Genomic DNA, 57,671 nt, shown 5'->3' on the forward strand with positions numbered 1-57,671 from the left:
ATGAAATTGATGCAAGCTGGTGCGCGTCGATTTGTTATTATGGGGCTGCCTCATATAGGTGATACTCCCCGTATGGTACAAACCACAGATCGAGAAGTTTTGAATAACGCTATCGATATGCACAATGAGCGACTTCGAAATCGCATGGAAGAATGGGCAAAAATTTATCCTGATGCAAACTTCCTCTATATCGACATGGGAGATTATTTGTCACGCGCTTTAAAAAATCCAGAAACTTATGGATTCACCAACACTACTGACGCGTGTATTGATGTGAAGCTTCCTATGTATGATGCATTCCGTAGTTCACCTTTTGCTAATAACTTCGTACTACGTTATGCGCAAGTACTACAATATAGAGATGCAAGCTTCGCTGCAGGAGATAAAAACTACCAAGTATGTGATACTCCTGAAAGCTATTTATTCTGGGATGAAATTCATCCAAGTACACGTGCTCATGGGTTGTTGGCCTTTGAGGTATGCAAGGCCATGAAAGACCATGGATATGATGTAACGTGTCAAAATCCTATAGAGTAAGGGAGTCGTTAAGTATTTATTCTAGTGTGGCCTGGGTGAAGGCGCAGCCATTAACCCGGGTTTTCTTTTTGTAGAATTCCCGGATGCAACTGTGTCTTCCCTGAGGCAAGAATTTTTATCTTTAATCTAAAGAGGATAAATTTTGCAGCATCATCCTCTGGAGAGGTTTTTACTACACCGAACATGTTAGTGATTTATAAATGTTTATGGCATAATTGCCCTTTTTTTATTGATAAGTCGTTCATGTGCGGTTGTTGAAACGAGGAGCAGGTTATGTGTGGGATTATTGGAGCTGTATCTGAAAGGGACATCAGTAAAATTTTACTGGAAGGGTTACGGCGTTTAGAGTATCGAGGCTATGATTCTGCTGGTATCGCAGTAATTGATAATAATGGGCATTTAAATCGCGTACGCATCCAAGGTAAAGTGCAAAATTTAGCGGATGCCATGCAAGAAACAGCAGTCACTGGTAATACAGGTATTGCTCATACGCGATGGGCCACCCACGGTAAGCCTTCAGAACAAAATGCACATCCCCATTTATCCCATGGTGAAATTGCCTTAGTCCATAATGGGATTATTGAAAATCATGAACACTTACGTCGTGAATTAGCAGCGAGAGGGTATCAGTTTACTTCTGAAACAGATACAGAGGTGGCGGCCCATTTAATTCATTACTATTATCTACAAAGTGAAAATTTGCTCCAAGCAGTACAAACCGCCGCCGCAGAAATGGAAGGTGCATTCGCCTTAGGTGTTATACATCAACAAAAGCCTAGGGAACTTGTTGCCATTCGTAAAGGTAGTCCTTTAGTGGTCGGCATAGGAATTGGTGAAAATTTTATTGCCTCGGATGGGTTAGCATTAAAATCCTTTGCACAATCGGTAACTTATTTGGAAGAAGGCGACAGTGCATTGATTACCTCAAAAAGCATTGCAATCTATGACGCCTCTAAATCATTAGTCGAGCGCCCGCGCCATCCTTTAACCAGTGATGCTGAGACTGTAAGTAAAGGCCCTTATCGACATTTTATGCTCAAGGAGATCTTTGAACAATCTAAGGTGCTAACAGATACTTTGGAAGGTCGTGTAAATAGTCTGGAAGTACTCAGATCCAGTTTTGGAGAGCGGGCCTCCCATATATTTCCTATGGTGAAGCAGATTCATATTGTTGCTTGCGGTACCAGTTACCATGCCGGAATGGTTGCCAAATACTGGTTAGAGTCATTGGCTGGGCTTCCCACCCAAGTGGAAATTGCCAGTGAGTATCGATATCGTGACGTGGTAGTTCCTAAAGACACTTTATTTATTACTGTTTCCCAGTCAGGCGAAACAGCAGATACTCTGGCGGCGTTACAAAAAGCAAAAGAAATGGGATATTTGGCTAGTTTGGCAATTTGTAATGTTGCAACAAGTACCTTGGTCCGAGAAGCTGATTGTGTGTTCCTAACACGTGCCGGAGTTGAGATTGGTGTGGCATCTACTAAGGCCTTTACAACGCAGTTGGCTGCTTTTCTAATGTTAGCAGCAGCGCTTTGTCATGATAATCGAGCGAACGAAGTATTGAAGCAATTGCAAGAGCTGCCTGCATGTTGTGAACGTGCAATAAAGATGAGTGAAGAAATTGAAGGCCTCGCCTCACTGTTTGTCCATAAAGCACATGCTTTATTTTTAGGACGGGGTGTGCAATACCCAGTAGCTTTGGAGGGTGCATTGAAATTAAAAGAAATTTCTTATATTCATGCTGAGGCATACCCCTCCGGAGAGTTAAAACATGGTCCTTTGGCTTTAGTTGATGAAAACATGCCAGTTGTTGCTGTAGCTCCTAATGATGAGTTATTGGATAAATTAAAATCCAATTTACATGAGGTGAGTGCCCGGGGTGGTCAGTTGTTTGTTTTTGTTGATGACTCCCAGAGTTGGCGAGCAAATGGGGCTCGCTTGATTAAGGTTCCTAGCTGTGGTTTATGGGTGGCTCCAATTATTTATACGATTCCTTTGCAATTGTTGGCTTATCATGTTGCTGTTGTTAAAGGGACTGATGTGGATCAGCCACGTAACCTTGCCAAATCTGTGACTGTTGAGTAATAATGTGGCGAATTTTTAACTCGTCACCCTTGATCTCCTTCTCTAGACATAGAGAGAGCTTAAGAAAGTTGATAGTAGGTAAATGGAGCACGTAACCCAAGAATCGAATTGCCGAACTTTGGGTACGTTCGCGAAGCGTAATCCAGGTTACTAACTCCTTAATGTCTAAGGTGAAGTAATCTATTGTTATATTTTTTATGTTTTACGGGGATGTAAATGACTCAAGAGATGTTGAGATTAGCTGCGATTATTGCGCAAGAACTCAAAGTTAAACCAGCGCAGGCAGAAGCAGCCATTCGTCTGCTCAATGAAGGGGCTACCGTTCCTTTCATTGCTCGTTATCGTAAGGAAGCTACCGAAGGACTAGATGATGTGCAATTACGCTATATAGATGAGCGCGTACTTTATCTGCGTGAATTAGATGAACGTCGTGCCGTAGTTTTACAGTCTATCCGCGAACAAGAGAAACTAACTCCGGAACTAGAACAAAGTATTTTGGCAGCAGATACTAAAACTCGTCTTGAAGATTTATATTTGCCATTCAGACCAAAGCGTCGTACAAAAGCACAGATAGCCATTGAAGCAGGTTTAGAGCCGCTTGCGCAGGCACTTTGGAAAAATCCTACTTTGGATCCCGAAACAGAAGCTACTCAATTTATCAATCCTGAGGCAGGAGTTGAGGATGCAAAAGCAGCATTAGAGGGTGCTCGTCATATATTAATGGAACATTTTGCTGAAGATGCTGATTTGATTAATGAATTACGTGAATATTTGTGGCAACACTGTATTGTCAAATCGGTAGGTAGCTCTAAGAAAAAAGAAACAATCAATAAGTTTTCAGATTATTTTGACTATTCCGAAGCGATTAAAAAAATTCCGTCACATCGTGCATTAGCATTATTCCGTGGACGTCGAGAAAGTGTTTTGCAAGTCGCTCTTACTTTACCTGAACACGATTTAGCATATGGTGAAAATAAATTAGCAACGCATTTCAACATTGTTGATCAACAGAGAAAAGCAGACCAGTGGTTACTTGAAACAGTGCGTCTGACTTGGAAGGTAAAATTATTTACCAAGTTAGAGTTGGAATTGCTGACTCGCTTACGAGAAATTGCAGATGAAGAAGCAATAAAAGTATTTTCCAGAAATTTACGTGACTTATTACTGGCCGCACCGGCAGGTCCACAAATTACAATTGGACTTGATCCTGGAATCCGAACAGGCGTTAAAGTGGTTGTGGTCGATTCAACGGGTAAGTTACTGGACTACACCGTTATTTTCCCATTCGCACCACAAAATGAATGGCATCCGGCAATTACTGATTTAGCTAAGTTGGCAGCAAAATACCAGGTTAATCTTATAAGTATTGGTAATGGCACAGGTTCTCGTGAAACAGAACGCTTAGTTTCTGATTTAATAAAAATGTATCCTGATTTAAAACTAACTAAAGTTATTGTCAGTGAGGCTGGCGCGTCTGTTTACTCAGCTTCAGAAATTGCTTCTGAAGAATTCCCTGATTTGGATGTTACATTAAGAGGAGCTGTTTCAATTGCGCGACGTCTCCAAGATCCGCTTGCAGAATTGGTGAAAATCGAAGCCAAATCGATTGGAGTAGGACAGTACCAACATGATGTGAACCAAACTCGCCTAGCTCGCAGTCTTGATGGTGTTGTAGAAGATTGCGTGAATGCCGTAGGCGTTGATGTAAATACTGCCTCGGCTGCTCTGTTATCTCATATTTCAGGTCTTAATGAAGCTCTTGCTAAAAACATTGTACTTTATCGTGATGAACACGGAGCATTTAAAAATCGAGCTGAATTAAAAAATGTACATCGTATGGGTGAAAAAGCATTTCAACAAGCGGCTGGCTTCTTACGTATTATGAATGGAGATAACCCGCTGGATGCTTCTTGTGTCCATCCAGAAGCTTATCCTTTAGTAGAAAAAATAATTGAAAATAAGAACATTGATATTAAGAAGCTGATCGGCAATAAAGAAATATTACACAGCGTTAATGCGGAACAATTTGTTGATGAACAATATGGCTTGCCTACTATAAGAGATGTGTTGCGTGAACTGGAAAAGCCAGGTCGTGATCCACGTCCAGAGTTTAAAACCGCGCAATTCAAGGAAGGTGTTGAAGACATCGAACATTTGCATGAAGGGATGATTCTGGAAGGTGTGGTGAGTAATGTGACTAATTTTGGGGCCTTTGTGGATATTGGAGTACACCAAGATGGGTTGGTGCATATTTCTGCGATGACCAATAAATTTATTTCTGATCCACGTACTATAGTGAAAGCCGGTGATATCGTCACGGTCAAGGTTATTGAGGTGGATAAAGAACGGAAAAGAATTGGTCTGAGTATGAAATTGGAAGACGAGCCTGCAAGTCCTTCGGTTAAAAAAATTGCCAAGGCTTCGGAAGTGAAAAGACCCCCCCAAGTTAAAAGAACGGAGCACAAGAAAAAACCAGAGGCTAAAAAAATTGAGCCTGCTAAAAAAACGGTATTTAATACAGCAATGGCGGATGCCTTAGCAAAATTAAAACGTAATTAAACACTTGATGCGTTGGTCGGGGTGAATGCGAAATGGAACTGATTTTCCGTTTAAAAAATGCGTAATCCTGGGGTTTGTCGACCAACGCTATATAGAGGCCGCATCTTGCATAACATAGGTGAATCATGACCAACATCCCCAAGGGAGAGCTTGCTATCCAGACTTTGGCAATGCCAGCAGATACTAATGCTAATGGCGATATCTTTGGTGGTTGGATTGTGTCCCAAATGGATTTAGCTGCCGGAATATTGGCAAAAAGATTAGCATTGGGACGTGTTGCGACTGTTTCCATTCATTCCATGAATTTTTTAAAACCAGTTCATGTCGGTGATCTTGTGAGTTGTTACGTCAGTCTAATAAAACAAGGTAATACTTCTATGACGTTGCGGGTTGAAGTATGGGCGCATCCTGCCACCCAAAATGAAGCCTATCAAGTCACCGAAGGAGTTTTTGTTTTTGTTGCCATAGATGAAAAAGGTAAAGCGAGACAGGTACCTAAAAAATATGACCAGTAATTCCCCAGAGCTGTATCATTTACTTACTGAAATGGCAACCCTAATTGCACAAAACGCGGAGCCAGATCCTCAATTATATATTTTATTCTTCCAACAACCCGAACTCGCTTTTAAATTGGTGGATATTATTAATAATTTGGAAGAAAAATTGGATGAAGGACTTTCAGTTTATTCAGCCTGCGTTTTTGCTTTGGATATTTGTGTCGCCCAATTACAAGGCGCAGCGGAGTCCAATAATAAGATCACTGCAAAAATCTTAATCCAGTTAATGGATCACTTAGCCGAAATGATCAATTCTCGCAAACATACATTGAGTTTTTGGTTGCCGGTCTTAAATTCTTTTTATGAATCACACGTCGAGTTGACCGAGGATTTAAAAAATGCCTACTACGAACTTGCTAGTGATGAGGAAGAAGTGATCCAAGAAGGTGAACCTATATCCCATCTAGAGGCAATTCGAGATTTAATTCACGAATTAGCAGATCTTAATGTTTTTGAAATCGCTGAAAATTTTTTCGCTCAAAGTTATGCAATGCCGGCTGATTTTTTTATCGATCTCATGGTGGATTTATATAATATTGAAGAAGGTGGGGATATTGCCTTACTTATTTTATTACATCCTAAAGCTGAGGTTCGCGAAGTTGCTTTGAACACGCTGAGTCAAATTATAGGCATGGTTACTTTTTCATCGATATCCCTTTCGCGTTTACAGACAATCAAATATTGGTATCCAGAGCGGTATCATGCCCTCTTCGACTCTTGGATTAAAATTCAACGCAAGCAAGGGGTGGTTTTCGCACCAGAACCTGAAGTAGCCAATGTGAATATCCGAGCAACTGAAATCGATGGTTCCGGTTCACAGGGCGTTTTTCTACATGTTCGTAAAAAAAGGAAAAATAGACTGTGTGGTTTGTTATTAAAGTATGAATTAGGTCTTAAAGATGCGTGGATAACACCTTCGCTGTCCTCGAAAGATGTGAAAGATTATTACAATCAGGCATTTGATGAAAATGTAACTTTGCGTGAGGTGGATTTAGTTTATTTCACAATGATGGTTGAGCATTTCTTAGCGATAACCATCGACAAAGGTGAAATTCCAAACGTGCAATTTTTAGAAATTCAAGAAGAACTGGGGATACGCTTACGTCCTAGAAAGTTGGATTTAGAGTATCTTTTCGAGCAATTAAGCATACAAATTACTCCTTTTACTCAAGAGGTGATTTCCGGTTCCTTACGACGTTCAAAATCCTGGCTAAAAACTAAATCGTTTACTGAATCTTGGTATTTAGAAAGTCATTTGGTTGATAAAATCGTTAATCATAACAGCACTTTTGTTGATGGGATTAGAGTGTGCCGGATGGAAGAAGCTATAGAAGCTGTCTTTGCTGAGGAGATGGAACTGCATCGCGATAAATGGCAATTTCACTTTTTATGGATAGCCTTATGGATGAAGTCCAAAGAAAAGCGAAATGAAAAAATATGGCGAGATAGTTTTTTGATTGCCTATACCATCCATGAAGGTAAGCCTCTGAAAGAAATCCCGGTGATGCAAGAAATTTGCCGTCAGACAGTGATTAATAGTGCAGAAACAATGCAAGAACGACGAACACATTTGAGTCAGGAATGAGATAAATCTATGTTTACCGGAATTATTGAAAGCAAAGGTATCGTAATTAGCAATACTGGGCATGATGGCGCAAACCGATTATGTATTTCGTCTGGTTTGAAGCAATTACAAACAGGTGAAAGCATCGCTGTAAATGGCGTTTGTTTAACATTATTGCCTATGGGAGACGCCGACTTAAGTTTTGATGTTTCTCCCGAAACATTGCAGCGAACTACCTTAGGACGGCTTAAAATAGGTAATGAAGTCAACTTAGAACGGGCAATGCTCGCCTCAACTCGTTTTGGGGGACATTACGTAAGCGGACATGTAGATGCGCTTGCTCATATTCATTCCATTAAGCACCTTAATGAATTTGTTGAAGTAGAGTTAAGTGGGTTTGATGCAAATGCAATGTTGTTTTTAGTACCTAAAGGTAGTATTACTGTTGAAGGGGTAAGTTTAACAATTAACTCGGTGTCGAACCAAGGCGTTAAATTGATGCTTGTCCCGCACACATTACTGAATACAACCCTTAGCTTTTTAGAAAAAGGCCAAGAGGTTAATATTGAATTTGACTACCTGGCACGTATTGTTGCTCATCAATTGCAGGTTGCAGGAGCGTTAAGCGATCAGATCCCGTTATGAATTAAGGAGTAGTTCATGACTAAACATTTAACATCCCGATGGCATCATCTTTTTTTCGCCACAATTGTTATCGGGGTTGTTTCAGGTTTGGGTGGGATGTTTCTAGCCTTATTATTACATTTTATCCAACACTTAGCCTATCAGCACACGGTCTTTCCTATTATTGAAAATGAGCGTTTTCTCGATGTGGTTACTGGTTCAACAGCGTCGAGAAGGGTGATTGCTCTGCTATTGTGTGGTCTCATTGCTGGATGGGGTTGGTGGGCTGTTTTTCGTTATGGTCGACCTTTAGTGAGTATTGCAAATGCAATTAAATCACCTAGACCCTATATGCCTATAAAGACGACTATCGTACATGTGTTACTGCAGATAATTACGGTTGCTTTGGGGTCACCTATGGGACGAGAAGTGGCTCCGCGAGAACTAGGGGCCACGTTTGCCTGTTGGTTGACCAATAAAATGAAGCTACATCCTAAAGAAAGTCAAGTACTGGTGGCCTGCGCTGCAGGCGCAGGACTGGCTGCTGTCTATAATGTTCCTTTTGGTGGCGCGCTCTTTACTTTAGAGGTACTCATCGGTACTTTTCATTGGTTCGCAGTGATACCTGCCATTACTACCTCTGCGATTGCAGTGGTTATAGCCTGGATAGGTTTGGGTAATCAGGCGATGTATCAAATACCAGTTTTAATACTGGATTCTTCAATAGTTGTTTGGGCTATTGTTGCGGGTCCTCTTTTTGGTTTTGCTGCTTATTGGTTTAAACAGATAACAAACAGAGCCCAAAGTCGAGCGCCACGAAATTGGAAAATCATTATATTCTGCCTATTTAATTTTTTTATTATCGGACTCTTGGCGATTTATTTTCCGGAAATATTAGGGAATGGTCGATCTGCTGCTCAATTAGGGTTTGATGGAGATATGTTGGGACTTAGTCTTGCGACAGTCATATTAATACTTAGATTATTAATTGTTTGTACTAGCATACAAGCGGGTGCTTCCGGTGGAATATTAACACCTTCTCTTGCAAATGGCGCGTTAATGGCCGTCATTTTGGGTATTCTTTGGAGCCACTTGTGGCCAGGTATTTCAATATCTGCATTTGCGGTTATCGGCAGCGCAGCATTTCTTGCTGCGGCTCAAAAAATGCCGATAACTGCAATTGTCCTAGTCATCGAATTTACAGGAATCAATTTTAGTTTTTTTATTCCTATGCTTTTATCAGTTGCAGGGGCAATTAGCATGTTTAATTATTGTGCTACCAGGCGTTTGGTTGTTGCGACAAACTGACGAGAGCAAAGAAGTAGTACTGTAAATTCTAAAATAGATTAACTAACTGTCTTTATCACAATTTGGATCTCGAGTTAAGTATGTTAGAGGTCGCATCATATAAATTAATCACCTTGGGAAAAACTTCATTCATACTGAAGGCGCTAATTTTATCAAACATATTGGCACGAAATGTATTATATTCTTCATTTGAAAACATTTTGTACGATTCAAAAAATATCTGATCATAATTCATGCTATCATTGGGATCCGGAATATCAAAAAGTTTGCTGAACTCGCTGGCTAATTCATATGATTTTAAGTTGGTAAGCAGTGGAATGGCCCCACAAGAAGCCCCTTCTAGAATTGAGCTTGATAATTGATCTGTTTCTGGTACTGAAATTGAAAAATCTGCTGCAGATAAATAATGTGACATTTCTTGTTGCGATAAAAAGCCTTTTATCAAATGGATAGAGTTATTGTTTGCACAATTTTGTTCCACTTTCTCGAGATAACCTGGTTCAGAATCTCCTTCAAGAAGTATGAGAAAACCACGATTCATCTTCTCCCTAAAACGAGAAAAAGCATCAATTAATTCAAGAGTATGATATTGGCTACGAATGCGCCGATTAACAATCCATATTGGTGAACTTACTAATCTTAATTCTTTCCTAATCTTATCGCGCTTTTCTTGTGAAAAACAAAATGAATCCGCAACCCCTAGACTGAATTCATGAATTTTTGACCGCTCGATACCGAAATAATTAACCAAATAATCAGTCATGCTTGGGGAGGCAGAAGAAATGCTTACAGCCTTTTTTAATATCTTGCCGAGAAGTATAGAATAAACTTTACTTCTACTCGATGCGCTAAAAATTTCGGTTCCATAGGTAGTAAGAATATAAGGTTTACCAGATAAAAAGGCGATCAAACCATAACCCGATGTATTGTGTGCATGAAAGAATGTATCTTGGTTTTTAGAAAGAGTTAATCTAAGCAATAATCCAGATATTAAATATTTAATTGGCATAGGAATGCGATGAAACAATGATGGTAAGATTTTTTTGACAGGTGAGTTTACAATCATTGTTTGATTCAAATGATGCACAGTGTGGATACAGGCTTGGTATTCACCAGAATTTAACAGCTCCTCCCAATGTCGAACATGAGGACTATGAGGGTTAGCCAAAAAGTTAATACATCTTCGCTTCATAGGAAATACCATAAAAATAACGTCTATTCTTGTACCAATACAAAATCTGCAAGATTAAGTAACCTAGTAAAACACCGATAACAGAACCGAGAACTGAGTTTTGATATTGCCAGTTCACAATAACTACAATGAGTGCCCACAGGACACTACCAGCGAGCAAAAATAGGAACTGACTGCGAGCTACCAGGAACTGATTTTGAATTGCTCCCACCGCAGCTACTACTCCTGCCACCTGCCAAAGAATCACTATTAAAATTGATTGATAGGAACTTTTTATGCCATAAAGATTAAATAAAAAGGGTAAAAATAAGCCGATGGCTATCGTCCAAAATAAACCAATAGCAAGGTAAAAGGCACTCAGTCGAGTTATCATTTGCTGTTGGGTATTATTGACCGCCTGACTTAATCGAGGAACGAAAACGCCTCCAAGTATTCCAGGAATAAATATCATGATATTAAATAGTTGATATCCTAAAAAAAATGCTGTTTTATCAACTTCATTAGAATTAAACTCAACCTGTTGGCCTAATATGAAAAAAATTACAAGGAAGGGTAAACCGAATGCCCCGCTATGGAATGATTTGTAAATTATACTGAATACATTACTATTAAGAATGATTTGTTTATTAAACTGAAAATGACCATCCTTCATTACTTTTAACCAAGAACAAAAACCTGTAAGTAACCACCCGCTAGAGAGCAAGATCAAAAAGAGATTGTAATCCTTTAAAAGAATAGGAATACTTACTAAAGCCACTACGACAAGGTTAACTAAAATCCATAAATAACCCGCGCTTTCATGAGAACCTGAACGGTTTAACACTGCTGCGGCCAATGATAAGAAAAAATAGCCAATGCAATAGATTAAAACACTTATAAAGAATACCAAGGAATATTGATCAGGGTTAAATAAAATACCCATATAACCTAATACACCAACAATTAGGAATGAGAAAACAAGAGTCATGGCGCCACTGTACTGCAATACGATTGCATTTTCTTTTGCATCCAGAGGTAGCGATAAAATACGAGGCAAAACCCCCATTAATGAAAAATTACTAAGTGTATTGGCTGCAGTCAGGAATAATACAAACAATCCATAACTATCTGATCCCAGCCTATTTGCCAGAATGGCTCCTAAGGCAATTTGGGTGAATCGGGCACATCCCACTCCAACCACGTAAATCGATTCGCGTATCAACTGACACTCCATTCTGCGACCATTTTTTTATGCTGATGTAACTCTTCTTTAGAGAATCGTTGCTTTATCACTTTGGCAGGAATTCCTGCCACGATGGAATAATCTGGTATTGATTTGGTCACAATGCTCCCAGCTGCAATAACTACTCCTTCACCAACGGTGACTCCTTTGAGAATCGTTGCATTGGCTCCAATCCAAACATCATCTTTAATAATGACTTTGCCGGATCGCGTAGATTGTTTATCCTTATTCATAAAATACATAGGTTTCCCAATTTGATTCATTTCATGATCACCACAGTAAATGGAAACATTTGGCCCTAGCATCACATAGGAGCCAATTTCGATGGGATACTCCTTGGATGAGGACATTGTCGCTCCATGACCAATAAAAACAAAACTACCGATTTCGATACTGTCATAAGATAGCGTGGATGTTAGTGGGTCAAAAATAACTTGGGCACCACAACGGCGAAATCTTGTTTTGAATAAATGCATGACGAATCTCGAGAAGGCTAGTTGGCCTTTTTGGATGCATAATGTAATAAATTTGATAATTTCTTTCATTTATTGTGTCCTGACCATAATCCTCTTGTATCAACAACGATGGTATCTTTTTTAATTAAATTCTCTGCAGCTGCAAATGATTTATGGTCGACTAATAGTAATACGATATCAGCTTCGAGTAATGCACTCTCTATACTCTGCAATTCTACTTTTCCATTTAACCCATTAGGAAGAGTATCAATATAAGGTTCAACAACAACTATATATCCAGCATGAAATTCTGCAATATTTTTCACAATAGCAAGGGCAGGGCTTTCTCTCAAATCATCAATATCCGCTTTGAATGTGAGGCCAAAACAAGCAATAACCACGTCTTTAACTGTCTTATTAGGATGTGCTTGTAAATAATTAGAGATGGCAAGTTTTACCTTTTCCAAAACCCATGATGGTTTACTATCGTTAACTTCTCTTGCGGCTCTGATAAGAGTAGCTTCTTTCGGAGCACTACTCACTATGAACCAGGGATCAACTGCTATGCAATGTCCTCCAACTCCAGGTCCTGGTTGCAGAATATTGACTCGAGGATGACGATTTGCCAAGGAAATAAGTTCCCATACATCAATATTTAATTTATCACAAATAATGGATAATTCATTGGCAAAGGCAATGTTAACATCACGGAAACTGTTTTCAGTTAACTTACATAACTCTGCGGTGCGTACATCGGTAATTATACACTCGCCTTCGACAAAAGTTTGATAAAACTTTTGTGCTTTAGCCGAACAAGCCTCAGTCATGCCGCCAATGACTCGATCATTTTGCACAAGTTCACGTAGGATATGTCCTGGTAATACGCGTTCAGGACAATGAGCAATTTTAATGTCTGCTTCCTCACCATATTGTTGGGGAAAGGTTAAATCGGTTCGAATACAAGCTAACCACTCGGCCATTTGTTCTGTAGTACCTACAGGAGATGTGGACTCTAAAATAATTAAATCTCCTTGCTTTAATACGGGTGCAATCAATGTTGCTGCTGACTTTATATAGCTCAAGTCGGGTTGATTTCCTTCCATAAAAGGCGTGGGAACAGCAATTAAAAATGCAGAAGCAGGTTGGGCCACTGTTGTAGCGTGTAGATAACCCTCAATAATACATGCATGAACCAAAATATCTAAGTCCGGTTCAACAATATGACTCATCCCCTTGTTAATAGTTTCAACGGTAGATGCATTAATATCTACACCTATTACGTGAATCTTTCTTGATGCAATAACTGCAGCAGTGGGTAGTCCGATATAACCCAAGCCAATAACTGAAACTGTTTCAAAGTCCTGGTGAACAGTATGATTTATCATAATTTATTCCTAGTTTTAAGCCCAACGTTCTAACCACATTACAAAATTTTTTGATAATAAGTCCCTATCGAATTGTGATTTGGCAAGCATCAGCGCCGATTCACCCATTTGAGAAAGTTGTTGTCGATTTTTTGCTAGATTAATAAGCGCATCACAAAATGCTTCAGCGTTGTCGGGTTCCACTACCACCCCACAACCTGTATTGGAAATTTTCTCAGCTAACCAGCCGGGATAATTGATCAATACCGGTAGCCCAGCAGCAATATAATCAAAAAATTTGTTCGGAGATGTGCCATCATAAAAAGCGGGCACATTTGCTAAAATTTGCATGCCTATATCTGCACACGCCAGTAGTTGTGATAGTTGATCTTTATCCACTGGGTCAAGAAAAATGATATTGTCTAATCCTAACTCATTTGCCTGTTGAATTAATCGATCTTTCAATTTTCCTTGACCAATGAGTACAAATCGAACATCGTCGCATTGTCTTTCTTTTAATATTTTAGCGGAATTAATAATGGATTGAAGGCCATTTGCTATGCCATGAGTCCCGGCAAAAATAGCCATTAAGTGATGCTCCTCAACACCTTTAGGTCGTACTGATTTATGTGAGCCTGCAAATAAATCGATATCGCTACCATTTGGAATTATCGTGACTCGTTTTTCGTCTTTTTGAAATCTTAAAATACCCTTTTGAATACCTGGGGATAATGCAATTAACGCATCAGCACTTTTATAGGCCATCCACTCCACTAAACCCATTAATTTTAAAATGATGGGATTAGTAATGACACCCATTTCACGAGGCAACTCCGGCCATAAGTCTCTGACTTCAAAAATAAATGGTTTTCTACGACACCATTTACCTACTAAACCGGGTAACGCTATGGTAAGTGGGGTTGATGTTGCGAAAATTAGATCATACTTTGCGCTTAACGCATACTTCATACTTAAATAAGCGAACCGTAAGAAAATTGCAGTTCGTTTTAAAAAAGAATCTTGATTTGCATAAGCTAAATTAAATTCCACAACATGGATCCCATCAACGTTGCCTTCACGAACATTATTTTTAAAAGAATGGACTAATCCAGTATTTGCTCCTTTATAGCTACCACAAACTACGGTCACCGTATGTCCATACTCAATCAGCTTTTTGGCCATTTTGTAGGATCGAATCCCTGTTGATCCAGCTGGCGTAGAAAAATGTTGATGAAAATATAGAACATGCATATCAATTCACCTCTAAATCAATGGTAAAGCTTTGAATTTCTAAAGTTTGCAATATCTTTAGTATTCTTATTCACTAACAATCCTTTTGTCCCTAGGTTAAATAACCAAACTTAGAGCATCTTTAAATACATTATTATTTTTTTTAATATTAGAATACGCGGGCCTCTCTGTAAAAAGGAATGAAGGATAGTTTTAATCATTGAAAGAAAGATACAAATTACTAATTTCTGTGTACGGAGATGATTCAATTCTAAAATCCTTTTACAATATCAAATCTTTTGCATCAAGAAGGGGGATTTCCCATCAAGTATGACAAAAAAGGTTCGTTATACATTGAACGTGATTAAGCTTACATATATTGAACATAACTTTCAATACCAGTTATATTCCATTTCTACAACCCCTGGTTGATCTACTTCGATCTCCAAAACGGGAAGTTTAGCTTTTTGTTGATAGTAACGAGATTCCCAACCTTCAACTAATTCAAAACGCTTTATGGGGATGGAGGTATTTATTTTGATAAAATGAGTTTGGTTTGATAATGAGTGATCTTGAAGCTTCCAATCTCCAGGTATTAATCGCCAGCGTATTACTGCGGATTTTTTAAATCCGTTAATGGTATCATTTACTTTTAAATAATTATTATAGAGTTCCACGGCACGTTGATGGGTTACCCCAAAACTGTCGCAATAACTGACTTTAAAGGTACTGCACAGCTCGGTTTCTGTTATTTGAGTGAAGGAGCTTGTTTTTAACCAATTACCAAATAAAAAGCGACTTAGTCGAGGCATCTGATCACGCTGATCAAATTGAATGGTATTATGACTTGCTGTTCCAGGAAAATAATTAAGCCATTTATCACTAGTATTGTAGCTATAAGTCCCCGCATCACGAAGTAAATTGACACTGTTGACCCATAAATCTATATGCAAGGCATCCGCGTGACTTGGACGAAAACGAAATCGGGGATAACGCATTAAAAGAAATACAGAACGGCGTTTAAGTATCGCAAAGCCTCCATCATTAAATAGTTTACTTTTTAAGGGTTCTGCTTTGTTATCGGGAATTGCAATTTGCAACCATTGAAGGGGATAATTCCAATTTCCATCCTTCGTATAGGCTTGTTGATGATTAAACAAGATCATGGCCAATTGCACAGAGGGCCTGTAATCTCGATAGTCACTATCTGTTAATTGTAATAACCTTGCCCCATCATTTGCGCCAATATTTGGTGCATCTCCGGTTTGGTCATCTACCATATGAAACAACCAATATGTAGCTGCCGAGCATTTCCTCCTCCATTCGTCAGAAAAGGCCGATAAGGAGAGTTTTCGTCGCCACACCTCAACCATGCAAAGGGTGTCTATAAGTACTCGATGGTAATTAACAGAATATTGACTGAAGCTTCCATCTTCTTCTATTAAATATGATATCCGATTTTCTAACCATTTCCGGCCTAATCGGCTCCATTTCTTACCCTTGCTAATACCCAGCATCTCAAGCCAACTACCTCCTATAAAAAGAGCTGCGGCCTCGGAGGTGCCATGATTATTGTCCTGTGCTATTGCATATTTCAAGGTTGATGCAATCCGCTGAAGGTGCAGATGGATTAGGGCTATTAATGATTTGGAAGCCTGTTGGATTTGATCAACAATCAAGGTGGCAATTGCCAAATGCATTACTCGAATTGCAGCTTCTTGACCACATTTCCAGTTAACACCGAAAAAGGGTGGGTTATTGAGACACCAATTATTTAACCATTCATTTAATTTCTTTAATGAGTTTCTGTCGCCTAATTTTGCTTGTTGTGAGAATGACAATACCCAATCAAAACGCGAAGCCTCCCAGATTACTTTAATATCACCACAGTGTGTTGCAAAATCTGAGATTTTCCACCATGGTTTTGTTTCATCCATACGGGCACCAGTAAAAGGGTTTAAATGCCAATCTGGTGCATTATCTGAAATCGGAACCAATTGATTACCAAAATAGGCAGCCTCTTGTAGCCAATTTTTATTAGGAACAAGCGGGCTCTCGGAAGCACGAACTTCGAAGAAAAATGTACCACTAGGTACTTTAATTTGTGGGTTGTGACGACTAAATTTTTTTAGAAGTCGGTAATGCACCACCCGTAACAAATTGGTAGCGCCTAACGCATAAAGTGTTTTCGCTTTGGTTTCTATCGTTCTCATTTTTTAGATAGCAAATCGGCGATGTTGATAGTTATTCGTGACACTTCAAAAATTTCCTCTATGGGTAAAGGTGTTGGAAGACCTTTTTCTACGGCCGTTAGAAATGCTTGGGCGCATTGTGTTTGTCCTTTATCTTGTCTCCAAAGGTTTTGTTTTTTAAAGTTTGGCCACCCATAGCCTGTCAATTTGCGAAAATTATCTAATTGCAAAATTTTTCCTGCCGTGAAAACTTCTATCCTCTCTTTGGGAAAACTGGGAGATCCATTAGCTAAATAATGAATTGTACCAAAAGATCCATCAGCAAAGCCCAATATAATTGCTGCCTTGTCTTCTGTGATTTTCACAGAGGGGTTCTCTCCCATGCATCGAGCTTGTACGGAAGTAATTTCACAATCCGCTAAAAATCGCATTAAATCAACTAAATGACAGGCTTCACCGAGAATACGACCCCCACCAATTTTTTTATCTTGTGTCCAATGTTCAGCAGGAATAGTGCCGGCATTCATAGTCATGATAAAAGTTTTTGGTTCCTTTATGGGATGCAACAATGTTTTAATTTTTTGTATCTGGGGTGCGAAACGTCGATTAAATCCCACCATTAAATGTGGTTTTTTACCCGATAAATGTGCTGTATGATAGCTTGCTTCAATTTCAGCAAGTTCAGATAAATTAAGTGCTAATGGTTTTTCAACAAAAACATGCTTGCCAGCGGCTAAGCCCTTGGTTACCAATTCTGCATGGGTATCATGGCGAGTGGCAATAACCACCGTATTGATTTCCTCATTATGAAATACATTTTCTATCTCACTAGAGGCATAAGAAAAGCCGGCTTTTTCACCGTGAATTGCACTATTTACTCCTCCTGCTGTAACCAATGTATGTAGTTGGGCCTCTGCCGATTTAAAAGCCGGAATTAACACTCGAGACGCATAATTCCCTGCGCCAATAAAACCTACTATGGGTTTACTGGAGTGGAAAACAGGATTTGCTTTTAATTGAACTTGTTTTTCAATTGGCTGATTATTATCTGATGGATAGTGCATTAGGATACCTAATGCTGATTTATTCTCTGTTAAAACTTGATACGCTTGTAATGCCTCTTCAAAGGTATATCGGTGGGTAATTAAAGGCTTAACATTTAATTGACTGCTCGCCATCATATCAAGGACTGCTTGAAAATTACGTTGCTCTGTCCAACGTACAAAACCAATTGGATAATCAACCCCCTTTTCTTCATATAGAGGATCATATCGACCAGGTCCATAAGAACATGAAACTTGAAAACTTAATTCTTTTTCATAAAAATCTGCTCTATTTAACTCCAGACCAACCACACCAACTAAAACAATACGTCCCCGCTTCCTACTCATGTGTGCAGCTTGTTGGAGTGGATCATTTGATTTGGTAGAAGCGGTAATAATCACTCCGTCAACACCATACCCCCGGCTGAAAGTCATTCCTGCATTAACTACGTTCTCACCTTTATTCGGATTACAAATTTCGGCACCAAATTTTTGGGCAAGAAGCAATTTTTCTTCGTCAAAATCGACTGCTAATACACGGCAACCATGAGCTTTAAGTAATTGAATCGTTAGCATGCCAATAAGCCCAGCACCGATAACTACAAATGCTTCGCCCAATGTCGGTTGTGCTAAACGTATGCCTTGGAGACCGATACTTGCCAAAACTGTAAAAGCAGCCGTCTCATCATCAACATTATCCGGAATTTTTGCACATAAATTTGAAGGTACTTTGACTAAATCTGCATGAGAGCCATTAGAAGCTACACGGTCACCAACATTAAATCCTTTGCAGTTTTTACCTACTTCTATAATGACACCTACATTACAATAACCGGGTAATATAGGCTGTGACAGTTTAGAGCGCACAGCATCTAAAGTTGTAAGAATACCCTCTGATTTTGCTTTATCCAAAACCATTTTTACTTTTTCAGGCTGTTGACGTGCTTTACCAAAATAGGATGCTTTACCAAAATCAAGAAGCATGCGTTCTGTTCCGGCAGAAATTAATGTGGTTGATGTGGAAATTAATATACTATTATCATCCATCATGGGGGCAGGTGCCTCTATTATGGATGACTTACCATGACTCATATCCTGGATTAACTGTTTCATGTTGATACCTCAATTAAATTATGCTGTGAGCGACTTTTCTTTACAAAGCAATATAAGCCATAAGCAAAAAAGACTGGCATCACTGAATAAAAAAATGATTTGGAAAAAGAAGCCAGATCACTTCGTAAAAAGAAGAAAAACCAAGGCACCATAATCGCATAGACTATTACTTGCACGACATTTGATTTTTCTATCGCTTGATTTTCAAGATACTTAATTAACATTCCAACAAAGAAAAACTCTAAAAATACGCCTACAGCGCCAAAATTTAAATAGCCTTCTGCAACGGGGAAGAACCCCATATTACCACCAATTGCGATATATTCGGGGGAAAAGAACTCGTGAGTGTATTTTACACTAAGGCTTTCGCTAAATTTTCCTAGGGATGAGGGAAGTAAATTGACAAGCGCATCAAGGTAACTGCTACCCCATAAAAAACTGTTAGAAAACCATGGGTTGACATCGAGCATTGATCTGAATGGCGCCCCCAATTCGCTGGCTGAAAGGTCTAACCATGCCAGATTAAAATTCTCTAAAACATACGATAAAGCTGATGAAGCTCCATGATCAGATAAAACTTGTCTGAAACTGGCAAATATTCCAAATAAAAAAGCACAAAAAAGGGATGTTAGTATTACAAGCATAGGTACTTTACCTTTGACTTTTAGAAAATAAATAAATAGAAAGGAAATCACCATGAAGAAACTGGGTCTTCGAATACCTAAAAAACTAACATAAGCAACGAAACATAATAAAAAGGATAACAAAAAAAAGCCTACTATTAGCCTTTTTCTGGAAGGCTGATAAAGCCAGCTATGAACCATAAACAGATAACCAATAATTGAATAATATAAGCCTAACTCCAGGGGCCCTGCTTCGCGTTTTAAAAGAGCTCTACCCGCATAACCAGCATTAAAATAGGCAGAAAATCCTACTGTACCCGCAATTGCAGCAATCAAAATTATTATGCCCAGAAGGAGTATTGAGAAGCCAAAAAATGATTCCCGGTTACCATTATTCATTAGTTTAAAGCGTGGTTTTCCAATAGCATAATAGCCAAAAATTTGGCCTAAAAGACCCACTACACACATGGTTGTGACGAAGGTAACACCGTTCTCATTGTAATCATTATAAAAATAATGATGTATAGGAACCGCCATTGAATAAAAGAAGAAAGCAAGAATACAAACAACTGAAGCAGAGAAGAAACCACAACCCGACAGATGACTTGTTAGGAAGGTAGCTATAATAAAACACCAAAACGAAGATAGTATGAGCTCTGAATTTAGCTCGAAACTATATGAGATAAAAACAGAGGAAATGCCTACTAACAGAAAGATCCATAAAATAAATTCTAAATATTTCGCAGAATAGTCAACATTGTATTTCATCATAATCACCAGGTACCTGATTTAAGAGCAACCTAATAAAGATTCTGTTCATTACAATGAACAGAATCTCGTATTGGCTAGGATGCTAGTTTCATGTTATTGCTTCTGGTAATTGCATCCTGGAAAAGTACAATTATGCATGACAATAAGAATCCCATCATTAATCCTAGAGCAATGATTAATCCTTTTTTAGGCTTAATCGGTTTTGAATCAACAAGAGGCTGCCCATCCATAGCATATAGATTTACGCCACTGACATCGAAATTTAAGGAATTTAGATGTTTAAGTTCCGCTTGGAGCTTTTCGATTGTATTGGTGTAGGGTGTGTCATCTTTTCGTTCCCGTAATGCAGTGATCGTCGCGTTATTTTTTAGAATGTCGATTTTTTCTTGGAGAATAGAAAGTTTTTTCTCATATTTTAAGGTGTGTGTATTTTCTTTCAGATGAGCGATTTCCTTTTTAAGGTAGGTAGTTCCTTTTAAATAAAGATCTTTACGATTGGAACCGACATCAACCACCACATTTGGATTTTTAATTTCCTGAAATTGGTTGGGGTAGGTAATACCAAGAAGTTGAGCAGTTTGTAGGGCTTGATTTAACTCTTGTAAGCGAATTTGCCTATCGCGTTGGTCACGTTTGGTAAGTGCATTAATATTGTTGTTCAATTGTGCAATGGATAAATTCTGCTGCTCGATGAGTCTTTTTATCTCATTATTTCGACTTGCTGTCACATTGCCAATACGTGTATGTATAGTTTCAGTTAATTTGATTACCTTACTTTGAATGATTTCTTTTTGGGTAGAAATGATATTTTCCAACACTTTTTGGTTAGTGTAGGCCAGATACGCTTTATTATCCCTTGCCTGTAAATCCAGCTTGCGAGAAAGGGTGACCAACTCAGCCTCCTGGCTGTTATCTTTAAAATTATCTTTTAAATCTCCTTTGAAATGATTAATGACAAAGACTTTATAATTTTCCGCAGCTTTGTTTAACAAATGAACACGTTTTTCTTTAGATATCTGGGTCTCTTGGTCTTTAGGGATTACTAAATTATTTTCTTTTAAAAAAGAAATTATATTGCTTTTTTTGGATAAACGTTTGACAAATTTTTTAAATAATAAACGTCCTGGAATATCCAAATCTGTATTTATTATTAGTTTCTGAAATTGATACGGATAAGGCTCAACTATATTAGATTTAACTTCATAGGTTTTGGGAAGCAAAAAAGCAGCCAAAATAGCACATAAAGTACATAGAGCAGTAACACCAGCTATAAAGACTCTTTTTTTGATTAAAGCGGATAATAAACTAAAGAAATCAATATAAGACCTGTCATCCGTTTGTTGATGCATTAGCAAGTATTGTTGATTAAAGGGCTGAAGTTTATTAGTGTTTTCATCCAGCATAATTTATTTCCTTACTATTTAAATATGGGTTTGTGGAATTATCGTAAATTTGAGTAATAATATCGACGATTCGGGTAGAAGCATTTCCATCCCCATATGGGTTTTGCGCCTGGCTCATCTGTTTATACAGCGCTTCATCTAAAAGAAGTTGTTCTACACCATTAATAATTTCATTTACATCCGAGCCTACTAGTTTAACTGTCCCAGCAGTAAGCGCTTCCGGTCGTTCAGTAGTTTTTCTCATGACCAGTACCGGTTTCCCGAGAGACGGTGCTTCTTCCTGGATCCCGCCTGAGTCTGTTAGGATTAAATAGGCATTACGCATCAAATAAACAAAGGGTAAATAATCTACAGGGGGTATTAAATAAATGTTTTCAATTCCTGTTAATAATGAATTTACTGGTGTTTGTACATGGGGGTTTAAGTGAACTGGATAAACAATATCAACATCCGGAAATCGTTTCGCTATTGCTACCAAGGCCTGACAAATACTTTTAAAACCTGAGCCAAAATTTTCTCGCCTATGGCCAGTGACAAGTATGATTCTTCTCGAAGGGTCCAAAAATGGATATTCTTCTTTAAGTAGTAAACTGAGAACGGGCTCTGCGTCTAATTGATTTGTAATTTGATAAAGAGCATCAATTACTGTATTTCCTGTAACAAAAATATTTTCGTCAGGAACTCCCTCATCTAAAAGGTTCTTACGGGAGAGTTTTGTTGGGGCAAAATGCAAATGAGTTAGGCAACTTGCTAATTTTCTATTGGCCTCTTCTGGCCATGGTGAATAAATATTCTTGGTTCGCAATCCTGCTTCGACATGGGCTACCGGAATACGTTGATAATAGGCTGCTAATGAGGCAGCCAACGCTGAAGTAGTGTCGCCATGAACAATGACTAGCTGCGGTTGATATTCTTTGAACACATCACTAAGACCAGTTAGTATTCTGGATGTTAGATTACTCAAATCCTGATTCGCAGTCATAACATGCAAATCAAAATCTGGCTTTAGACGAAATAGGGCTAACAAAGGATCCAAAAGCTGACGATGTTGTCCCGTGATGCATATTTTATTTTGAATAACTTTTGATGCTTCTAATTTTTGAACTAAAGGGGCCATTTTTATGGCTTCAGGGCGAGTTCCAAAAACACAAAGAGTATTTACAGTCATGAAAAATCCATTTAAATATTATCCAAAGCACTACTGGCAGAGCACGCATTTTGAGCGCATGTAATTGGGTAGCTGTCTGCTCATTAGATTCGTTAAGGTAACATACTCCATTGAATTTGAATAGTAATTTTTTATCGAAAACATATACTGGAGCACGCTGAAAAACTTGCTGCTATTGAAGTATATTGTTCTTGAACGGGCTCGATATTAAGCAAAAAAAAGGCATCTTCCCAGAGCTATTTTATGGTTTCTAATTACTAAATACTAATAGACAATATCACTTAAGTCTGATGACTAAGGTATGTTTGATTCTTAAAGTTCTTTACATAAATGAGGCTAATCATTAATAATTGCTTTTTTCTAATGTTCAGTAAAGAAATAAAGGTATGTTTTAGTATGGTTCCACTAAAAATTTGCTATGTGCTCTCGACCACGGAAGGAGGAACATGGGCTTTTGAACAATTACGAGAGCTTCGGAATACTTATCAGTATGAAGTATCTGTAATATTAAGCGGGAATTCAGGTACCTTAGTCGATCGTTTTAAATCGGAAAATATTCCTGTGTATACCGCAGATTTTGATTTTATGCGTCCTACCGATATTTTCTTTTTACCTGGAAAGATCTTAAGTTTAGTTAGATTATTGAGACAAAAGCGGTTTGATGTAATTCAAACTCATCTTTTTCCTTCCATGATTATTGGTCGTATTGCGAGTTGGATAGCAGATGTACCGATTCGACTTTCAATGATTGCGGGTCCATTTCACCTTGAAGCAGATACCCCTCGATGGATTGATAAAACAACCTCCTGGATGGATGTGGCAATAATTCCTTCATGTAATTATTCAAAACAACTTTATCTAAAAATGAATGTTCCGGAAGATCGACTTCATGTCATTTATTACAGTCCTGATGAACGACGTTTTGATGCAGAAAATACCCTCCCTGCAGGCTTGAGAGAAGAATTTGGCTGGCCAGCAGATACGCCTTTGATCGGAATGATTGCTTATTTTTATCCAAAATTAGGAAAAAATCGATGGACTCCACCTTTTTTACATGGGAAAGCAATTAAAGGCCATGAGGATGTGATTCGCGCAGCTCCAATGATTCTTAAGGAGTTTCCAAATGCAAAATTGCTTTTGATTGGAAGTGGCTGGGGTGAAGCAGGAAAGGAAGTCATGCAATCCATGCAAACATTAGTTACAGAACTGGGATTGCAAGATAGCGTGATTTTTACAGGACATCGTCAGGATATTCCTCGTATATATCGGGATTTAGATGTGTCCATACAAGCTTCATTAAATGAGAACCTGGGTGGAACCATAGAAGCTTTATTGATGGAGTGTCCTACAGTGGTCACCCGAGTAGGTGGGTTGGTCGATACCGTGATTGATGGAAAAACAGGTGTCCAGGTCCATGTAGCCGATCCTGTTGATCTGGCAAAAGGGGTTTTAAGCTTATTGCGTGATCCTAAAACAGCAAAGAAATTTGGAGAAGCAGGGCGAGCTTATATGCTTGAGAAGTTTACACTTAACTCTACAGTGAGTGATTTAAATAATCTTTATCAATACTATAGAGAGAGAAGACCAACGGGTTATCAGTTCCATAAAACCATTTATCGTTTCCTCTTGCTAAGCATTTTAGGTTCTTTTGTTTCCTTACGTTTTTTTATTCTAGATATCTGGCTTCTTCCTCGCTGGGATCTTGGATGGCGCCCTTGGAAACAAGTAATTGTTCGGGCAAAGATGTTGCTCTATCGAGTTTATGCAATGGTGGGTCGAGCCAGCAAGAAGTTTAAAGATAAAACCTCTAGTGAGTAAATATAGATTGTAACCTTGGTGAGCGCCGAAGCTTCTGTTTTCAGGCGCCCAACCCAGGCTACACGTCTTGTTACAAAAAAATGCCAAGCGTATTAAGCCGGTTGCACTTTCCCTTCATAAACATCCATCACTGAATTGACGTCGCCAAACATTTTTACACTTCCATGTTCTAGCCACAGTACGCAATTGCAAAATTGTTTGATGATTTCATTTGAATGAGATGCAAGCACCATTATATTGGATTGATTAACATATTCATTCATGCGATTTTTGGCTTTTTCAATAAAACTTGCATCGCCCACTCCAATTACTTCATCTACTAGAAGAATATCGGGTACTAAAGCAGTTGATAAACCAAATGCTAAGCGGATCATCATGCCGCTGGAGTAGGTTTTAACTGGCATTGAAAGAAAATCACCAAGTTCTGTAAATTCTTCAACGTTTTTGATAATGCTTTTTATCTGATCGTTAGATAACCCAAGAATTAATCCCCGCATACGGATGTTTTCATACCCCGTAAGAGTAGGTTGCATGCCTACGCTGATATTGATTAACGAAACGATATTTCCCTTAATGTGTATCGTTCCTTGAAGTGGTTCATAAACACCGGAGAGAACTCGAAGTAACGTGGATTTTCCTGCCCCATTATGGCCTATTAATCCTAGACGGTCTCCTTTTTTTAAATGCAGCGAAATATTATTTAAAGCCTGTACTTGGAGTTTGCCACTTGTCCCATTACTTAAAAGACCACCGGTTGCAATATTGGCGATTCCTCTTTTCAAAGAACGTGCATCAATATCATAAACAGGATAGGTAAGTGAAAGATTTTTACAGACAATGAAAGACACAACGTACTCCGTAATTAAATCCAAAAAGGAATATTTCTTCTGAATCGAGCAAACAGAACAAATGAGATGCAGGATAAAATAATAGTTATTAAAAGACAGGTATTCCATGTCACCCAATTCGGAGCTTGCCCTAGCAAAGGCATTCTAATTAAATCAATAAAATAATTTAATGGATTGAATACGATAATGGCGGAGTTTGGAAGTAAGTTTGCATTCCAAGAAATAGGAGTAATAAAAAACATTACTTGAATCAAGCTATTAATAATAGGAGGAATATCCCGATATTTTGTACCTAATATAGATAAGATTAAACCTGCAGAAATTAAATTTAAAATAATTAGAAATAAACCTGGAATCACATACAGGATCGCCCAATTGACGGGTATTTGAAAATAAAGTGCAACAACACAATAGACTAAGGCATTATGAAAAAATATGATGACATGACGCCAAGTTAACCTTAATACATATAAAATGTAGGGTAACTTGATTTCATTAATCAGCAGAGATGCCTCAACAAAGGTATTACAACTTTCCGCGAGTCCTGCTGAAATTAAAACCCATACTAGATATCCGGTTGTAAAAAAAGGAACATACTCTGCTATTGATTGATGAAACAGCTGACTGTATACCACAGAAAAAGCGACAATAATAACCAGCATACTGGCGGTGATCCAAAATGGACCTAATACTGACCCCCGATAACGGATTTTTATGTCATTCCAGCCTAAATAGGTCCATAGCTTCCACTTTTTTAAGGCATCGAATAAGTCAATAACAGCAAGCTTAAATTGGCTGTTTCTTATTTCATGAGTGGGAATATTAATATCAATGGTTTCAGTTAATTCTTTCATACACCTTACACCTGGGTTGCTTGTTCCATCACTTCTATAAGAACTTGGCAGGTTTTATCAATCTCTGATTTTAATAGACTTGGATGAACTAAAAACATCAAACTGGTTTCACCTAACTTGGATGCTACAGGGAGCCTATTATGCGGACGCCACCCTGTATTATCAAATGCTTTTTCTAAATAAACTTCGGAACAGGAGCCTTGATAACAGGGAACCCCGCGTTCATTAATCTCTTTTAAAATGCGGTTACGATCCCAGCCTACAGCTAATTGGCTTTCTTCTATAAACACATAACATTTGTAAGCTGCATGTACAATTTCATCAGGAATCCGGGGAACTCTTAGACCTTTTAAAGTGGAAGCTACTTCTTGGATTTGTTTTAAATTTCCCAGGCGTTGTTGATGCCAGGTGGGCATTTTTTTAAGTTGTAAGCGCCCGATCACCGCTTGAATTTCAATCATTCGTCCATTTATACCAAAGCTTCGATGAACCCAACGAAAACCAGGCTCAATAGGTTCCTTGTATATGGCATCCCAAGATTTTCCGTGATCTTTATAAGACCACATGGAAGACCATAGTTGTTCATCATTGGTTGTGACCATGCCCCCCTCGCCTCCAGTAGTCATAATTTTATCTTGGCAAAATGACCAGGCTCCGATGTGGCCTATTGAACCAACCGCACGACCTTTATATCGAGCTCCATGAGCTTGGGCACAATCTTCAATGACATATAAATTTAATTCTTCTGCTAACTCAAGAATCGGGTCCATATCACAAGGCCAACCCGCAAGATGAACGCAGATTATTGCTTTAGTCTTTGGAGTTACTACCGCACGAATGGTCTCAACGGTAATATTTTGACTGTTTTCATCGACATCGGCAAATACCGGAGTGCCTCCGCAAGTCACTATAGAGGAAGCCGAGGCGAGAAAGGTTCGAGAAGTCACAATGACTTCGTCACCTTCACCTATTCCTATTGCTTTTAAGGCTACATCAAGTGCGATAGTTCCATTTGCCAGTGCAACAGCATATTTAGTACCTGCCCAGGCTGCAAATTCTTTTTCAAATTCTCTGCATTCGTTGCCAGTCCAATAATTTACCTTATTTGATAGAAGCACTTGATGTATTCGTTCTGCCTCTTCTTCAGAGTAACTAGGCCAGGGTGAAAATGCTGTATTTAACATATTTTATCCTATGAATTTTTTTTATAAATTTTTGCGGGTACGCCAAATGCGGTACAATAGTCTGGTAGATCTTGAACAACCACCGAGCCTGCTCCAACCATCACTTCTGAGCCAATTTTAATACCTTGGCGGACACAAGAGCCGATACCAATCCAACTTAAATTACCCACACTCACATTTCCAGCTAAACTGACGCCTGGCGAAATATGCACTGCCTGCCCCAAGGTACAGTCATGTTCAATAATTGCACCTGTGTTAATAATCGTGCCCGCCCCAATGGTGCAATCAGGGTTTAATACGGCTCTGGCAAAAACTACGGATCCTTCGGCTATCTTGGCAGAAGGACTTATTATTGCTGAAGGATGAATGATGCTGACTAATGGGATTCCTTCATTTAAAAAATGGGTTATTTTTTCCATGCGAATGGAATTATTCCCAATTGCAACAATGAGTCCATCAAATTCAGAAGCTTGTGATAGAAAGGATTGGGTATTTCCATTAACTACCCATGCCCCTACGCGATCGGTGCTCGGCCATCGGTCATCAAAAAAAACAATATTCTGCCAACCTGCACAGAGTGCTGCATCAGCAACAACTTTAGCATGTCCACCAGCACCAAGAACAGCAAGAGATTTCATGGGTTATTACCTGTAAATTTTTCGTTGGTGACACTCCCTTGACCTGTAATTCCTTCTCGCATCAATACTTTTTTAATGGTTAACATTAAAATTTTAATATCCAAATAAAAAGACTGATGATCAACATACCATAAGTCTAATGCAAACTTCCCTTCCCAATTCAGGGCATTTCTGCCATTAACTTGAGCTAAGCCAGTAATCCCAGGTTTGACATCATGGCGCCTTTTTTGCTCGCTATTATAAAGGGAGAGGTATTCGATTAATAGAGGTCTAGGACCTACAAAGCTCATTTCGCCTTTAAAAACATTCCATAATTGGGGTAATTCATCCAAACTGCACGCTCTTAAAACATGGCCAAGGCGAGTGACGCGATCTTTGTCGGGTAATAATTCACCTTGTTTATTAAATGAATCCTTCATTGTTCTGAATTTGATCAGACGGAAGGTTTTTCCATGTAATCCTGGACGATTCTGATAAAAAAAGATTGGTGAGCCTAAATGATAACGGATTAATAATGCAACAATAACCAATATCGGCATGAACATTATTAATAATGCACCTGATAAGATAATATCAAAAATACGCTTAAGCACAATAATCTCTCCAGTAGTCCCATTACTTAGAAGGTCAATAGATCATAAATTTTTGAACTAGTTCTTACAAGGCTTAAGGAGTAAAAGATTTTTTGTTGAAATTCAGTCGGAGATCTTATAGTTGGCCTGAAGGGATTTGTTTGACAAAAGAAAAGGTGCCCGCTAAAGTAGCGCTTTTTTAAAGTCTAATTAGTCAATAATGCAAGCACTCAATATAAGTAAAATAAAAAAAGTAATGTTTTTGATCACTCAAGCCATGATATTGAACCTTGTTGTCATTAAAGGGGCCTATGCTTATTTTGATTATGGAACCGGAAGTCTATTGATTCAGTCACTTATTGCATTTTTTGGTATGGTTGCAATGTTTTTTCATCGAATTAAAGAATTGGTTTTATCGTTTTTTCGCAAATTATTCTCAAAAAAACAACCAGCCCCTAAAAAGGAAATTGAAAACCCTTAATTTTTGGATGTAAATCAATGGAAATGCCACAAACAGCCACACAGCTTCCTTCTTCATTTCGAGATCCCAGTGGTTTTGTGTTATTTAATAACGAATTAAAAAAAATCCAGCGAATTATTTTTCCTGCCTATTTTCGACAATACTCACACTTAATGGAAAGTGGTTTATATGCTGAGCTTTGTGAAAGTAATAAGCTCATCAGCCATCAACTCGTAGAAAACTCAGAACAGCGGATTATTATTAATCCTCAAGAAATACCGTTTATTACGTATTCTTATGAGTGGCCATTTCATTTATTAAAAGATGCTGCTTTGTTAACTTTGGATATTGCAAAACGTGCTTTAGCGTATGACATGTGCTTAAAGGATGCTTCCATTTTTAACATTCAATTATTGAATGGAAAACCTATTTTTATTGATACGTTGTCTTTTGAGTTTTATAAAGAAAATCAACCTTGGGGAGCATATGGCCAATTCTGTCGTCATTTCTTAGGCCCCTTACTCTTAATGAAATATAAATCGCTTAATTTTTCTAAGGCATTAAGCAGTTACATCGATGGATTTCCTTTGGATTTGGTGAGTGGCATGCTTCCTATAAGTACTCATTTCTCACCATTTATTAAATTAAATGTTCATTTGCATGCTAAAAATCTTAAGCGCTTTAATAATACCTCCGCAGCATCGGAACCAGTTAGATCCTTGAGCAAATCCAGGCTAATGGGTTTGTTAAACTACATGGAGCGCTTTATTAAGTCTCTAACTTATTTAGAAAAAAAGACTGAATGGAGCAATTATTATCAAATCACTAATTATTCTGAAGATGCATTTAAAGAAAAAAATGAAATTATATCTCAATGGATATCACTTATTGAGGCGAAAACAATCTGGGATGTAGGAGGAAATAATGGTCATTTTTCAAGGTTGATTGCTGAAGGAAAGGATTTAGTTATTAGTACCGATATTGATCCTATCGCTGTAGATCAAAATTATTTAATCAATAGGGCAACGGATGTCGCTTCTATAATTCCTTTAGTGATTGATATTACTAATCCCACTCCGAGTATTGGCTTTGATAATCAAGAGCGAGATTCTTTTTCCAGTCGCATCATCAATAAAAAGATTAATTGCATTATGGCATTGGCATTGATTCATCATTTATGCATATCGAATAATTGTACGTTCTCAATGGTGTTAAATTATTTCAAGAAAATGTCTAATTATTTAATTATTGAATTTATTGCTCCTGAGGATTCCTGGGTGAAGCAGTTATTGGCTCGGAAAAGAGGCTTTGAACATTTATTTGCATTTTATAATCAACACGCTTTTGAAGAAGAATGTGCGAAACATTTTGATATTTTAAATAAAGTTCAGATCAAAAATTCGTACAGAACGCTGTATCTACTCAAACCAGTGAACTCCTAAGATCATGAGTAATTTTTTGAAAAAAACCTCGAACTTATATGCATTAATGTTCCTTGTGCTTCTGTACCCTTTGTTGTTCTATGCATCAAATAATTTTAATAGTTTTTCTCTATTTGAGATATTTATCTCATTTTTAATTTTATTATGTGTAAATGGAAGTGGACTATTATTCTCAAAGTTTTTTTTAACAAAGGTCTTAAGAATTAATGAGTCCCTGAGCCTGAAAATTACCTATGGTATCTTACTGGTATTGTTCTTAATAATGATGAGACATTCTGTCTTTAATAATCCAGAATTACCTTATTTGGTTTATTTGCAAAATAATTCGGTTTATTCAAAATGGTTGCTTTTTACTTTTTTTGGCGCAGCATTTTTCTGCCTGGGCTTTTTTCTATTCGAAAAGCAAAGCAAAATGTTTGTTTTGATTTTTTTAGTGCTTAATCTTTTTAATTTGGGGAAAACCATTACTCCGAAATTAAATTTCGATGCTCCTCAAATACCAAATAAACATCAGCCACAAATTGTCTTAAAAAATAAAAAAAACGTATATTTTATCCTCGCAGACAGCTTAACTAATATTAATGGCTTAAATCGGTTGGGCATACAAAATGATCATCATCAATTTCTTAATGAATTAGAACAAAAGGGGTTTGTTAATTACCCGGATTTTTATACTTCCTTACAAGCAACGCAATATGCGTTATTTACTTATTTTAACTTAAGTTATAAATACCAGGATTTAAATGCGTATCAAGTGGATCCTATTTTACGATTAAGACACATATTAAATGAGGGAAAACTGTACGATATTTTTAGAGATAATGGTTATAAGATAAATATCATGCATGAACTGGATGTATTTTTATTAGATAATTGTTCAGCAGATCTTTGCTATTTTAACGTGACCAATAAATTAAGACCTTCTCTTAACAGCATAAAAGAAAAAGTCTTATCCATTCTTAGTTTCTTATCTCCCGTAAACGTGAGTGTTTTATTCAAAGAAGAAAAAAAGGTTTTATTTTTTGATCCAAACGAACTTGCCCATAATGATAGGAATGCGTTTATTACTGAAACCCTCCAAAAATTAAAGAAATTGAATTTAGACCATCCTAATTTTACTTATATCCATGCATTTACTTTCCCTGCTCATTCAGACACCAATTCCAAGACAATTAATCACTGTAATGAAGCAGAGGAAATACAAAAATACAGCCAACGAATAAATTCTACGTCGCAATTTGTAGTGTCAATGGTGGATACGATTCGAGCAAGGGATAAAAATTCGATCATTATTATTGCCGGCGATCATGGTCCGTATATTTTTAAACATTGTACTCGGGAAGGGATCCGAAATCCTGAAGAGGTTATCGAACGACAAGGGGCTTTTTTATCGATTCTGTGGGGTGACGAATACGATGGAAAATACAACAGCCGCATAAAATCGTCGCATAATCTGTTTCGTTATGTTTTATCTTATCTCGCTGAAAATGAAGCATTACTCAATAACATGGATAAGGACCATGCGTTTACTTTATATAGTAATCAACAAATTGGTCAGACCATTACCGATGGTAGGATTAATAAAAAAATAGTTCTAGTGGCAAACCAAGATAAAGCTGCATAACCAAAAAGGAATTATTCCCCTCTAAAGTATATCCGTTTTGAATGGCGGATTTAGCTGTACCTTAGAACAATTTAATACGTTCCATCGAGCCTCTTTTAACTGTAAAATCGAATCATTACTTTAAAAGGAAATTGGTTCACTCATGGAAAACAGTAAAAAGATCTTAGTCACTGGGGGTAGCGGGTTTATTGGTTCGGCGCTCATCAGACACCTCATCCATCATACGGAACACTTCGTCACGAATATTGATGCCTTGACCTATGCTGCGAATCCCGCCTCTCTTTATTCAGTAAAGAATCACCCTCGTTACCGATTTGAACAAGAAAATATATGTGATGAAGTCGCAATAAGTCGAGTTTTAACTCAATTTAAACCAGACATCATCCTGCATTTAGCTGCTGAATCGCATGTGGATCGGTCTATAAAAACTCCAATTCAGTTTATCCAAACCAATATAGTGGGTACTTATAATTTACTGGAACAAGCCAGGCAATATTGGGACACTTTGACGGCAGATAAAAAAAATAGTTTTCGTTTTCATCATGTTTCTACGGATGAAGTTTATGGGGATTTGCCTCATCCCGAGGATCAAAACGATCCCAATATAGAGTTACCTTTATTTCACGAGAATTCAAAATATGCACCCAGTTCCCCTTACTCTGCTAGTAAAGCGAGTTCTGATCATCTGGTTCGTGCCTGGCATAAAACTTATGGTTTACCTGTTCTGGTTACGAATTGTTCGAATAACTACGGTCCGTTTCAGCATCCAGAAAAACTAATCCCCCAAACTATTCAAAATGCGCTTATGGGGAAACCTATCCCTGTCTATGGAAAAGGAACTCAAATACGAGATTGGTTGTATGTTGAGGATCATGTTAAAGCGTTATTAGAAGTGGCCCTGCATGGGATAGTAGGAGAGACTTACAATATTGGTGGATATAATGAATTGCAAAATATTCAGGTTGTACATGCTATTTGCGATACGTTAGAAGAATTGAAAGCATCTAATAATTCTCGATTAAAAGATCTGATAATCTTTACAGGAGATAGGCCTGGTCACGACAAGCGCTATGCAATTGACGCAACCAAGATAAGCAGACAATTGAACTGGAAACCCCAAGAATCATTCGAAACAGGGATAAGAAAAACCGTACAATGGTATCTGGAACACTTAAAACTTAATTGCTTATAGCATTGCTAAGATGTTCAACAATCATTTCCTGTTGTGCGGATGTTAAGCCAACCCACAAGGGTAATCTAAGTATTCTTTCTGAAAGTGACTCAGTCAGAGCTAAACTACCATGGCTTGTACCGAAACGCTGACCTGCTTCTGAGGAATGCAATGGCACATAATGAGAGGTCGCAAAGATACCTTTTTCTTTGAGTTTGCTGAGAATAACATGGCGATTTATTTCTGGAGCGAGCAGCACATAGTAGATATGAGCATTGTGATTACAGTGAGCGGGTACTATGGGACGACGAAGAACCCCTTTAGTTTCTAAAGATTCAAGAAGTTGGTGATAATAGTTCCAGATCAATAAACGTTGTTGGGTAATGTTTTCGGCATCTTCAAGTTGAGCCCAAAGAAATGCAGCAATCATGTCACTTGGTAGAAAAGATGAGCCCACATCTTGCCAAGTGTATTTATCCACTTCTCCCCGGAGAAATCTACTGCGATTAGTTCCTTTTTCTCGGATTATTTCTGCTCGCATCACCATATCAGGGTTATTTACTAAAAGTGCACCGCCTTCTCCAGAGATGATATTTTTAGTCTCATGAAAACTATAGGCACCCAGATCACCAATACCTCCTAAAGTATTACCTTTGTAGCTTGCCATGACTCCTTGAGCAGCATCCTCGACTACCCTCAAATCATGCCGCTTCGCTATATCCATAATCGCATCCATTTCACAGGCAACCCCAGCATAATGTACAGGGACTATAGCTTTAGTTTTTGATGTAATGGCAGCTTCAATGAGTTGCTCATTAAGGTTCAGGGTATCCTCACGTATATCAACAAAAACGGGTTTACCCCCTTGAAGCACAAATGCATTGGCAGTAGATACAAAAGTATACGAGGGCATAATGATTTCATCCCCCGGATTTATATCCAGTAATATAGCAGCCATCTCTAAGGCTGCGGTACAGGAGTGGGTTAACAGCGCTTTCTGGCTCTTTGTTTGCTCTTGAAGCCAGGCATGGCAACGTTTGGTAAATCGGCCGTCGCCAGAAAGTTGATTATTAAGATGAGAGTCTGCAATATAATGCAGCTCTTTACCTGTTTTGTAGGGTCGATTAAATAATATAATGTCCATGTTACCTCTGTAGCTGAATATGCGGTCCAAAAATTTCACTTTGCAGAAAATACTAAATCGCCAACAAGTAATTTGCACTGCTTAATAATTTTCTAAACAACTGTTCCTATTTTGTTTTTAATACATCGTTGTTGTCTTAACTTAATGCCCCCGTACGAGGATGATTTAATTTCTTCTAATTTCCCAGAAAAATGTTCATTACAATAAATTGAAAGAATTTTTAAGTAACTATTAGGAGCTAATATGGCAATCCCATCTTTTTGGAATAGCTCTCCTATGAGGCCATTACCTTCTTTTTGTTTTGCATAAGCCAGAGTGAATGGTGCTAAGGTTGAAGTACCTAAACCGTAATGTTTATATAACATTGCGGATGGAGGTACTCCTATGACTGGATAAATTAATTCGTATGGGAAAGCTGCTCCCCATACTATCATGGGGCCATCAGGGAAGTGCACATAAGCCGCACGAGTTTTTGCTGCAACTATTTGTTGCAATTTAGCTTCCGAGAAAACCTTACTCGTATTAAAAAGAGCGGCAAAAAGCAATAATGCGATACTTAAATAATTTCGCCATTGAGGCACAGTTCCATTCAGAAAAGGCACAATTAAAAGCAATGAAACTACAGGTACATATACATGTAAAACCCCGGGACGACCTAAAAGACCAAGAGTAAATATTGCTGCGACACAGAGTCCCCAACTAACAGCTATTTTCCAGCTCGGATGCAATAATCCCAATAATAACGCCGTTATTAGAGTGATTAACAGTGGACGACTCCACAATGCTTTTACACCGAGCCATGCCTTATCCAAGGCTCTTTCTTGACGAGGTAAGGGACCTAATTGTTTCAGCATAATTTTAAGTGTTTTAGGATTTGCAATATGTGGATCAACAAAAAACCAGTTGCTGATTAAATCAATATCATTATTAGTATAACCATGCTGTGCTAATATCTCTTTATGTTGTTTCAAGTATGTACCTGCACCATAATCTGTAAAAGAGGCACGTGCTGGATTAAGGGTATTATAAGCGTTCCAATCCTCACTTTGATAGGCTTGATAATTTATAGTAGCAGAAACAAGAATTGCTAACGCTAGAATAAAGAAAGCAATTTTGACCGTTCGAAGAAATAATATTCGCCAGGGTAAAATAGGTAAGGAGATAATTAGAACTAACCAAAATTCTTGACTACGAATTAGATAGCTGAAATACGCAAGTAAACAACCTCCCACTAACACTAGTAAATTTCTTTGTTTTGCATAAAGACACCAGCAAATAATAGCACTAATTTGGAGTAAGCCCGCATTAATAGTAAATTGTGGCCAAAGAATAGCAGGGACGACTATCAACAATAGAATTGAAAAAGCGACTCCATACCCGGCCAACTGAGATAGCCCGTAAAATATGATTACTCCAACAATTGTAAGGACGCATAAAGTCATAATAGAGTACCCTAATACTCCATTAATCGAGGGAGTAATTCCCACCAAATATCCCCACAATACATTTGAGAAAAGAATATTTGGGGAAGCTAATTTAGCTATACCATAACCATGAGCGATCATCGACATTCCGACGTCATCATTAGTTCTCCAATGGAGCTCAAAAAAATGACAGATGAGGAACATGAGGGATACTAATAAAATGAAAGAGTAAAAAAGTAATGTGGCTCTAGATGTTTGAGGTTTCCTAACTATAGTCGAAAGTATATGTTGCACAATTTCATCCTTTTTAGTATTACTTTTAATTAAGATACAGACTCAAAATCTTGAGGCCTCACATTTTGTATAATGTGCGTGCGGAAAAACAAAATATCGAAACATAAGAAACAATGCACAAGCAACTACAAAAATAGCTATTGCTTGGATTGCTTGATGCGGAAAGTTAAATTTATCTACAAGAACGAACAACATGATAAAGTTAATCCCATACCCTATAAAATGGGCGATCCCATATCTTAGTAGGGCGAGATGTGTTCCTTGATAGGAAAATGAATATTTGAAATGGTTAAAGTAACCTATCAACGCGCCAATTGGATAAAAAAGAGTAATCGCTACTTTGGGTTCAAGCCAAAAAAAAGTGACGAGCAAGTAAATAATGTAACCAATAAAATTATTAATCACTCCCACTACACTGTAACGAATGAATTGAAATAGGCCCGGAAATTTTTGTATTAATTCATTCATTATTAGTCTGCACATTGTAAAAGGAGTTGTTGTCGATCTACTTTTCCATTTGGATTCTTAGGTAATTCTTTTCTTACAATAATGCGACTTGGGATCATATAGGTTGGCAATACTTCACCTAAATTTCCTAAAAGGGTTTGTTCATCGACCTCGTCAGAACTAGCCACAAAACCGATAAGTTTTCCATAGGCTACATTGGTTCGATGATAAACAACTGCTGCTTGATTTATTTGCGTAAATTTTACCAAAGCATGTTCTATTTCTTCTAATTCAATACGATACCCCATGTGTTTTACCTGGTTGTCTTTTCGTCCAACAAAATGTAATTCTTCATCTATTTCTTGAACTAGATCTCCAGTCCGATACATACGTTTCATAAAACGTTTTGGTTCCGTAAGAGTTATAAACGATTTTGCACTGCGTTCTAATTCGTTAAAATAACCTGCCGCAACATTCGGCCCTAGAAGACAGAGCTCACCCTCGGGAGCTTCTTGGTCATGTTCATCAAGAATAAGATAATCAAAATTAGGGTTGAGTTTCCCTAAGGGCGGAAGCCCACTTAGCTGTTGGAAATCATCATCATTTAACTCATAAGCGCTACAAATACATGTACATTCAGTAGGTCCATAAACATTAGTCAATGTTGCTTGTTTGGAAAACAACTCATAAAGTTTTTTTAGTTCCGCCTTGGGATAACCTTCACCACCAAAAATAATATGGCGTAACTTTGAGAGTACTTTGATTTCCATTGCTTTCAGGGTGACTAAATAGATTAATAAGGAGGGTACTGAAAACCAAATAGTACATTGCATCTTGCCTACATGAGCGACAAGTTCATAGGGTTTAGTCAACAACTCGCGCGGTACAGGACTCAATGAGGCTCCAGAAAATAATCCTACATAAAAATCAAAGACCGAATTATCAAAGTACAAAGGGCTCAAATGAGCAAAATTGTCCTGTTTTTTTATTTTAAAATACTGATTACCCCAAGAGATAAAATGCAGTACATTTTGATGGGTTACCGCAACGCCCTTGGGCGTTCCTGTAGAGCCTGAAGTGAACATGACATAGGCAATCGTAGAGCCATCTATTTGTTGCATTAACTGCGTTTGCCGTTTCCGATCACCTGCTGTGATCGACGGAAAGGTATCCGGTGTAAGTTCAATCGCTTGGATTTTACTTGCATTGGCTAAATCGTGGATTTGTTTGCTGTACGCTGGATCATCATAAAATAAAAATACCGCTTGGCTCACTTGCATAATGGGTAAATTGCGGGCCAAGGGGGCGGCGACATCCATATTGACATAGGCGATACCTAACCGAATGGACGCAATCATGAGGGCATAGGTCAAAAATTGTTTACTACTTCCAATTGCAATCACATCACCAGGCTTCATTCCTTTGGCAAGTAAAAAAGCACCTAATCGTTGGGACCAATCCATCAATTCTTCATAGGTACGGGATTGTTCAGGATAACGAAGAGCAGGTTGGATTGCATTTTCTAATGCAACATCATCGAATAGTAAACCTAAGTTATGGAAATATTTATTCATATGTTCTCTTCAAAAGTTTTGTAGAATATTATTGAGCATTGTTCAATTTTTACTACCTTATTTATTGATAGTGAAAAAAAGATAAGGATCATTCATTGCCTTAAAACCTACTGACTTACAGAGCATCATGGAACCGGAATTATTAGTGAAACAATCCCACCATGGAGTTAATCCTATTTCAAGGCAGTGATGAATAAAACAAAGAACAGCCTTATTCGCTAGTCCCAAATTTCTATAATTAGGTAGGGTCAGCACATCAATCTCTGTACAGTGATTCGCTTCGGCTGCGGCATAACAGATGGAGGCTAATTTTCCGTCATATAAAACCACAATAGCATTAGACTTCTGGATAAAATCAGACTCATTTCGCCAAAATCTTGAAACTAAATGAAAGTGGCTCTCGATTAGATCAATATTTGTTTGATTCACTCCTGAGAAATTTATTTTTCCTGATTGTTTCAAGAGGGTTGGCGTATCCATTTGATATTCAGAGTCAAGCACGAAGCGTTGCCTATAGGATCTCAGCGGCTCATATTGAGGTTTTAGTATAAATTCGGGAGCATAAGCAGCATACAGACGAACTTTATCGGAATGAAAATTTTTATCGAGGAGTAAATAGTCTTCTAGTTCGAGCTCAAAGCGAGAGTCCATATTGCCGAATATTTGTGCAAATCCAAAGGCATGTTCCACATAAATTTGGGAGGGGGTGTTTTGATCATTAATATAGACAACCCCATCTTGCTCATCGAGTAGTACCGCTGCGATTAATGGGAAAAAAAATGGGCAACTTAAATAGAGCCGATATATTTGTTCATACCCTTTTTTTTCTAATCGTATCATTTTAAATGGTCAATCCGCCGTTAACATCCAGTACCACACCATTCATAAAATCATTGATGATCAGGGAAGCTACTGCAAGAGCTACATTATTTGCCTCGCCAAGTCTCCGAAGGGGTGTATTGGTTTGAATGTGTTTGATTATGGATTCATTAAGTGCATGCCGAGTGGAATCAGTGTCTATAAAGCCTGGTGCTACTGCATTACACCGAATACCCAACCTCCCAAGTTCTTTAGATAAAGTGACTGTCATTGCATTAACTCCCGCTTTTGCTGCAGAGTAAGCAATTTGTCCTTCATTACCGCGGGCACTAATTGAACTAATGTTTACGATGGCCCCTTTAATTCTTTTCATTACCATGTGCTCGACCACGGCTGCGGTCATTATGAATACAGAATCCATGTTCTTAGTAATACATTGGCGAAAGCTTTCATAATCATGCATGATATCGGGAGCATTCATGATGTTCACTAGAGGTTTGCTAAAGATGACCCCCGCATTATTCACTAAAATGTCAATGCGGCCGTGGCAAGTGATGATCTCCTGGATAACATTTTTTACTTCATTGGGCTGGGTCACATCAAGAACATAACCTTCCAAACCTTGGGGTAAGTCATCCAGAGCTCGAGCATCCAAATCTACGATTAGAACCTTGGTACCCTGCTCATATAAATAAGTAGCAATTGCCAAGCCTAGTCCTTTCGCGCCCCCAGTAACCAGGGCAATCGCACCTCTAAGCTCCAAGATCAACTCCTTTATTTGCGAGAACGTCAATGATTTGTCCAACTGAATCCATTCGAATAATATCAGGTATTTCTAACGCAATATTGAACTCTCGCTCGAGCGATATTACTAAGTCCATCTGTTTAAGGGAGTCCCAACTTCCCAAATTCGCTTTAGTCAATTCAACTTTTATTTCATCCGTTCGTAAACCAAACACATTCGCTAAAACCGAAACTAAACGCTGATTCATGTTTTTAAACTCCAAAAAATTTCACATATTCTTGTGATGAGTAGCGGAGTTCCTCACCAGAACGTGCTAAATGAACACTTGAGGGTTTTGTATTTTTGGTTATTAAAGCCCCAGCACCAATAATGCAGTACTCATCAACTACTACTTCATTAACAATTGTTGCGTTCACTCCGATGAATGTGTTGCGCTTCACTTGGGCTTGTCCAGAAACCACCGCGCCGGACGCAACCCAGCAATGCTCATCTATGCTGGAATGATGCGCCAAAGTTACATTAGCCCAGATCATAGTATTCGCACCTACAGTGACATGGGGTTCAATAACTGCTGAAGGTAAAACAACACAACCTTCACCAAGAGGTTGTCGGGTATAAACTTTAGCATCAGGATGAATATATGACTCAATTAGATAACCCATTGCTTTAAGGCGATGAAACATTGACTCACGACTCCGATTAATGTCGTGATATCCCATAGCCATAATTATCGAATGATCATGGGGGTTATAATCAGAAACCAGATTCGATAAAGGAATAGAGGGAGCACCAGGAGCCCCATTTGTGTCAATGAAGTCATCATCGACTGTAAGCCCTACTACTTTATAACGTGGGTCTTGTGCTAGATAATCAAGCAGAATATTGGCTGTAATTGCATTGCCCGCTAAAATAATTTTTTTCATTGAAGATCCTCCAGTACCGCCAGGCCAAACCCGGTTCTTCCATAATCATTGCCATTATAAAGCATATAGAGTTGATCTTGATGTTCAAAAATATAGGGGTAACAAATCATTTCGCTATCCCAGCCTTCAGAGGATACATCAATACCTGCCAAGTTATCATTACGATCCCAGTTTAATCCGTCAGAAGATGAAGCAAAGCCGATCCGATAAGTCGCAATCTCTTTTGTGGCGCGATGAGCAAACCACATGTAGTAGATTCCCTCGTTATAATAGACGCTCGGACGACCAAAAGCATACTCATATTCATCTGCAAATGGAATACACATTCCAGGGTCGCAAACCCAATCGATACCATTGTGTGATTGCGCGTGATGGATACCATAATGATGGTGCCAACCATGCTCCAGTTTCTCCCATTTTATGCCTGAGTTATACCAGGTATGCCAAATATCATCTTTGATATGGAATGCAGTTGCTGCTGCAAAAAGTGGGTTATTTTTATCTCGGCCTAGAACAGGTCCTAGGAATTCTTTCTCTAAGGTGAGATTTTCACCATTTAGAATTGCTCTGCCTGTATCACAGATCCATAACTCTTCCGGAAGATTTTGCCATCCTACATAATATAAATAATGTTGATTCTTATTAGTTACAAAACAAACACTGATTACCCCGTCGCAGTCAAAGTAACCAGGAGCTCCAGGAGTGAGTGCCAATTTAGGAGTCCCGATAAGTGACATATGTCCCTCAAACACAGTGGCATAAGATAAGAAAATATGTGAACGGCTTTTTGAATCACGGCATGTAAATGCAACGATAAAAATGTCATCTTGGTAATGGATTGCACAAGGATGTGAGCCATAACTAAAACCAGGAATATTCGGTTCGAACACTAATCCTCGTTTTTTCCAATTAAAAGGTATTGCATGTTTGAGGCGATCCTTCATTTTATCTCCAAAATCAATTACAACTCACAACCCGTTTTTAGCAATCGCTCTAAGTATTCAACTCTGCTCATACCAAGTTTTTCTGCCACTGCATACACCTTATCTCTCAAAGCGGGATCCACTCCTTCAAGCTGTCCAAGATAACGTGAACGGATGCTTCCGCCTCGTTTACCCCTATGAGGGATATCAATATTAATGGGGAGTGCTGTATCTGCCACCGTAAATTCTATGACATAAAAACAATGACTAAGTTCCCAGGATAACTTTGCCGCTCTAGCATTGGCGGGAATGAGAGACAACGGAGCTTCATAAGCGTACAGTGGGTTATTTTTAATAAGCATCTTCCCAAGCTCAGTTTCCTTAAGCCAGGGAGCTATTCCTTCATCACAGATGAGCACTTGTCCACCCGGTTTAACAACGCGATCCATTTCCGATATACCTTTCTGAATATCAGAGAATAAATTAAGTCCCCCAAAGTGATAAGCAGCATCAAAAAAATTATCTTCAAAGGGGAGATTTGTCGCATCACTTGCTGAGAAAAATACCTCTACACCAAATTCTGTAAGACTAGAGCTGTATTTTTCTATGCCTGCTATGAGCATTTGTTTGGATATATCTTGCGCATAAATAGTCCCTTTTCCACGTAAATTTTGGGCAAGAAAGGGGAGATCATTACCCGAACCAGCTCCTGTCACCAGAATGGTCTGACCTGGGGATAAATTTAAACGGGAAACTAAATTTTTTCTTAAAGTGGATTCATCGGTTCCAAAAGTTTGAAAAACCCATTGGAACGAATTGTCATGAATGGTCACTGCATCTTCTTGGGCGTAATCATTAGCATTATCTGCTTCACACGCAAAAATAGGAGCATTTGTGTTTTGAATAAAGGGGAAGAAATGTCCATTAGGACAATGCAACCCATCATTTTGACTGGACAAAATCGCACGTTCACATTTCAATTCAGGACAGCAATAACGGAAATCGTTTTTCATTTATTACCTCTTTTGACATACTACCCAAAATACGCGTTCAGTAATCCCATAATAATCATTATCAGCAGAGCCGAAAGAAAAATTTTTAAAGAGAGGCGAGAAATAGTCCTCAATGTCTTCTTTACTGGAAAAAGCTTGTAATCGATATCCATTACGATTGTTGTAGGGGTCTTTAGCGATAGTTAAAGTTCCATCTTTTAGTTCTTGTGCATTCTCAAAGATATAGGATGATTTATTAGCAACAGAGGCAATTAAATACCCATCTTTCTTTAATACCCTTGAGTATTCATTAAGATTATCGAGCAAGGTTTCATTTTCATCACAGTAATAACAACAGTGGCATGCTAAAATATAATCAAATTCAGCTTCGGCAAAAGGGATAATGGAGTTTCTGCCCACTCGCAAATCGGGGTTATATCCCATTTTTGTCAGTCTTTGCTGTGTTTGATCTACAATCCCTTGGGTTATTTCAATGCCACTCACATCCAATCCGAGATCACAAAGGAGAGTGGTGTTTCTTCCATCACCAAAACCAACGTCTAGAATTTTATTACCTGGTACTGGTTTTGAAAAGTTCAATCCTGGGTAATTCGCAAGCATTGTTCGTACAACAAACTCAGTTGGATAGACTTTCAAACTGCTTCTGCTCGCATAATGCCGTTCATATTTGGTATTAATATCCTCAATTACTTTTTCCATAAATATTCCTAATAATTACATAAGGGCGTTGTTTGGTCTCAGAAAATATCTTTGCCAAATAAATTCCTATTATTCCTATAAACGAAATGATCATACCACCCAATAACCAAATTGAAACCATTATGGACGTCCAACCATTTAGGGGAGTTGCCAGCAAAAATCGTTGAATAATTAGGAGTGTTGCATAACCAATAGCACCTAAAAAAACAAAAATTCCGCACAGGAAAATCATATGCAGCGGGGTGGCACTAAAAGAGGTAACTGCATTGATCATATGATTAATTTTTTTAAAAAAATTGTAAGTAGTGGTACTCTTTGTATGTTTTTTTACCGTGTAAGCACATTGCTTGAATCCAGTGATCACCCATAAACAGGAAATAACGGACTCGATTTCTTTATGACGTAACAAAGAGTCCACATATCGTCTGGTCATTAAGCGAGCGGTGGTTATATTTTTAGGATGATCAATATTTATTAACCAATTTAGGAATACATAATAAATTTCCCCACTCCACCGTTCAAACCAATTGCCTTTACGAGACTCCTGCACTCCATATACTACATCAGATTGTTCCTTTTCCATGTGTTCAGAAAAAGCGATTAGCCACTCAGGTTCTTCTTCTAAATCACTGTCAATCAAAAATATATAGTCACCCCGGGAGTATTCGAGTCCGGCTCTCATTGCTTTGTGATGGCCAAAATTACGTGAAAGGTCGACTACCACAACATGCTTGTCATGTTCAGTGAGGTGCACTGTGTGTTCAAGACTTTTATCAGGTGAGCCGTCGTTTACAAAAATAATTTCATAATCATCATTCGCGAATTTCTGCGCGATTAGCGTTATTCTTTGATAAAATTCTTGAATAAAAGCCTCAGATTTATAAAGGGTAGTTACAATTGAAAGTTTCATGTATTTAAATACTTCATGTAAGTTGATGAATTGTTCCCACAATTAAATAACAGGTCAAGAATCGAAACTTGGTGGATAAATTCTCCCCACAATTGAGGATATTCCTCATAACCAGTGTAGTCAAACCAAGTAAGTTTAATGTCGTGGGCAGTAAACACATCTTCTTCGATGTAATCCATAGCGGCGGGTCCTGAAATATACTCCGCAGCTTCAGCTTGGAGACATAAATTAGCTAATCGCTCTGTTTTTCCCTCTACTAAAATATAATCCCATGAATTTTTAATCGCCGTCTTTATCCCTAGATAATGACATATGGTTTTTATAAATTGGTGGTTTAATACGGAAAGATGCGTATAGGAGTTGTTTAGGTAAAGTGGCTCAAGCCAAGCAGCAATTTCGTCAAAATAAGGTGCGCGTCGATAATTTTGTGTTAATGTTTTCCAATGATTTTGCGCCCAATCCTCACCATCAATTTCAGTTTCCCGGATACTCTGAAAATATTTGCCTTTAACTTTCACCGGAACAGTTAACCACTGGAGCCCTTGGGATGTTTTAATTTGATTACGATTACGCCAATCACGTCGAGTAAATTGCATATCATCAAAAAGAATGAGCTCATCGACCGCAGCGATCATGTCAAAATAACCTTTCCAAGGAATATAATTAGATTGCAGAATGGCAATTTTTTTTGACAATCGTGCTTTCGTTTTTAAGTCTAGGTCATCCATAATATCAAGCTCAAAATAATGAAGTAAAAAAATCCGCATGAGCAAAACCAAAAATTAATTACAAAAAATCAACCATATAGATTTATTTTTGCATCATCTCATCTATTCTAAGGGTTTCTTAACAAAGAGAAGAGATATTCTCCATAACTATTTTTTGATAAAGCAAAAGCAGCTTTGGAGATTTCTTGATCATTTAACCAACCGTTCCTCCAGGCAATTTCTTCAAGACATGCAACTTTAAATCCTTGTCTTTTTTCAATTGTTTCTACAAATGAGGCTGCCTCCAGAAGACTATCATGGGTACCGGTATCAAGCCAGGCAAAACCACGTCCCAGTAGTTCAACATTTAGCATACCGCGTTCAAGGTAAGCTTGATTAATGCTGGTAATTTCTAATTCACCCCGAAGTGAAGGGCGTACATCATGAGCAACTTGGACCACATTATTATCATAAAAATACAATCCCGTTACAGCAAAATGTGATTTAGGAAATTCTGGTTTTTCTTCTATGGATAGTACTTTAAGGTCTTTATCAAACTCTACAACTCCAAAGCGGGTCGGATCATTAACCTGATATCCAAATACTGTTGCACCCATCGTTTGTGAGGCTACTTCTTTGAGTTTTGTAGTAAATCCTTGGCCCCAAAAAATATTGTCGCCTAAAATGAGGCAAACTCCATTATCGCCAATAAAATCCTCACCTATTATAAAAGCCTGAGCAATACCCTCGGGTTTGGGCTGAACCTCGTATTGCAAACGGATGCCAAAATCAGTTCCATCGCCTAAGAGATTCATATAATTTTGTAGGTCCTGGGGAGTAGAAATGATGAGAATTTCCCTGATCCCCGCAAGCATGAGGACAGATAAAGGATAATAAATCAAAGGTTTATCATAAACAGGCAACAAATGCTTGGATACACTTTTAGTTAAAGGGTATAAACGTGTTCCACTCCCGCCAGCTAAAACGATTCCTTTCATTTTCTTTCTACATCCTGTAATTGAAATTCAGTTGATTAGGCATTCGATATAGGATTAGCGATACCTGAGAAATATCTTGGATAAATATACAGATTCCAAATAATAACAAAAATGAATAATTTTGTTAAATACGGAATCAGTGCATTTTGTTGTTGTAATTTAACACGAGCCTATTTTATAGGCAATTGTCAACAAGCCCTACGCAGTTGTATTAAGTTTATGAACCCAAGGAAAAATAGTTTTTTCTTTGATATGAATCCATTATATGATACACAGGCAAGTGGGTAAGAGGAGACATTGTTAGGAGAACAAATGCAAAAAAATGTAAATATAGATTATTATTTGATCATCATTTTGGGACTATTTTTTTGCGCATTAATCATTTTTATCAGTTATTTTGTAGGACCTCTTAGTGATGAGAGTCTCCCAATTGCAACCTCACTTCGTTTTATTAAAGGCCAGCGTCCTTTCATTGATGATTACTCTGCATTTATTCCATTTGGATTATTATTATATCCTTTAATAAAGTTAAGTTTATGGTTACATAATGGAAATAATGAACTTATTTTATTTTTAAGACATAGTTACATAGTGTTTGTATTTCTCTTGAGTGCTTACACCTTTTTCCTAATAAGAAAAAAATTATCGCTTATTTTGTCATTTTTTATTTTTTTTGGGGTCAGTATTTTTCATCCTTTTGGTATCAATAATTTTCACTACGATACTTTGGCGACGTTACTATGGTCTAATATTCTTTTTCAATTTTTTAGTTTTCAATTTATAGAGCCAATAAGAAAAATCCATTTCATCATTTTTTCATTATTTAATCTCATCTTATGTTTAGCTTATCCAACGTTTCTTTTTTTCCTCATTCCCTTTTATCTTATTTTCTCCTTGTTTAGTCAGCACTCAAAGAAAATCTTCCTTTTTCATATGTTGATTGCTAGTTTTGCTGGTATATGTATAGCTTTTATTCTTTTTTATTACTTTAAGGTTTCAACCCAAGATCTTCATAATTTTTTAGATTTTCTACATCGTCTAAGCTTATCGTCTAATCAATCTTTATTTGACAAATGTATCGAGTTAGCTCATAGAATAATTTCTAAATATTCGTCTGTCCTCTTCGTTGCTTTAGGAAGTTTATTTATTGCGTATATTGGTAGAAGGCATTGGTATATATTATTAACGGGTTTCATCACCATCCTAGTTCTTCCTTTATTTAAGATAAATATTCAACATGCTATTCATACGGATATATTTTGGGTTTTAAATTACACTGGGTTTTTGAGTTTCCCTATTTTTCTTATTTTTCTAAGAACAGATGTAGATTCTAGGGCATTATTTTATTTTATTGGCCTCCCTTCTTTAGCAGCTGGGATTTTAACGAGTGTAACCGCACACATGCTGGATATGAATTGGATTATAGGTTTTTTTCCGGCATCGTTATTAACCTATATATTTACTTTTTTTATTTTTCAGAAATATCTAAGGTCCGAAAGCTTTTTACACTACTTCGCAACCAGAGCTGTTTTAATTTTTGGGCTAATAGAGCTTGCTTTCTTTCAATGGAATTTTATTTATGGGGCCAATTATACTGGTATCGCGCTCTATAAAAATTCGATAAAAGTTGATGTTGATGGCCCTTTTAGTGGTCTGCATGTAACTCCCACGTGTTATACAATTGTTACTGAATTACAAAAGGATCTGCAAATATTGGACGTTCCCTATATTAAAGGATTCGCTTATTTTGGATTATTTTCTGCGGGTTATTTATTTCTCACCCAGCTTAAGCCAGGAGAATACGTTTTATACTCGGCACCTGGGCAAAATCATTTTGGGGAAAAAATCAGGACTCCTAATTATGTATTTGATTTTTCCAAACTATGGCGATTTCCTCATGAGATTCGGGACGATTATTTAAAAGGGGTTCAATACCGGCAGATTGCAAGCAGGCAATTTTATGATATTTATGCTTCAGAACCTGTAAAAACTTTAGAACTTAATGATAAATCATTTTCCCGAGGTATAAAATTTTCGATTTAATAAATTGATATAAATTCGATCAACCCACTTTGCTGGACAAGTCGTTTAAATTTTGACTTCCGGTACAAAACATAGCCACTTTTAATTCGTATTCAATTGATTGCATGCACAGACTGACGTGTTCGGTGGATTCCAATGCGGCTTCCAATAGGGGCCTTGCATAACCAACAGTGGTGGCACCAAGTGCAAACAACTTGGCGGCATTTAAGCCGTTCATTACGCCGCCTGATCCCCAAATTTCGAACGAAGGTTTCAATGCTGCAGCGTGTTTAATCGAGGTTACGGTATCAATCCCCCAATTACGAAACGTAATTGCTGCCTGTTGGCGAATGGGGTCATGGATTGCTCTATGTCCTTCAATTCGTCCCCAGTGAGTCCCTCCCAAACCTCCCACATCAATTGCGGCAATTCCAATATCGTTTAAACGAGTCATAGTGGCCTTAGAAAATCCACAACCTGTTTCTTTCACGATAACGGGTAAAGGAAGTTTTTTAACTAAATCAGCTAAAGCCTGCCAACCTCCTTTATAGGTTGTTGTCCCTTCAGGTTGCATGCACTCTTGTAAGGGGTTGCAATGAATAATTAATCCATTTGCTTGTAAAGCATCTGTTAAACGTTGAATATCACTGAGGGGGGTGGTGATTAATTGAGCGATCCCTAGATTGCTGTACAAGTGGACTTCAGGAAAATCACGGCGTAAATCGTGCCATTCAAAAGCTGCTTTGGGATCCGTGAGCTCTCGTCTTTGTGAGCCTACTCCCATAGCCCAGCCATTCAACGAACAGGCTTCAACAAGGTTATGATTTATGTGCTTTGCGTGGCGATGCCCTGCAGTCATGGAGCTAATGAGAAAGGGTTTTTCTACTACTTGGCCAAATCGAAAACTTTTAATACTGATTTCATCGAAATTTAGGTCAGGAAGAGCATCATGGATTAGATTAATGCTTTCAAAAGTACTGAGTTCCGCGGTTTGATTTTCAGGCATTAAGGCTAATTTGATGTGATCTTGTTTACGTTGCTCAAACTCTTCATAATTATTCGTCATGGATTTATGCCTGTTTTGTTATCTGTAGTAAATACACCAAAAAAATGGGAGTCTCCGCAATGTACCTCTTTATGCCTGTCTTTTCCACTTATTTACTTTGTGAAGATTCTATTATGTGAAATAATTATACTATTTTTATGTCTGAGAACCTAATGGGATTCAATTACGAGGAACTATTTATGAGCACACCGCGAATAATCATTGGAATTACTGGTGCCTCAGGCATGATTTATGGAATACGTCTTTTAGAACTACTACGTTCTACGGACATTGAAACTCATTTGATAGTTAGTAAATCAGCCCAACTGACCCGTAAATATGAAACCAACTTATCACTTACCGACTTAAAAGCATTGGCCGATGTTTATCATTCCTGGAATGATATTGGTGCAAGTATTGCAAGTGGTTCTTTTCAGACCATGGGGATGATCATTGCTCCTTGTTCGATGAAAACTTTGGCAGAAATTGCGCATGGAACGGCTAATAACCTTATTGGTCGTGCAGCGGATGTGACTTTAAAGGAACGTAGGAGATTAGTCCTCATGCCTCGTGAATCCCCATTGCATTTGGGGCATTTACAAAATATGGTTTCGCTGACCCAACAGGGGGCGATTATGTGTCCTGCAACGCCTGCGTTTTATACCAAACCAGAGACTATAGATGACATCATTAATTACAGCGTAGGTCGAATACTAGATTTGTTTCATATTGATGTGGGAATAGTAACCCGTTGGCAGGGATAGCTCTCTGCCAACAATTTCGTTGTTTATCGGGTTTGTAATGTATTAATCTTGCGTATTTAATTCAACCCAATTGGCATAAGCTTCCATAAATTTGTGTAAGAATTTTTGGGTGTCTTCTTTGGTAATATTTCCTTGCGCATCAAACAAATCTCCCGCCATGCCAATATAGGTTTCTGGTTGTTGAAGAGTTGGAATATCTAAAAAGACAAATGATTGTCTTAAATGATTGTTGGCGCCAAATCCTCCAATCGCCCCTGGAGAAACACTGATCACTGCGCCAGGAAGTTTACTCCAAATACTTTTACCATAAGGTCGAGAACCCACATCTACTGCATTTTTAAGCACCCCAGGAACAGAGCGGTTGTATTCTGGTGTAACAAACAACACTCCCTGATAGGTTTTCATTTGCTCTCGGAATTTGACCCAAGCAGCGGGCGGTCTATTTTCGTCATCCAGATCCTGGTTGTATAGGGGCAAATCACCAATTTCCACAATTTGCAGGGTTAGAGATTTAGGTGCTAGAGCAATAAGTACTTTTGCCATTTTTTTATTGTAGGATTCTTTGCGCAAGCTTCCTACAATAACTGCGATTTTTTTACTCATATTTACGACTCCTTGTATTTTTTCGGCCTCTACATGATAGGCTATACCTGATTAAATATCTAAAACAATACCTACTTACTTTTACACGAAAAATTCTTTGGTCTTCTCAAGGAACTTAATCCTGCATAACTGGAGCGGGTGGGGCGAATGGGATAAAGAGGGCTGAATCGATAAATTCACAAAGTATAACTTGATTACCACGCTGAAGTGCAAATGCCAAGGCATTGGTGGATAGTAATGATTGATTATTTGGGTAGGGTTGTTTTAAGAAATGTTAATTTTTAAACAAAAAAACTCCCCATCCTCTAAAATACTCTCATATTAAAGTGAATAGGAAGTTTCAGGAAATGAATTAGACTACTTCAACTTCTTCAGCTTGAGGACCTTTTTGTCCGTTGCTTGGCTTGAACATTACTGTTGCACCTTCAGCAAGAGTTTTAAACCCGGTGCCTAGAATTGCACTGAAATGCACAAAATAATCTTTACCGCCACTTTCTAAAAAACCGAAACCTTTGGACTCATTAAACCACTTTACTGTACCACGAATTTTATCTGACATGTTAATTTCCTAAATTGTTACCAGGACATTGTAGCATTATTTTATTAATTGTGCTGTTTTTTTATTAAATATTTTTAATTTTTTTTACATTTAATGCAAAAACAGCAAATAATGCCACCGCATCATAGAGCATTTTGACTAAAAATTCTAATACTTTGCAATCTTTTAGCCTTGTGTTGTGAGCCAGTGGATTTACAGAATATGTAATAAATTAGTGTTCAGGGATTTCAATGAGCTCGAGTCCATCTTCCTTTTTTAGAAAAGTAAAAATAATTCCTGAGCAAAAAGTAAGAGCTCCTAGCATTAGGAACGTATCATGAAATATCTCGACCGAAAGGACACGTTCTCCAGAATACTTCGCAGTAAATATGCTAAGTAAGATTGCGGACACGGCAACCCCAAAGCTTTGAGCTAATTGTTGTATAGTACTCATAATACTGGTTGCGGCACTCATATCCTTTTCAGTAATGTTGGCATAAGCCAAAGAATTCATGCCTGTATACTGTAATGCAATAAAAAATCCATACATAAAAGTTAAAAAAGCAATGCCGTATATGGAAGTATGTTGGTTGATGGAAAAAAAGGACCAAAGAGAAATACTCACGAGGATAGTATTTAAAATTAATAAATTTTTATAACCAAACCACCGCAATATAGCGAAGGATAAAGGTTTTACTAAAAAAACGCCAACCGCTATTGGAGCGAGCAACAGACCTGATAAACGAGATGAATACCCAAGTCCAATTTGTAACAGTAAAGGCAATAAAAAAGGGATGCCCCCAAAACCTAAACGCGCCAATATGTTGCCTACGACTGAAATACAAAATGTACGAGTGCGTAAAAGTTCCACTTTAACGATAGGATGCTTTCTTTTATATGAATGCTTGGTATATCCACCCAATAAGAGCAATGCGATTATGAGGGCAGACAGAGGTTCTGTGACTGATGCATTAGACTCACTTATCATGGATAACCCAAAGGTTAAGGCCGCTAATCCACTGCCGAAAAGAATAAAGCCCAATTTATCCAGCGGAGGAACTGAACGAGGAGGCATAGCCGGTAATAATTTGCTTGATAAAATTACAGCAAGTACTCCGAATGGGATATTAACCCAAAAAATCCAGCGCCAAGAGAAGCGATAAGTAATAATGCCACCGAGTAAGGGACCAAGCATCATGCCTAAAGATGCAACCATCACTACGATACTCATTTTGGCAATTAATTCATGCCGCTCGCAAGTCCGTAAAATAATAAGCCGGCCGATTGGTATGGTCAGCGAACCGCCCAAGCCTTGAAGGATACGTGCACAGATCAATTGTCCTAAGTTATTAGTAAACCCGCACCAAATTGAACTTAAAGTGAAAACAACAATGGCTGCGATAAAAACAGTTTTCATCCCAAATTTATCGGCAATCCAACCACTGATAGGGATAAAGATTGCTAGACTCAAAAGGTAACTAATGAGCGCAAATTTCAAATCAATTGGATTAACATTTAAACTTTGTGCCATGACTGGGATTGCGGTATTAATAATGGTGGTATCTACCGCTTCCATAAACATAGCAAATGAAATAATAAACAAAATGATATTTTTTTTCATGAATTCAGTATAGCAATAGGGATGAGTCAATGGTAGCCAAGTGTTAACGAAAGTGAAACTTTATGGGCCTTTTGTCTGGATCCCGCGGACAATCCGCGGGGGCGGAACAGAGCTTGCGGGTTTTAAGTGATGTGTACGAGATTCAGAGAAAAAAAACCCAGACTCCATTTGTTCAAATTAGACCTGACCCAACAAATTTTTTAACCCAGCTAAATGAGATTTTGCCAAGTTTTTTGATTGTTCCTCCGAACGCTCCACATTTTTACCAAACCATTCCAAATGTTCTGCAGGCAATTCATCCAGGAATCGACTGGGCAAACAATCTTGTAATTCGCCCCCACGGCGTCTTTGCTTGGCTAAGGTAAAGCATAGCCCTTTTTGGGCCCGGGTAATGCCAACGTAAGCTAAGCGTCTTTCTTCCTCTATTTGGTCTTCATCAATACTCACCCGATGGGGCAATAATTCTTCTTCCATGCCGACCAGATAAACATAAGGAAACTCCAAACCCTTGGATGCGTGTAAGGTCATCAGTTGCAAGGAGTCGTTATCTTGCTCATCTGCTTGCTCAAGAATATCGATCAAAATTAATTTATTAATTACTTCTGCTAAGGTTTGTTCCGGATTTTTTGCTAATAAGCGCCCGACCCATTCTAATAATTCCCAAACATTGTCCATCTTCTTTTGTGCTTTTGCAGGAGTATCACATTGTTCATAGATATGGGCTTCATAACCGCTGTCTTCTACCATCTGTTTTAAATGCTCTATAATCGAACCCATGGTTAATCGTTTTTTTGTTTCTTCTATCCATGATTTAAAAGCCTGTAAGGCGGCCCGAGGTTTTTCGGCAATATGTTCGCTCAATGCAAGATGATCTGCGGAGGCATAAAGACTCATTCCCCGGCTTTGTGCATAATGCCCTAATGAATCAAGACTGGTTTCGCCAATGCCCCTTTTTGGGGTGTTAATTACTCTTAAAAAAGCCGCATCGTCCGCTTCGTTACACAGTAGCTTTAGGTAGGCAAACACGTCTTTAACTTCTGCTTTGGCAAACCAGGACTGCCCGCCACTAATCGTATAAGGAATACTATAATGGCGGAGTACTTTTTCAAATACCCGTGACTGATGATTGCCCCGATATAAAATTGCATAATCGCCATATTCTGTTCTGGAGCGTAGTTTGTGGCTGATTAAATCAGCAACTACTTGTTCTGCTTCATCATTTTCATCTTTGCAACGAATTACTCGCAAAAGTTCTCCGTGACCTAATTCACTCCATAATTTTTTTTCAAATAGATGCTGATTGTTCGCGATAAGGTGGTTGGCTGTGTTTAAAATAATATTAGTTGAGCGGTAATTTTGTTCTAACTTTATGATTTTTAATTGTGGATAATCATGCTGCAGTTGCTTCAAATTTTCAGGTTTAGCACCTCGCCATGCATAAATTGATTGGTCATCATCACCTACGACCGTAAAACGGGCTTGAATTCCAGTTAATTTTTTTACCAGGAGGTATTGACTCGTATTGGAGTCTTGGTATTCATCTACCAGCAAATGGCGGATTTTGTTTTGCCAATAATCTAATACAGAAGAATGTTCATTTAAAAGACTAACTGGAAGACGAATTAAGTCATCAAAATCAACGGCATTGTATGCCTTAAGCGCTTGCTGATAACGAGGGTACAGGAGCGCAGCTTCTTCGTAGAAAGGTGTATCCGGACTATGTTTTATAACTTGCTCTGGCGTGAGAAGGTCATTTTTCCAGCGAGAAATTTGTTGTTGGATTTGAAAAATAAATTCTCGTTCGGTTGCTTTATTGGCGGGTAAAAAACTGCGTAAGATCTGCAAACAATCTTCGCTGTCAAAAATAGAAAATCCCTTTTTCAGATCGCATAAAGCGTAATCACGCTTAAGAATGCTCAACCCTAGAGTATGGAAGGTAGCTATTTTTAAACCGCGACGATTCGCTGCAGGGAGAACGGCGGCCACGCGAGCACGCATTTCATTGGCTGTTTTGTTTGTAAAGGTTACGGCACAAACTGTATTGGCGGCATAACCGCATGTGTTAATTAAATAGCCTATTTTTTGCGTGATTACTCGTGTTTTACCGCTTCCAGCTCCAGCAAGAACTAATAAAGGTCCGTCTATATAACGTACCGCTGCCATTTGTTGGCTATTCAACATCTTAAAGGGACTCGCTCAAAAAGGAGCGATTATTGCCCGCTTAGGCATTGTGAATCAACTATTAATTGATAGATCGTTCGACGTCAAATTCTTCTTCAGTATCAATTTCAATGAATTCAGGTTTAGGTTCTGGTTCATTTGCTTCTTCGATACCAAAAACGACTTTGTCAATGGTTTTAAATAAGGGGGCAAGAATATTTTTATCTCTCATTATTAATCCTTTAATTTTTCAGAGGAGGTTTTAAAAGCATAGTTCAAAATCATTTTTTCTCCAGGAAAAATTACAAAAAAATTATGATATACTTTGCACCGTCACGAGATTTTATTTAGGGTCAATTGCACTCTCTATTTTGGCGTAGACCTCTATTTTTTTGTGCTCTCACACTCTCATTCGTGGATGTTTGCTATGCTTCGATGTTTAAAATAAAGAGGATGATTCAATCTAGAACATTGTATGCTGGACCTAGTTTTCCGTAATTTTATTTGAGTTTATTATGAAAGAATCCGACACGCTTCAACGCTTTATTTTTGAACATGCCAATATTCGTGGTGAAATTGTTCATATTGAAAATACGTATCAAAATATTATGGGCCAGCGGGATTATCCGCCCATGGTTAAAAATTTGTTAGGAGAGGCGATTGTCTCTTGTCTTCTTTTAGCCTCCAGTATTAAATTTCAGGGTAGCTTAAATCTACAATTCCAAGGAGATAAGCGTCTCCCTTTACTACTAGTTCAGTGTGACCATGAGTTCAATGTGAGAGCTTTTGCTCAATTTATGGAACATTTGGAAACCAAAGAATATGCCTCAGCTTTTCTAGAAGGGCAGATGGTAATTACGATTAATCAATACAATAAAACAAGTTCCTATCAAAGTATGGTTCCCATTCAATCAACTTCTATGAGTGAGAATTTAATGAATTATTTTGCTCAGTCCGAGCAAGTATCCACGCGGGTTTGGTTGGCCGTGAATGAGAATGCTGCAGCTGGAATGTTGCTGCAACTAATGCCAGGCCAAGATACCGTACAAAGAGAGCAATTCTGGGAATATGCGGTGCAATTAGGCCAAACGGTGAGTGAACATGAATTACTTACATTAGATAATGAAACATTACTTTATCGTCTTTATCATGAAACAGAGCTGAGAATATTTGATAGCCGTAAAACTCAATTTAAGTGTCGCTGCAGCCTGGAGAAAATGAAGCAGGTATTGGCTGTTTTAGGTGAAGACGATGCAAAAGCATTATTACAAGAAGAGGGTGAAGTAGCGATTCGCTGTGATTTTTGCAATAAAAAATATACATTTGATCCAATTGATGTTGCAATGTTATTCCACAAGGGATAATGATTGCTGTCTTGGATTAAAACAAGTCAGTACCCAGTGGCGTTTTGCTGCCCCAGGCTATGAATTGGGTTTTATTGTAGAGTAAATTTTATTGAAGATAACATTCCTTGATCTGATTGAATGAGCTCTACACACTCCCCACGCATGGCTTGCAGTACATGTTGCAATCTAAGAAATTGTTCGCTGAGTTGTATGTATAGATCGGTTGAGTGTTTTCCTTCTAACTCACCAATAGTCAAATAGGCCGCTTGTCCCATTTCAGAAAAATACTCGAGACTGACATGTCGTCTTTTTGCAATTCCAGGAAATAGACCGCAACAGAGTAAACTTTTATCCCCCACATCGCGAAGTAATTCCATTTGCATGGTTTTCGGTCTGTTTATGGACTCAAGAAAATCGAGTGCAACCACCGATTCGATGAGTTTAGGTCCTTGAGAAAAACGCATTAATAAAAATACCAAATAACTTTCGGTATTTTCAGTGAGCATAAGCTGGGTTGCAGCTTGCGCCTCATTAACCAGAGCATACCATTGGCTAATGTCAGTGGGATGTAAAATTAATTGTTTCATAATTACTCCCTATTTTTTACCCCTCTCTTTTATTTTAGCAGTTAAAAAAAAATTGGTAGGTTTTAAAGCAACTTATTGAGCTGCAAGAAGGATTCTTGATTTAAGCCATGCGGTCTCAGGCTACAAATTAATAGAGAGGAACTTTGAGTTTGCTATACTAAAATAACAAGAAGCTGATAGGTTTTAGCTGCTTATTGATGTATAATGTCAAAACTATGAACAAATATTCTGCTTTTTCCTTCAAAGGTTATTTATGATTGATCAGATTCGCAACATCGCCATTATCGCCCACGTTGACCATGGTAAAACTACGTTAGTAGATAAATTACTCCAACAAACCGGTACATTAAATGAGAGAGCTCCTAAAGTTGAGCGCGTTATGGACTCCAATGCTTTAGAAAAAGAACGCGGCATTACCATTCTTGCCAAAAATACTTGTGTGTATTGGAAAGATCATCAAATTAATATTGTTGATACCCCAGGACATGCTGATTTTGGTGGAGAAGTCGAGCGTATTTTATCGATGGTTGATAGTGTGTTGTTGCTGGTAGATGCAGTGGACGGCCCTATGCCACAAACACGTTTTGTGACTCAAAAAGCTTTTGCCCGCGGATTAAATCCTATTGTAGTGATTAATAAAATTGACCGTCCGGGAGCTAGGCCGCATTGGGTTATGGATCAAGTATTTGATCTTTTTGATAATTTGGGTGCGACCGATGCGCAATTGGATTTTCCGGTAGT

General features: G+C 38.1%; 52 protein-coding genes (2 of these 52 only partly in view). 16 read left to right on the plus strand and 36 right to left on the minus strand.

The annotated features are described in order from the left end of the window. The 7 genes from plaC to ACWTE2_RS25445 form a co-directional block, all read left to right on the plus strand. Positions 1-537, plus strand: the 3' end of a protein-coding gene (plaC, locus tag ACWTE2_RS25415; RefSeq protein ID WP_454784938.1) for a lysophospholipase/glycerophospholipid:cholesterol acyltransferase PlaC. It extends 762 nt beyond the left edge of the window; the window shows 537 of its 1,299 coding nt (coding positions 763-1,299); its start codon lies off the left edge, out of view; its stop codon occupies positions 535-537. A 273-nt stretch (positions 538-810) separates the two neighbouring features. Beyond that, positions 811-2,625, plus strand: coding sequence for a glutamine--fructose-6-phosphate transaminase (isomerizing) (glmS, locus tag ACWTE2_RS25420; RefSeq protein ID WP_454784939.1), 1,815 nt, complete (start codon positions 811-813; stop codon positions 2,623-2,625). 216 nt (positions 2,626-2,841) lie between these two features. Continuing rightward, positions 2,842-5,184, plus strand: a complete 2,343-nt coding sequence (locus ACWTE2_RS25425) for a Tex family protein (RefSeq protein ID WP_182392261.1) — start codon at positions 2,842-2,844, stop codon at positions 5,182-5,184. Positions 5,185-5,309: 125 nt separating this feature from the next. Further along, positions 5,310-5,699 (plus strand): acyl-CoA thioester hydrolase YciA, encoded by a 390-nt coding sequence (yciA, locus tag ACWTE2_RS25430; RefSeq protein WP_454784940.1) that lies wholly within the window; start codon positions 5,310-5,312, stop codon positions 5,697-5,699. Next, positions 5,689-7,326: a hypothetical protein gene (locus tag ACWTE2_RS25435; RefSeq protein ID WP_454784941.1), complete on the plus strand. Its 1,638-nt coding sequence runs from the start codon at positions 5,689-5,691 to the stop codon at positions 7,324-7,326. The genes yciA and ACWTE2_RS25435 overlap by 11 nt, the downstream gene beginning before the upstream one ends. Positions 7,327-7,335: 9 nt before the next feature. Beyond that, positions 7,336-7,950 (plus strand): riboflavin synthase, encoded by a 615-nt coding sequence (locus ACWTE2_RS25440; protein ID WP_454784942.1) that lies wholly within the window; start codon positions 7,336-7,338, stop codon positions 7,948-7,950. 15 nt (positions 7,951-7,965) lie between these two features. Then, positions 7,966-9,237, plus strand: a complete 1,272-nt coding sequence (locus tag ACWTE2_RS25445; RefSeq protein WP_182392265.1) for a chloride channel protein — start codon at positions 7,966-7,968, stop codon at positions 9,235-9,237. A gap of 55 nt (positions 9,238-9,292) precedes the next feature. Here the strand turns inward: ACWTE2_RS25445 and ACWTE2_RS25450 are convergent, their stop codons facing one another. The 10 genes from ACWTE2_RS25450 to wecB form a co-directional block, all read right to left on the minus strand. Further along, positions 9,293-10,429, minus strand: a complete 1,137-nt coding sequence (locus ACWTE2_RS25450) for a glycosyltransferase (protein WP_454784943.1) — start codon at positions 10,427-10,429, stop codon at positions 9,293-9,295. Then, positions 10,410-11,630, minus strand: coding sequence for a polysaccharide biosynthesis protein (locus ACWTE2_RS25455; protein ID WP_454784944.1), 1,221 nt, complete (start codon positions 11,628-11,630; stop codon positions 10,410-10,412). The genes ACWTE2_RS25450 and ACWTE2_RS25455 overlap by 20 nt, the downstream gene beginning before the upstream one ends. Continuing rightward, positions 11,627-12,196 (minus strand): acyltransferase, encoded by a 570-nt coding sequence (locus ACWTE2_RS25460; RefSeq protein ID WP_454784945.1) that lies wholly within the window; start codon positions 12,194-12,196, stop codon positions 11,627-11,629. The genes ACWTE2_RS25455 and ACWTE2_RS25460 overlap by 4 nt, the downstream gene beginning before the upstream one ends. After that, a complete protein-coding gene (gene wecC, locus ACWTE2_RS25465) occupies positions 12,193-13,491 on the minus strand; it encodes a UDP-N-acetyl-D-mannosamine dehydrogenase (protein ID WP_454784946.1) in 1,299 nt (432 codons plus the stop codon). Before wecC ends, ACWTE2_RS25460 begins: the two co-directional genes overlap by 4 nt. 15 nt (positions 13,492-13,506) lie before the next feature. Then, the gene (locus tag ACWTE2_RS25470; RefSeq protein ID WP_454784947.1) at positions 13,507-14,721 is read right to left on the minus strand and encodes a glycosyltransferase family 4 protein; all 1,215 of its coding nucleotides are present in this window, start codon (positions 14,719-14,721) and stop codon (positions 13,507-13,509) included. A 371-nt stretch (positions 14,722-15,092) separates the two neighbouring features. Beyond that, positions 15,093-16,913: a heparinase II/III family protein gene (locus tag ACWTE2_RS25475; RefSeq protein ID WP_454784948.1), complete on the minus strand. Its 1,821-nt coding sequence runs from the start codon at positions 16,911-16,913 to the stop codon at positions 15,093-15,095. Next, positions 16,910-19,048 carry a bi-domain-containing oxidoreductase gene (locus tag ACWTE2_RS25480; protein ID WP_454784949.1) on the minus strand — a complete coding sequence of 713 codons (2,139 nt, stop codon included), beginning with the start codon at positions 19,046-19,048 and terminating at the stop codon, positions 16,910-16,912. Before ACWTE2_RS25480 ends, ACWTE2_RS25475 begins: the two co-directional genes overlap by 4 nt. After that, positions 19,045-20,442 (minus strand): O-antigen polymerase, encoded by a 1,398-nt coding sequence (locus ACWTE2_RS25485; protein ID WP_454784950.1) that lies wholly within the window; start codon positions 20,440-20,442, stop codon positions 19,045-19,047. The genes ACWTE2_RS25480 and ACWTE2_RS25485 overlap by 4 nt, the downstream gene beginning before the upstream one ends. A 74-nt stretch (positions 20,443-20,516) precedes the next feature. After that, positions 20,517-21,845 carry a Wzz/FepE/Etk N-terminal domain-containing protein gene (locus tag ACWTE2_RS25490; RefSeq protein ID WP_454784951.1) on the minus strand — a complete coding sequence of 443 codons (1,329 nt, stop codon included), beginning with the start codon at positions 21,843-21,845 and terminating at the stop codon, positions 20,517-20,519. Continuing rightward, positions 21,835-23,013, minus strand: a complete 1,179-nt coding sequence (gene wecB, locus ACWTE2_RS25495; protein WP_454784952.1) for a non-hydrolyzing UDP-N-acetylglucosamine 2-epimerase — start codon at positions 23,011-23,013, stop codon at positions 21,835-21,837. The genes ACWTE2_RS25490 and wecB overlap by 11 nt, the downstream gene beginning before the upstream one ends. Positions 23,014-23,409: 396 nt before the next feature. Here wecB and ACWTE2_RS25500 point away from each other — a divergent pair, with 396 nt between their 5' ends. Further along, a complete protein-coding gene (locus tag ACWTE2_RS25500) occupies positions 23,410-24,831 on the plus strand; it encodes a glycosyltransferase family 4 protein (RefSeq protein ID WP_454784953.1) in 1,422 nt (473 codons plus the stop codon). 92 nt (positions 24,832-24,923) lie between these two features. Here ACWTE2_RS25500 and ACWTE2_RS25505 read toward each other — a convergent pair whose 3' ends face one another. The 5 genes from ACWTE2_RS25505 to ACWTE2_RS25525 are packed head-to-tail and all read right to left on the minus strand — an operon-like array spanning position 24,924 to position 28,948. After that, positions 24,924-25,679, minus strand: a complete 756-nt coding sequence (locus ACWTE2_RS25505) for an ABC transporter ATP-binding protein (protein WP_182392277.1) — start codon at positions 25,677-25,679, stop codon at positions 24,924-24,926. A 14-nt stretch (positions 25,680-25,693) separates the two neighbouring features. Beyond that, complete coding sequence (locus tag ACWTE2_RS25510) at positions 25,694-26,533, minus strand: ABC transporter permease (protein ID WP_454784954.1); 840 nt, start codon at positions 26,531-26,533, stop codon at positions 25,694-25,696. 5 nt (positions 26,534-26,538) lie between these two features. Continuing rightward, complete coding sequence (locus ACWTE2_RS25515) at positions 26,539-27,717, minus strand: DegT/DnrJ/EryC1/StrS family aminotransferase (protein WP_182392279.1); 1,179 nt, start codon at positions 27,715-27,717, stop codon at positions 26,539-26,541. 8 nt (positions 27,718-27,725) lie between these two features. Next, positions 27,726-28,355 carry an acetyltransferase gene (locus ACWTE2_RS25520; protein ID WP_454784955.1) on the minus strand — a complete coding sequence of 210 codons (630 nt, stop codon included), beginning with the start codon at positions 28,353-28,355 and terminating at the stop codon, positions 27,726-27,728. Further along, positions 28,352-28,948, minus strand: coding sequence for a sugar transferase (locus ACWTE2_RS25525; protein WP_454784956.1), 597 nt, complete (start codon positions 28,946-28,948; stop codon positions 28,352-28,354). The genes ACWTE2_RS25520 and ACWTE2_RS25525 overlap by 4 nt, the downstream gene beginning before the upstream one ends. 199 nt (positions 28,949-29,147) lie before the next feature. On the opposite strand from ACWTE2_RS25525, the gene ACWTE2_RS25530 reads away from it, so the two are divergent. The 4 genes from ACWTE2_RS25530 (at position 29,148) to rfbB (ending at position 33,645) form a co-directional block, all read left to right on the plus strand. Further along, positions 29,148-29,408: a hypothetical protein gene (locus tag ACWTE2_RS25530; protein ID WP_182392281.1), complete on the plus strand. Its 261-nt coding sequence runs from the start codon at positions 29,148-29,150 to the stop codon at positions 29,406-29,408. Between the two features lie 17 nt (positions 29,409-29,425). Continuing rightward, entirely contained in the window at positions 29,426-30,829 is a 1,404-nt protein-coding gene (locus ACWTE2_RS25535) for a class I SAM-dependent methyltransferase (RefSeq protein ID WP_454784957.1), read from the plus strand. Between the two features lie 262 nt (positions 30,830-31,091). Beyond that, complete coding sequence (locus ACWTE2_RS25540; RefSeq protein ID WP_454784958.1) at positions 31,092-32,453, plus strand: sulfatase-like hydrolase/transferase; 1,362 nt, start codon at positions 31,092-31,094, stop codon at positions 32,451-32,453. Between the two features lie 142 nt (positions 32,454-32,595). Next, positions 32,596-33,645: a dTDP-glucose 4,6-dehydratase gene (gene rfbB, locus ACWTE2_RS25545; protein ID WP_454784959.1), complete on the plus strand. Its 1,050-nt coding sequence runs from the start codon at positions 32,596-32,598 to the stop codon at positions 33,643-33,645. Here the strand turns inward: rfbB and rffA are convergent. The 14 genes from rffA to rfbA form a co-directional block, all read right to left on the minus strand. After that, the gene (gene rffA, locus ACWTE2_RS25550; protein WP_454784960.1) at positions 33,632-34,768 is read right to left on the minus strand and encodes a dTDP-4-amino-4,6-dideoxygalactose transaminase; all 1,137 of its coding nucleotides are present in this window, start codon (positions 34,766-34,768) and stop codon (positions 33,632-33,634) included. The genes rfbB and rffA overlap by 14 nt on opposite strands. A 92-nt stretch (positions 34,769-34,860) precedes the next feature. Beyond that, positions 34,861-36,486 carry a hypothetical protein gene (locus ACWTE2_RS25555; RefSeq protein ID WP_454784961.1) on the minus strand — a complete coding sequence of 542 codons (1,626 nt, stop codon included), beginning with the start codon at positions 36,484-36,486 and terminating at the stop codon, positions 34,861-34,863. A gap of 42 nt (positions 36,487-36,528) precedes the next feature. Continuing rightward, complete coding sequence (locus tag ACWTE2_RS25560) at positions 36,529-36,954, minus strand: GtrA family protein (protein ID WP_454784962.1); 426 nt, start codon at positions 36,952-36,954, stop codon at positions 36,529-36,531. 2 nt (positions 36,955-36,956) lie between these two features. Continuing rightward, entirely contained in the window at positions 36,957-38,507 is a 1,551-nt protein-coding gene (locus tag ACWTE2_RS25565) for an amino acid adenylation domain-containing protein (RefSeq protein ID WP_454784963.1), read from the minus strand. Between the two features lie 57 nt (positions 38,508-38,564). After that, the gene (locus ACWTE2_RS25570; RefSeq protein ID WP_454784964.1) at positions 38,565-39,347 is read right to left on the minus strand and encodes a GNAT family N-acetyltransferase; all 783 of its coding nucleotides are present in this window, start codon (positions 39,345-39,347) and stop codon (positions 38,565-38,567) included. 1 nt (position 39,348) lies between these two features. Next, positions 39,349-40,089, minus strand: a complete 741-nt coding sequence (locus tag ACWTE2_RS25575) for an SDR family NAD(P)-dependent oxidoreductase (protein ID WP_454784965.1) — start codon at positions 40,087-40,089, stop codon at positions 39,349-39,351. Then, positions 40,079-40,318, minus strand: a complete 240-nt coding sequence (locus ACWTE2_RS25580; protein WP_454784966.1) for an acyl carrier protein — start codon at positions 40,316-40,318, stop codon at positions 40,079-40,081. The genes ACWTE2_RS25575 and ACWTE2_RS25580 overlap by 11 nt, the downstream gene beginning before the upstream one ends. Before the next feature lie 4 nt (positions 40,319-40,322). Then, on the minus strand, positions 40,323-40,994 hold the full coding sequence (locus ACWTE2_RS25585) for an acetyltransferase (RefSeq protein WP_454784967.1): 672 nt from the start codon (positions 40,992-40,994) through the stop codon (positions 40,323-40,325). Then, a complete protein-coding gene (locus ACWTE2_RS25590) occupies positions 40,991-41,938 on the minus strand; it encodes a glycoside hydrolase family protein (RefSeq protein WP_182392294.1) in 948 nt (315 codons plus the stop codon). The genes ACWTE2_RS25585 and ACWTE2_RS25590 overlap by 4 nt, the downstream gene beginning before the upstream one ends. A gap of 17 nt (positions 41,939-41,955) precedes the next feature. Continuing rightward, a complete protein-coding gene (locus tag ACWTE2_RS25595; RefSeq protein ID WP_454784968.1) occupies positions 41,956-42,930 on the minus strand; it encodes a class I SAM-dependent methyltransferase in 975 nt (324 codons plus the stop codon). A 3-nt stretch (positions 42,931-42,933) separates the two neighbouring features. Further along, positions 42,934-43,629 carry a class I SAM-dependent methyltransferase gene (locus ACWTE2_RS25600; RefSeq protein WP_454784969.1) on the minus strand — a complete coding sequence of 232 codons (696 nt, stop codon included), beginning with the start codon at positions 43,627-43,629 and terminating at the stop codon, positions 42,934-42,936. Continuing rightward, the gene (locus tag ACWTE2_RS25605) at positions 43,613-44,539 is read right to left on the minus strand and encodes a glycosyltransferase family 2 protein (RefSeq protein WP_454784970.1); all 927 of its coding nucleotides are present in this window, start codon (positions 44,537-44,539) and stop codon (positions 43,613-43,615) included. The genes ACWTE2_RS25600 and ACWTE2_RS25605 overlap by 17 nt, the downstream gene beginning before the upstream one ends. After that, a complete protein-coding gene (locus tag ACWTE2_RS25610) occupies positions 44,536-45,306 on the minus strand; it encodes a WbqC family protein (protein ID WP_454784971.1) in 771 nt (256 codons plus the stop codon). Before ACWTE2_RS25610 ends, ACWTE2_RS25605 begins: the two co-directional genes overlap by 4 nt. Before the next feature lie 68 nt (positions 45,307-45,374). After that, positions 45,375-46,244, minus strand: a complete 870-nt coding sequence (gene rfbA / locus ACWTE2_RS25615; RefSeq protein WP_182392298.1) for a glucose-1-phosphate thymidylyltransferase RfbA — start codon at positions 46,242-46,244, stop codon at positions 45,375-45,377. A 312-nt stretch (positions 46,245-46,556) separates the two neighbouring features. On the opposite strand from rfbA, the gene ACWTE2_RS25620 reads away from it, so the two are divergent. After that, entirely contained in the window at positions 46,557-48,287 is a 1,731-nt protein-coding gene (locus tag ACWTE2_RS25620) for a hypothetical protein (RefSeq protein ID WP_454784972.1), read from the plus strand. 19 nt (positions 48,288-48,306) lie between these two features. Here the strand turns inward: ACWTE2_RS25620 and fni are convergent, their stop codons facing one another. After that, the gene (gene fni / locus ACWTE2_RS25625; protein ID WP_182392300.1) at positions 48,307-49,332 is read right to left on the minus strand and encodes a type 2 isopentenyl-diphosphate Delta-isomerase; all 1,026 of its coding nucleotides are present in this window, start codon (positions 49,330-49,332) and stop codon (positions 48,307-48,309) included. Between the two features lie 179 nt (positions 49,333-49,511). On the opposite strand from fni, the gene ACWTE2_RS25630 reads away from it, so the two are divergent. Continuing rightward, positions 49,512-50,075: a UbiX family flavin prenyltransferase gene (locus ACWTE2_RS25630; RefSeq protein ID WP_454784973.1), complete on the plus strand. Its 564-nt coding sequence runs from the start codon at positions 49,512-49,514 to the stop codon at positions 50,073-50,075. A gap of 42 nt (positions 50,076-50,117) precedes the next feature. On the opposite strand, the gene ACWTE2_RS25635 is transcribed toward ACWTE2_RS25630, so the two are convergent. The 5 genes from ACWTE2_RS25635 to ACWTE2_RS25655 all read right to left on the minus strand — a co-directional run bounded on the left by ACWTE2_RS25635 (position 50,118) and on the right by ACWTE2_RS25655 (position 55,229). Further along, positions 50,118-50,678, minus strand: a complete 561-nt coding sequence (locus ACWTE2_RS25635) for an NADPH-dependent FMN reductase (RefSeq protein ID WP_182392302.1) — start codon at positions 50,676-50,678, stop codon at positions 50,118-50,120. Positions 50,679-51,030: 352 nt separating this feature from the next. Next, complete coding sequence (locus tag ACWTE2_RS25640; protein ID WP_010652353.1) at positions 51,031-51,237, minus strand: cold-shock protein; 207 nt, start codon at positions 51,235-51,237, stop codon at positions 51,031-51,033. Between the two features lie 211 nt (positions 51,238-51,448). Beyond that, entirely contained in the window at positions 51,449-52,837 is a 1,389-nt protein-coding gene (locus ACWTE2_RS25645; RefSeq protein ID WP_454784974.1) for a DHA2 family efflux MFS transporter permease subunit, read from the minus strand. Positions 52,838-53,014: 177 nt separating this feature from the next. Continuing rightward, a complete protein-coding gene (locus ACWTE2_RS25650) occupies positions 53,015-55,018 on the minus strand; it encodes a UvrD-helicase domain-containing protein (protein ID WP_454784975.1) in 2,004 nt (667 codons plus the stop codon). A 61-nt stretch (positions 55,019-55,079) separates the two neighbouring features. Continuing rightward, positions 55,080-55,229 (minus strand): hypothetical protein, encoded by a 150-nt coding sequence (locus ACWTE2_RS25655; RefSeq protein WP_182392305.1) that lies wholly within the window; start codon positions 55,227-55,229, stop codon positions 55,080-55,082. A 283-nt stretch (positions 55,230-55,512) separates the two neighbouring features. On the opposite strand from ACWTE2_RS25655, the gene hslO reads away from it, so the two are divergent. Further along, the gene (hslO, locus tag ACWTE2_RS25660) at positions 55,513-56,361 is read left to right on the plus strand and encodes an Hsp33 family molecular chaperone HslO (protein ID WP_454784976.1); all 849 of its coding nucleotides are present in this window, start codon (positions 55,513-55,515) and stop codon (positions 56,359-56,361) included. Positions 56,362-56,432: 71 nt separating this feature from the next. Here the strand turns inward: hslO and ACWTE2_RS25665 are convergent, their stop codons facing one another. Beyond that, positions 56,433-56,930, minus strand: a complete 498-nt coding sequence (locus tag ACWTE2_RS25665; protein ID WP_454784977.1) for a hypothetical protein — start codon at positions 56,928-56,930, stop codon at positions 56,433-56,435. A gap of 253 nt (positions 56,931-57,183) precedes the next feature. Between ACWTE2_RS25665 and typA the strand changes: the two genes are divergently transcribed. After that, a protein-coding gene (gene typA / locus ACWTE2_RS25670; RefSeq protein ID WP_454784978.1) for a translational GTPase TypA crosses the window boundary here: on the plus strand, positions 57,184-57,671 show its start. The gene runs 1,339 nt beyond the window's last position; the window shows 488 of its 1,827 coding nt (coding positions 1-488); the start codon lies at positions 57,184-57,186; its stop codon lies off the right edge, out of view.

The organism is Legionella nigrisilvae, from assembly GCF_977063395.2.

Coding starts and splice junctions, on each gene's coding strand:
- ACWTE2_RS25620 (WP_454784972.1), top strand. CDS start 46,557: ATGCAAAAAAATGTAAATATAGATTATTATTTGATCATCATTTTGGGA.
- ACWTE2_RS25440 (WP_454784942.1), top strand. CDS start 7,336: ATGTTTACCGGAATTATTGAAAGCAAAGGTATCGTAATTAGCAATACT.
- rfbA (WP_182392298.1), bottom strand. CDS start 46,244: ATGAAAGGAATCGTTTTAGCTGGCGGGAGTGGAACACGTTTATACCCT.
- ACWTE2_RS25585 (WP_454784967.1), bottom strand. CDS start 40,994: ATGAAAAAAATTATTTTAGCGGGCAATGCAATTACAGCCAATATTCTG.
- fni (WP_182392300.1), bottom strand. CDS start 49,332: ATGACGAATAATTATGAAGAGTTTGAGCAACGTAAACAAGATCACATC.
- yciA (WP_454784940.1), top strand. CDS start 5,310: ATGACCAACATCCCCAAGGGAGAGCTTGCTATCCAGACTTTGGCAATG.
- hslO (WP_454784976.1), top strand. CDS start 55,513: ATGAAAGAATCCGACACGCTTCAACGCTTTATTTTTGAACATGCCAAT.
- ACWTE2_RS25595 (WP_454784968.1), bottom strand. CDS start 42,930: ATGAAAAACGATTTCCGTTATTGCTGTCCTGAATTGAAATGTGAACGT.
- ACWTE2_RS25665 (WP_454784977.1), bottom strand. CDS start 56,930: ATGAAACAATTAATTTTACATCCCACTGACATTAGCCAATGGTATGCT.
- ACWTE2_RS25560 (WP_454784962.1), bottom strand. CDS start 36,954: ATGAATGAATTAATACAAAAATTTCCGGGCCTATTTCAATTCATTCGT.
- ACWTE2_RS25475 (WP_454784948.1), bottom strand. CDS start 16,913: ATGAGAACGATAGAAACCAAAGCGAAAACACTTTATGCGTTAGGCGCT.
- ACWTE2_RS25445 (WP_182392265.1), top strand. CDS start 7,966: ATGACTAAACATTTAACATCCCGATGGCATCATCTTTTTTTCGCCACA.
- ACWTE2_RS25485 (WP_454784950.1), bottom strand. CDS start 20,442: ATGATGAAATACAATGTTGACTATTCTGCGAAATATTTAGAATTTATT.
- ACWTE2_RS25450 (WP_454784943.1), bottom strand. CDS start 10,429: ATGAAGCGAAGATGTATTAACTTTTTGGCTAACCCTCATAGTCCTCAT.
- ACWTE2_RS25480 (WP_454784949.1), bottom strand. CDS start 19,048: ATGAAACAGTTAATCCAGGATATGAGTCATGGTAAGTCATCCATAATA.
- ACWTE2_RS25520 (WP_454784955.1), bottom strand. CDS start 28,355: ATGAAATCTCTTGCTGTTCTTGGTGCTGGTGGACATGCTAAAGTTGTT.
- ACWTE2_RS25540 (WP_454784958.1), top strand. CDS start 31,092: ATGATGAGACATTCTGTCTTTAATAATCCAGAATTACCTTATTTGGTT.
- ACWTE2_RS25610 (WP_454784971.1), bottom strand. CDS start 45,306: ATGCGGATTTTTTTACTTCATTATTTTGAGCTTGATATTATGGATGAC.
- ACWTE2_RS25460 (WP_454784945.1), bottom strand. CDS start 12,196: ATGAAAGAAATTATCAAATTTATTACATTATGCATCCAAAAAGGCCAA.
- ACWTE2_RS25630 (WP_454784973.1), top strand. CDS start 49,512: ATGAGCACACCGCGAATAATCATTGGAATTACTGGTGCCTCAGGCATG.
- ACWTE2_RS25530 (WP_182392281.1), top strand. CDS start 29,148: ATGCAAGCACTCAATATAAGTAAAATAAAAAAAGTAATGTTTTTGATC.
- ACWTE2_RS25580 (WP_454784966.1), bottom strand. CDS start 40,318: ATGAATCAGCGTTTAGTTTCGGTTTTAGCGAATGTGTTTGGTTTACGA.
- rfbB (WP_454784959.1), top strand. CDS start 32,596: ATGGAAAACAGTAAAAAGATCTTAGTCACTGGGGGTAGCGGGTTTATT.
- ACWTE2_RS25605 (WP_454784970.1), bottom strand. CDS start 44,539: ATGAAACTTTCAATTGTAACTACCCTTTATAAATCTGAGGCTTTTATT.
- ACWTE2_RS25535 (WP_454784957.1), top strand. CDS start 29,426: ATGGAAATGCCACAAACAGCCACACAGCTTCCTTCTTCATTTCGAGAT.
- glmS (WP_454784939.1), top strand. CDS start 811: ATGTGTGGGATTATTGGAGCTGTATCTGAAAGGGACATCAGTAAAATT.
- ACWTE2_RS25635 (WP_182392302.1), bottom strand. CDS start 50,678: ATGAGTAAAAAAATCGCAGTTATTGTAGGAAGCTTGCGCAAAGAATCC.
- wecC (WP_454784946.1), bottom strand. CDS start 13,491: ATGATAAATCATACTGTTCACCAGGACTTTGAAACAGTTTCAGTTATT.
- wecB (WP_454784952.1), bottom strand. CDS start 23,013: ATGACTGTAAATACTCTTTGTGTTTTTGGAACTCGCCCTGAAGCCATA.
- ACWTE2_RS25650 (WP_454784975.1), bottom strand. CDS start 55,018: ATGTTGAATAGCCAACAAATGGCAGCGGTACGTTATATAGACGGACCT.
- ACWTE2_RS25600 (WP_454784969.1), bottom strand. CDS start 43,629: ATGGAAAAAGTAATTGAGGATATTAATACCAAATATGAACGGCATTAT.
- ACWTE2_RS25515 (WP_182392279.1), bottom strand. CDS start 27,717: ATGTTAAATACAGCATTTTCACCCTGGCCTAGTTACTCTGAAGAAGAG.
- ACWTE2_RS25470 (WP_454784947.1), bottom strand. CDS start 14,721: ATGCATGTTCTATATTTTCATCAACATTTTTCTACGCCAGCTGGATCA.
- ACWTE2_RS25510 (WP_454784954.1), bottom strand. CDS start 26,533: ATGAAAGAATTAACTGAAACCATTGATATTAATATTCCCACTCATGAA.
- ACWTE2_RS25565 (WP_454784963.1), bottom strand. CDS start 38,507: ATGAATAAATATTTCCATAACTTAGGTTTACTATTCGATGATGTTGCA.
- rffA (WP_454784960.1), bottom strand. CDS start 34,768: ATGGACATTATATTATTTAATCGACCCTACAAAACAGGTAAAGAGCTG.
- ACWTE2_RS25570 (WP_454784964.1), bottom strand. CDS start 39,347: ATGATACGATTAGAAAAAAAAGGGTATGAACAAATATATCGGCTCTAT.
- ACWTE2_RS25645 (WP_454784974.1), bottom strand. CDS start 52,837: ATGAAAAAAAATATCATTTTGTTTATTATTTCATTTGCTATGTTTATG.
- ACWTE2_RS25655 (WP_182392305.1), bottom strand. CDS start 55,229: ATGAGAGATAAAAATATTCTTGCCCCCTTATTTAAAACCATTGACAAA.
- ACWTE2_RS25590 (WP_182392294.1), bottom strand. CDS start 41,938: ATGAAGGATCGCCTCAAACATGCAATACCTTTTAATTGGAAAAAACGA.
- ACWTE2_RS25435 (WP_454784941.1), top strand. CDS start 5,689: ATGACCAGTAATTCCCCAGAGCTGTATCATTTACTTACTGAAATGGCA.
- ACWTE2_RS25490 (WP_454784951.1), bottom strand. CDS start 21,845: ATGCTGGATGAAAACACTAATAAACTTCAGCCCTTTAATCAACAATAC.
- ACWTE2_RS25425 (WP_182392261.1), top strand. CDS start 2,842: ATGACTCAAGAGATGTTGAGATTAGCTGCGATTATTGCGCAAGAACTC.
- ACWTE2_RS25640 (WP_010652353.1), bottom strand. CDS start 51,237: ATGTCAGATAAAATTCGTGGTACAGTAAAGTGGTTTAATGAGTCCAAA.
- ACWTE2_RS25500 (WP_454784953.1), top strand. CDS start 23,410: ATGGTTCCACTAAAAATTTGCTATGTGCTCTCGACCACGGAAGGAGGA.